This is a genomic window from Campylobacter concisus, from assembly GCF_002092855.1.
GTDB lineage: Bacteria > Campylobacterota > Campylobacteria > Campylobacterales > Campylobacteraceae > Campylobacter_A > Campylobacter_A concisus_AI.
In genome coordinates this window covers 1-51,683 of the sequence record NZ_LVLC01000030.1, presented here as the reverse complement: position 1 = coordinate 51,683, position 51,683 = coordinate 1, and the positions used below count along the sequence as shown (strand labels likewise).

The window sequence follows — 51,683 nt, the reverse complement described above, 5'->3', positions numbered from 1 at the left end:
GCTAAATTTAACATCTCGTCAAACGCCCCAGTCGCTAACTGTGCTAACAGAAGCTAGGCTAAAAGATCAAGGCATCAAGGACTATCAAGTGCTTCTTAGAAATATCCCTGGCGTCACGCTAAATAAATGGGACGAGCGTGTATATCCGACGGCTCGTGGCTTTAAGATAGATTATTACTTGCTTGATTCGATGCCTAGCTTTGGCGGCTTTAGCCTTGGTGCAAATGATATGAGCTTTCTGCCTTATGAAAGAGTCGAGGTAGTAAAAGGAGCAAACGGCCTACTTGCTGGCGCTGACAATCCGGCTGCAAGCTTAAATTTCATAAGAAAAAGAGCAGACGCAAAAGAACTTAAAGGAAATTTTGGCGTAAGTGCTGGCTCATACGATAGATACGGTGTAAATGGCGATGTGCAAACGCCTGTAAATGAGAGCGGAAGCGTTAGAGCAAGGCTATCTTTTATGCATGAGAAGTCGCACTCTTATATGGATTATTATAACCGCAAAAATAGCGCGATTTATGGCGTAGTCGATAGCGATATAGGCGATAACTCGTGGCTTAGCCTTGGTGCGTTTTATCAAGAGCTAAGACGCCACGGGGTTAGATGGGGCGGTATGCCAGCATTTTACTCAGATGGCTCTAGGACAAATTTTAGTAAAAATGAAATTTTCTCTCAGCCTTGGACTAGATGGGACATAAAAACGCTTGATTTCTACACTGATTTTAAACACTACTTTGAAAATGAAGCGAGCTTAAATTTAAGCTACTCATTTAGAAGGGCAAACACTGACTCAAATTTACTCTACTACGGCGGAGCGGTAAATTTAGATGGCACCGGCAATATAGGTGGTCTTAGCGCCTATGCAAACAAAAGAGAGGAGAATATCCACAATGTCGATGCATACGCAAATATCCCTTACGAGATAGCAAATTTATCTCATGAGTTTGTCTTTGGTGCGATGTATAACAGCTATAAAAAAAGTAGCGATAAGGTAAGTAGCTACTGGTCGCAAAGGACTACACCAGCAGGGCTTGCTTATACGGCTAGAAGTAGATAGACTTTAAAAACTTACACCTTGATGATCCAAAACTCCCTTACGTGGATCAAAACAATAAAGACAAAACGATACAAAAGGCATTTTACGCGGCAAATAAACTATCAATCACCGATGAGCTTAAATTTCTATTAGGTGCCAGAGTGAGCTACTACAAATACGAGATCGAGGGTGGCAAAGACAATAGAAATTTCACAAATGAGATCACACCATATCTTGGTGTCACTTACGACATCGGAGCAAACCACACTCTATATGCTAGCTACACGAGCATATTTAAACCTCAAAGCGTAAAGGACGCAAACGACAAGTATCTTGATCCGATCCGAGGCAAGGACTATGAAGCGGGCATTAAAGGCGAGTATTTTGACGGGGCACTTCAAGCAAGTCTTGGTGTCTTTAAGATCGTGCAAGATAAGCTTGGCATAAATACTGGCAGGAAAAATCCAGCGACAAATGCCGACATATATGAATCTGGCAAGGGTGTGACAAGCAAGGGTGTCGAGCTAGATCTAAACGGCGAGATCACTAAAAATTTAAGCCTAAGCTTTGGCGCAACGCACTTTAATGCAAAAGATGCTAAAGGTGAGAAATACGCCACCGACTCATCAAGAAGCACGGCAAATTTATTTGCAAAGTACGAATTTAGGGACTTTAGAGTAGGGGCTGGAGCTATGTATAAGAGCAAAATTTATACTGGCAAAGGCACAGATGAAATCACACAAAAAGGCTACACCTTGGCAAATTTGATGTTTGGATATAAATTTGCTAAGAATTTTGATGTACAGCTAAATATCGACAATCTCTTTAATAAAAAATACTACGAGGGCATCGGCAAAAACATGATGGTTTATGGCGATCCACGCACATTTAATCTAAGCTTTAACTACAATTTTTAATCTAATTAAATCACCAGCTAAATAAGCTGGTGATAAATTTTAACTCCTAAAGTGTATAATTAGAAAAATATATTTTAGGATGAGTGTCATGTTTAAAGTAGAGGTTATTTATAAATTCTGTCTTGTTTTAGTTCTTATTTTAGGTCTTTGTATGCTCGCATTCTCTAGTGTAAATTTTGCACTTGGTGAATATAATGAGTATTTATTAAATGCCCATAAAATCGCAGGTTTTTTAATATTGCTTGCTGCAACACTTCACGTTATAAATCGTAGAAAAAAGCTAGTAAAGCTAATGAATGAAACAATGGATGTGCTAACACGCAGTAAAAATCCAAGTATTTGCAATATGGACCGCATTATCGCCTCACTCGAGCCATATAGCATAACTGAAATTTCGCAAATGTTGGGCTTTGACGAGGCTGTTTTTTGCGAAACTTTACGTAAAAATGGGGTCAAATTTAATGACGCTAGCCAAACTCTACGTCAGATCGCACGAATGAATGATGAAAAGATATTTTTCGTGCTAGTTCTCATCATCGAGGCAAAATTCGGTAAGAGATTTTGTGGCGAACTAAAGTACAAACGCGGTGGAAAACTTAAAGATAAAAAAAATGGTTGCGTAGGGCTAGCTCAGTCTTTGCTAACTTGTGCCATGCAGATGAAGCTATCTTTACTCCAACGCCTAAACGCGCAGTCGTAGCAGCTTTTCTCGTCCCCACAGCTCGTCTCCTCTTCGTCGCTATCTAGCTTAAATTTAGTGCAGTTCTGGGCTATTTGATGAGCTTTTTCGTAGTTAAATTTGCCGTATTTAAACTCATTTTTCTCATTGAAATTCTGTATCGTCAAAATTCCCGAAGCTCTTTTATGTTTAAATTTCTAAACTTGCCATTTTTGTCTTTTTGCACGAGTAATGTTGCCTTGTGATGCCAAAATATAGGCTTTAAAGCCCCATCTAAATTTATCATCTCATCTTTTGCGAGCTCTTTAAAATTCTCATCCAAAACCGCCTCGATAAATGGAAGCTCTGTAAGCTTAGTAACGTTTAGCTTTGGCTCATTTAGTTTAAATTTGCCCCTTATCTTGCCATCATCGCCGCTAAGTCTAAGCCCTATACCCGCGAGCGCGCAGGAGCTCATACAAAAGACGCGCTGGGGGCTTGGCGGCGAGCTAAGCGAAACGGAGGAGGCGCGGCTAGCGGAGTATTTTAACAGCGGCAAATACAAACCAAGGCAAGAATTTATGCACTGGGCGTTCGTAGCTGTCGATAAGGCAAATAGAATTTTATAGTTAAAATTTCTTCTAGAATGGAGCAAATTTGATGCTAGTTATATGCCTAACTATGACAAAAGTAAAAGATAATTGGCAAGATTTTAGTAAGTTTTAAAAAAGCAGTCTTTTGCTTAGTGCCAATGTTTTAAGCAATAAAAATAAAGGTCAGTAGACTTTAAGTTATAGATAGTTTTATGGCGGGTAGAGAGAGATTCGAAAAATCAACTCTTGTTACGTAATAAACGCTATTTTAAAAATATTAGTCAGCCAAAAGGACAGCAAAAAAGATATTTTCTATACTTTTTCGGCTCTATTAATCCAGCCTCTTTCATATCTAGCCAAAGTCGGATTAGCTGACATAATAGCTCGATAATATGCTATTTCTGCTCGGTCGTAGTCTTTATCAAAGCTCACTTCATTATACGCATTTATCGCGGCTAGAGTATTAGCCCCTAAAATGCCGTCCATTGTAACGCCTACAACCTTTTGAGCCGCTTTAATGGCGTTTCTGCACCCAGCATTTACGCCAAATATAAACATTTCCGCCTGCTTTTGGTAGCTGTTTATCTCGTCAAGTCTCATAGCGTCCCAGTAGTTAGCCTTGTAAAATTTACCTACAAGCTCAACTAGGTTATCATCGTTATATAGGGCGACGCTAGCCTTTTCAAGATCGCCGTATGCGTTGATAGCTTCTCTAACTTGCCCCCAGCCTTGCCAGTTTGGGTGAGCGGCTTCATAAATACCCATAAAAGTTAAGCCTTTTTCGTTTGGGTTTTTGTGTAGGGCGTTTTTAGGGCTGTTAAACTCTAAGCTCATTAATGTATAAAATGCATTAGTAAAGTTTTTCATTTTTTTATCCTTTAAAAATTTAAATCTCTTGGCGGTTTAGGCGAAAAGTCATCACTACCGACATCAAAGCTATTTAATTTTTTATCTATCACTTTATCCACGACCGCACATATCCACGATGTGCCGCGCCAGGCGAAAAAGCCGCCGACCGCAAGACTAAAGCGATCATTATTATTTGTAAAAAATGATGTTATTTCAAAGAATATCCAGCAGATAAAGCCTGAGCTAATAGTGCCAACAATAAAATTTACTACTTTACGCCCTCTATTTATGGCTTGTTCTTTATTGTTTATAGACCCTAGCGCTCCACCTAAAAAGCCGACAACTACAACCCAAAAATAAATACCTACTTTGTTTATAAGATCATCCATTATCCACCCTTTTTTAAAATTTATATGTAAAAATATACATTATTAGGACGGATAATATTATTTCTACTACAACCATCTTATTTAGCCAAAATTTCTTAGTACTTTTTATGATCGCTTCCATTTACACATCCTTATATTATTTTTGTCCATCCCTTTTTCTTTCGTATTCTTTTATAGCCTCTAAGTTTTTTACGCACTTCTCATAACCACTATAAACATCTATTAAAAGCACTCCAGCATCACTTTGATTTGTTACATTTCTATCTGCGATGATAGGAGCTTCAAGTAAGTGATTAGGTATCTTGTCATACTTATTTACTGCTTCCTTGCTTACGCAGCCCATCAAGCACATAAGATACGCTAAGATTAAGAGCGTTAGACATATCCTTTTTATCTTCATTTAGCACCCTTTCTTTAACTTTATTTGCTTTTATTTCTATTACTTGTCTTTGCTTGCTGGCTTTTTCTATAACATCAAGCTTAAGAGAGATGAGCCTATCTTGCTCGTTTATCTCATCTTTTAGATTTTGATTCATCTCATCACTAGACTTTAGCCTCTCCTTTGTGACACTTAGCTCGTTATCTAAGCTTTGATACCTGTAACCAAGAAAGAGCGTGATAAGCAGCAAAAAGCCACTAAGATATAAACTAGGGCTTAGCATTATTACTCCCTCGCACCCTTTTAAACGGATTTACACACCAAACACTTTTTAAAAATGCCTTGTCGTCTGGCTGCATAAATGTAGCCTTGTTGTATTCGTTCATCTCTGCCACGTCGAGCAGTTTCCAGCCGACGTAGATACGACAATAAAAGCCACTTAAAAAGCCTTTGTATCGGACTACTTTATAAAGTCCGAAACGAGTGCGACCATCTTTAAGTTTGCAAGTAACTTTACAAAAAGCACTTATCGCCCCACCATTACTTGTTGCTCTTGGGTTGCCTTGAGTGATTATGCTTGATGGCTCTATCTCGCTCACTTTTACGCCGTTTATTCTGCTTGAGAAATAGCCTATTCGGTTACGACAAAGCCATAATAGACGTGCAAAATACGTCCTATTTTTTGGCTCTTTAAAATGTTCCTTTCTCCAGCCACTATCACCATTTATGGCTGAATTTACTCCGTTATAAGTGTCGTTTGCATCTTCAAACCACCTAAATATCTTTGGCAAATGCTCACTATTTTTATCACAAAATGCCAAAGCGATAGGTACTATTAAATAGCCAAGTATCTCGAGCGGTAGCTCAACGGCCATAATGGCTAGGATTTGCAAAAGCTCTTTAAATTTAAGCATTACTCATCCTTTTTGTCTTTTGGCTTCTCATTCTCTTTTGTTTCGCTCTGTTTGTATTCTGGGCACTTAGGACACTCGCTCCAAGTGCAATTCCCATCTTTAAGCTTGCTCGCACACACTTCACATCTTTTTACCCTTACTCTCATTTTTTATCCTTTTCATTTGGTCTAGTTTTTACAATATCCGTAAATTCATCACCACTTAGATACCAAAATGGCTTTTGCCCGTCTGGGTACTGCATTTTGGCAAAGTCGTCTGGATGTGTCGCCAAGTGGCTAAACACTCTTAAAATGTTTGTCATGTTGCTATTGTCCCAGCCCTCGCATTTTCTAGCACGTAAAAAGATCACGATAGGGCAGAGTAAAACGCCTACAATTAGCGACAATACGCAGATTATTATGTAACTCACTTTAGCCCCTCTCTTTGAATTATTAACTCTTTATACTCTGCCCTTAAGTTTTCAAGCACGGCGTTATTACCGATAATTAGGGCGTGGCGTATATAATTTTCGCACTCGGCGATCTCGGCTTCAAGTTCGGCTAGCTGTTTAGTCTTTTCATCTATCTTTGGCTCTTTGCTTAACCCTATTTCTTGTCCTAACTTAGTTATTGTTATGGCATTGTTGTCATTGTCGTAGTAGGTTTCGCCGCGCTCGTCTTTTACTTGCTCCCACTTACTATTGGTGAAAACATTTACAAAGCCAGTTTTTGGCTCAGTTGGTGCGATCTGCGTTGCGTTTGGTGGCATTAGATAGATTGTTTCGCCCTTGCTACTTGCTAGTGGATCTATCTGTGCTTCTGCCTCGTATAAATATTCGTTATTTTTGGTGTCATAGATATAAATTTTCATAAGTTGCTCCTAGTATTTTATTAACACGACTACCGCCATATTGTAGGGGCGAGTTTCATTGCCACCAGTGATACCTGATTTTATATAGCTATTTTGCCCAACAAAGCCACCCGTTCCACCATTATTTGATTGCCCTACACCTGGCTGCTGACCGATGGCATGCGAGTGAGCTTTAAATTCGTCTTGTTGTGCTACACCAAGAGCGGCTGCGTTGCCGCCGGTACTACGCATGAATTTTCCGTCGCAAAAGTTTGGCAGTAAGAATTTATCGCCACTTCGCCCGTATGTATAGCCGAGCACTGTAAAGAGTGCCGCGTATGTAGTCTTATCAAGGGCTGATCCATCACAACGTAAAAATCCATCTGGAGTATTTGTGTTTGAGCTATATAAAAGATAGCTTCCGACTGGTACGCCATCCTTTAATTCTGATTTTTTTACAAATATATCGTTACACCATTTTTGTGTTGCCACAATATCCCAAGTTGTCGCCTCGTTGGCTGGGTTTTTGTTTGTGTTTTGGCTTTTTACGATATAGATAATTCCATTTAGGCTCACAACTGCTCCGATCGGATATTCCATATCTTTATCCCACTCGCCAACGCCTCGCTGTAATTGATAGGCTAGCGACTTATCCACGCGATTAAAAGCGGCATTAAAATACTCCATAGGTGGGATAAAACCTAAATTTTCGGTTACACCCCAGCCTCTTTTTACGTTTGGGAACTCTACTATTTCGCCGTCTTTTGCATCACTGGCGAAAATCTCATTTTTTGGTTTTTCGTAAATCATTACTTCTCCTTATATATTTTTGCAAACTTGCCAACGCCAAAGGCTAAGTTGGCTTTATTTTGCTTGAAGCCAAAGCATTTTTTGTCAGCGATTAGTATCACGTTTAGCCCTACACCTATTGGGCGAGCTAAAATATCGTTTTTAAAAATTAGGTTTATTAAAAATTGTGTTGTCTTGGCATTTTTTAAGACCAAATTTAAGGTCATATCGTAATTGTCAAATATGAAGTTGCCAGCCCCTAATAAAAACTCTAGCGACTTGTAGCTATTCTCTAGTGTCCCAGTTTGGTAGTTCTTGATAATTTTTGCTTTTATTAAAAATCTATAATCGCTATCGTTGAGATAAAAACTACCCTTTAAAGAATTACCTAGGCGGTAAAACTCACCCTTATTAAAACCTTGTTTTTTCTCGGTTTGAGTAAAGGCGAAAAAATCTTTTAATATTAGATTTTGTTGCTCTCTACTCACGCCTACATGGCGACCAACTAAATCTAAAGCGTAACCGCTCGCTGTATCAATATTTAAAATCTCGGCTACTTTTATGGCGTCGTCAAAGGCTTTATACACTTCATCATTTAGAAGCTTTGCGGTCGCTTTAGCCCTTGGTTTTTTGCGATATTGCCAAATTAGCTCGACCATTACACTACCGCCAAATCAATATCATTTTTATTGATCACGCATATCTCACGCACAGCTACTGGTAGGCTTTGTCCGCCATTTATCGTGAACTGCGTAACCTCAAAGCCCTTAACGTCGTTTATTATGCTATATAGGCGGCTAATATAAACGTCCTCGCCTATGTTAAAAACGTGGTTAGATAGTAACTCTTTTATTTTATCGGTATTTATATCCGTTGCGCCCTCGGTGCGTTTTATACGCAAAAATATTCTAGGGTTTATCTGTGTTGGGCGGTCAAATTTAACCTCACGCTTAGCACCCAAAAACTCAATTTCTAGTTTTGTTTGCCCTTGCACGCCGCATCCACCTATTTTTTTTCTTAAAATCGCCTCGCCTATTGCCGTATCGTCGCCACCTAAAACAATAGCATTTAGGCTATGTGGTTCTAACCCGTTGGCGTCTGTTTGGTTAGTGTAATTTTCCAAAACCTTACATTGTTTTACGCCTTTTAGGTTGAGTAGGTAGCTTTCTAGCCCTTGGCGCTCGTCGTTGTTGTTTATGCTATGGCTTTGCATAAATCTAAGCAATAAATCGCCGTCGCTTTCCTCGTCTGCTCCTAGTGTTGAGTTTTGAGTAGCCACTATTCTATCAATGCCTAGGATTATCTCTTGCATTTCTAGCTCGTCTTGCTCGTTTATCCTAAACGCCCCCGTTTCTTGGCTGGTTATACTAACGGCTTTTGACCCCTCTGTACCTAGTGTTACTTCATAATCCGTTACCCACAAATTGCTATTTTTGTCTTTTAAAATCGTGCCTTTTTTGATAATGGTTCCACCAACTCCGTGTATCATTACGCCACTAGCCCTGCTATAATCCGCTGTTTTTCTTAAAAGCCCTGCATAAGCCACGCGTTGGTCTAGCCACTCGCCTGTTGCTAAATAAGGGTCTAACATTTGAGTGATAAAAGTAAGCACTTGATTAACTTCGCTTAACGCTTCGCTAAATAGCCCGATCATTTGTCCGTCTGGCGTTGATGATCCTAGCTCTAAATTTTCGCCATAAATCGCCTTAAAGCCATTTTCTAAACGCTCTTTTATGGTCTCTAATTCATCGATTATTATTCTATTCTCACTCACTCGCATTTATATATAACCTTTGGCTTTCGTCGTAAATATCCCTATATTGCACTTCAATAGTTGCCTTACGTTCGTTTGTGCTTATATTTAAAATTTCCAAACTGCTAACACCCTCAACGCTTAAGATTTGCCTTTTTATTTCATCTCGCATTTTGTCTGTATTAGGATTTTTTGATAAGTAATTAAACCACCTAACGCCGTTTTCAAAATCCAAAAACCAGTCATTGTAAAGGCTTAAAATTTGCGTTTTCACATTTTGGGCTATTGCAGCACTATCCGCTTTATGCCCTAGTAACCAGTCGCCCTCGCTATCTATCGCCCTTACTTTCACTTATTACCCCTTAGTTTGGTTGTGTAGTTGTGCCGCCGCTATCGCCGCCATGTGTATGGTGTTTTAAACTTACGCCACTACCTATCATATCTTTGGCGGTAATTGTGCCACTACTTACGCTATCGCCCTCGACTTGTGAAAAATTGCCAACTAGGTTTTTATTTCCTACTTGCTTGTAGTCGCCCGTCTGTTCTATATTCCCCTTGATTATGATTTTCCCCTCGGTTAGTTTTAGGTAAGTGCTTTTGCTTAGTGTTCGCATGCAAACGCCGTCTAAATCCACATCTTTAACCGCTAAGGGGCGAGGGCTAAAGCCAGTTAAAAAGAAGCCATCCGAGTAGTCGTGTAGCCTAAAATCTAACGGCTCGCCCTTGCTAGCACTAGCAAACCAGCCATCAATGCAACGCTCAGCAAATACGCAAAGCCCATGATCGCCCTTTCTTATCGGCGTAGTAATTACAAAATCGCCACCCCTAAAAAATTGCGCTGGCACATCATCTATTGGCGGTAATGGTACGCTTACGCCGTCACGTTTTAGCTCGTTTATCATTAGCTCTACTTGCACCGTATTATCGCTTGCGTTAAATTTAAGCACTTTAGCAGGTAGCGCCGTATGTACTCCTGCCTCAAAGCTTAATAATCCGCTATCAAAAATTTGTGTTAAATTTGGATCGTTCATTTTTTCTCTACTTTGTGAAATTTGCCATTTATGGCGATTAATTCCGTTTGCCAAGTATCGTTTAGAAAATCGCCGCTATGCGTTAACTGAGTTATTTTATAGTCGCCGTCATATTCGCTTAAAATTGATTGTATTCGCACGAGTGAGCCGATATTTAGTTTAGGGTTTAATAAGCACGTAACCCTTAGTCCGTCGTCTGTCTTTTCTGGGCTATTAATTAAGCCAGTTTTTTCGCTTAAAACAAAGCCCTCGCTATCATTGATAATTTTATTCTTTGGTAAAATATTTAAATTGCCGTCTAATATATGCCAGTTAGCGTCGTTATTTTTGGCTACGTGCTTTAAATAATCCTTTATATCGCCGCTTAATACTTTGCATCTTGGCAAGGCTTTATCTTTTGGCAAATCTACTACGCCTTGCTTTGAGCTCGACATTGCTTTAACGCACATATTTACTACGTCGCTATCCTTTACGCCAGCTTTTAGCGTTGTGTATAACCTAGATTTTGAGTAGTCATTTTGTCCGTCGCCACACTCAATATGTGTTATAAAATCTAAATCGTTACGACTGGTATAAGCTTGCGTTATTTGTCCTGCAAAAATTAATCTTGGCTCGTCATAGCCTGCAAATAATTTCACTTGGTTAAAAATATTATTGGCTATTTGGTTACGGTTATTGGCATTTAGGTTGTAAATTTCGATTTTGCTAGTGTTCGGCTCTTCGCTTATCGTCTTTTCAATGTTAAAGCTTATGGCGAGATTGTCTATTACTATGCTTTGTTTATTATTGCCTATCTCTAAGCGATACCGCCTGCCGTATTGCCTCACACCCTATCCTTTGCTATTTCGCTCATCGCCTCGTTAAACTCTTTTTTGCTAATGGCGTAAAGCTTCAAGCGTTCGCCTAACTCGCTAAAATCTACGCAATTAACGCCGCTTTTCGTGGTATCAACTAACATTAAAATAAAAGGTAGGTTCTTATTAATAAGGCTTGGTGCATTAACCGCTAAGCCCTTGTTAAAAGCCAAAATTTTATTTGTGTTTAGATCGGTTAAATCAAATTGCCAAACTGCGCCAACCTCGTTATATTTAAGGGTTAGCTCTAGCTCCATGCCGAATATATTAAAATTTTGTGTTTGTTTTAGCTCGTTTGTTGTTGGTATTTCGTAAATCAAAATATATCCTTTAAAAGGCTTGATTTTTTTAGTTTTGGCTCGGTCTTGCCTAAATTTACACCTCTTTTACCTACGTTTAGCCCTTTAGCCGTTTTTGTTTCAACGATAAAAATCTCCTCGAGCGTGAGTGTAACATCAGCGTATAGGTCGCTTTCAGTAGTTACTTCAATGCTTGTAATTAACATATTCCTATATGTTTTTAACCCAGTTGTCACGATCAAAAACTCGCCACTCTTTTGCACTTCTAAAAGCTTTTCATATAGGCTTTGTAGTCTATTTTTGGCGGTGCTATTGTCCTTATTTTCTTTTCCGTCAGTTAAAAATGGTGCTATTTCGCGTATTTTCTTATCAACGCCAAAAATCCTAGCGTATCGCATTACCTCGTTTTTTATATGCTTTACATTGTTGTAGAGTTTGTATGCCTTTTGAGTGAAGCGATGAGCGGTTTTTATATATGGCAGGTTAAAACGGACTACTTGCATAATCTCGTCACCCCTAGTTAGCGTTGGCGGCTCATAGGCTACAATTTTGCCCTTGATTGTTATTTCTTTTGGCTCTAGCACGGCATGATCTGCTATATTTGCACCGCTTTCAATAGGATTTTTAGTAGTGCGTAGCGTGCTTTTATTGTTTTCTTGCTCGGTTGCGTCTAGTCTAAACGTGCCTATCTTACGGCTTGTTACTTCAATCATTAGTAGCCACCTCTTAAATTAGCTTGGGTAAATGCTAGATCGCTTTTTTGCCTATTGTTTATTATTTGGTTGGCCATTTGTGGGTTATTTGTATTTATATTAATAGTTGTTGTAGCTGTTCCGCCGTTATACTGCACCGATCTATTATTATCTGCGTATTGTGTAGCCAGCGCTGCTTTTGGCGTATCGTTACCAAAGCCAAATAAATTTTTTGTTCCTTCCCACATATCTTTGGCAGTCTGACCTATATCAAAGTTTTTAACCGTATCAACGATCGGAGCTATATATTTGTTGTATTGATCTTTTATCCATTTAAATGCAAGCTCAAAAGGCTTCATGATAACTTTGCCTAAATTTTCAAACCCGGCGCTAATATACGCCCAAACGACAGCAAAAAGGTTCTTAACCGCTTCAATAAAGATTTTAAAGGCGATTTTTATGTTTTCTATCCAAGCATTAAACGCCGTTTTTATCCCACTCCAAAGCTCGTCCCAGCCTTGTTCTATCAAATCAAAATCGGCAGTAAAAATACCTATGAAAATTTTAAAATACCCTACTATTGCATTAAATATCCCCCTAAAAATAGTCAAAATATTATTAAGCACTTGTTCTATCGTCGGTTTAACCGAATTAAACCATACAATAGCTTTTTTGCCCCACTCGATAAACGGCTTCCAGTAGTCGCCGAATAAACTTTCACCGCCGTCTAAATAGGTCATTAGATCGTCAATTAGTAAAATAAGACCACCTATTAGCAAAATTACCCAGCCGATAGGGTTGGTTAAAAACGCCGCTAGCATTACACGTTTAACGACCGCCAAAACACCTACAAGAATTAATAACGCCGCTTTCCAGCCTATCGTGCTACTTATTACTTTATTTAAAAATCTAAACGTGTTTGTAAATACTTGCCCTAGCTTCAATATCCACTTAAAGACATTAGTTAAACCCTCGACCACTAAAGCCTTATTTGCTATTAGAAAGTTGTTAAAACCTTTTAGGCTTTGATTGACGACTGGGATTAATTTTATCGCTGTTTGGGCTACTATTGACTGCATCGCCGTTTTTGTTTTTTGTAGTTGATCTTGATACTCTTTTGCTTGATTTATTTCGGCTTGTGTGATATTAAATAGTCTATCTTTTTTCTTTGCTAGTTCCTCTATATTTTGCAAAGGCACGGTTAAGTAATTAGCTATTAGCCCACTAGCAGCCGTTGCTGCTGAACCTATTAGCATAAATTTGCTTCTTATATTACTTAGCTCTTGTTTTAAGTCGCTAATAGGCTGGGCTGTTTGTTTAGCAATATTAGAGATATTTTTTAACCCTTGCTCTATCTGCTTTATCTTGCCACTATCAACATCAAATCCGATTTTGTAAAGAAATTCATCTAATAGCACTATATATCCTTTTAAGGTGCATATTAGAGTATTTTTGAGTTGATTTTTCGGCTTGTGTGTAGAAAATAGAGGAGTGAGCCTTATTGTTTTTCTAAGGCTCGACGTTCCTCGTTTAGTAGCTCGATAATAACCTCGTGCATTGCGATACCGTCCTCGAAGTCGTAGACGGTGCGTAGATCGTTTAGCGTGGCGTAACCTTTAACAATCGGTAGCCACGTTATCCAATCTATTTCAAAGTCGCCTTTTACACCTTGTTTAGGTAGGCTGTTATACCCGTTAAGGATTTTACCCCAGCGGGTAAGAAGTCTAAAAAATGGTATTTTAACCCCTCTAAAATAAGCTGTGCGTAATCGCCTCTATTGGCGTTAAAATGCGTTTCGGCTTGGCTCATATTTCTTAATAATATTTCGCCACCCTCTGCATTTATCACGCTAGCATATTTTAAAATAAAATTTTCTACACCGCTAAACGCTGCACTGCCTATATTTGCTATTATTTGTCCTACGTCTATATTCACGTCCTCGCCCTGCATTTTAATAGCGTCTTTGGCTAGCCCTAAAAGGCTTTGTAGTTGTGTTTTAGTTTCAAAAAAATTAGCACTTCTTAAAACGTACTTATTTTTGTTTATCATTAGCTCGTATGTTTGCATTAGTTACCAGCTCCATTTTCTAAGCGCTTGCTTATTCTTTCAAAAGCGATTTTAAACTCGGTTGGGTTGTGAGCGTCGCCCCTTTTTAATCCACCGTCATTTACGAAAAAGCCATTTAAGCCACTTAACTCGTCGCCATTTAGCGTGTCTTTAAACTCCATTGTCATAGGGCTAAAGCTTTTAAACTCTGTTCTTTGCTGGTTGTAAAGGTCTTGCAAAAATTTACAATCCTCGCTATGTTGTAGAAGCTTTAGGGTTAGCGTGCCACTTTGGTTGCAACTGCCCGTAAATACGCCTCTACCGCTAGCGCCTATTGTATAGGCTCCTGCATCAGCTGCGTTTTCTATGCTTATTACATCGCTTCCGTCTGCATAAGCGGTTATTTCATAGCCGTTTATTAATAAAACGATCGTATCGTGTTGGTATCTTGCCATTTTAGCCCCTTATCTGTTGTAATTTATCAAAATATCTACGCTGTGTATTGCACCAGCTAGCTTAATAGCCACATTAATAGGCACTGACTTTCTAGCTTCTCGGTCTGCTTGTAGTTGCTCGGTGTAGCTAGGGCTAAAAACGTAATAGCCTAAATCCAAATAATCGCCGCTTTCTAGTGTGCCAACTGGATCGCCACGCCATTGTCCCGCTGCAATAAAGCCGTTTTTAACAAATTGCTCGCAAACTTGCTTAACTGCTGCTATTAGTCTTACTTGTCCCTTGTCGGTTTGTGGCACTTTCTTAGCACCTTTTAGCACGTTAAATACTGCTATTTGTGTTCGGTTATTGAAAGCGTCAAGTCCTACAACTTCATCAATAAATTTACCGCCTAAAGCCACACCCTCGGCTATCATACTTACGCCGTCATAGTCGGTGTAATAATTTACGCCTAATTTGTCGCACTTTTCAGCTAAATTTAGCGTGATTGTTTTATCGGTGCCAGCCGTTTTTAGGTTTTTAAATTTCATTGTTTGGGCTGTGTTTGATCCCTCCCAATTAGTGCTTAATGCCTTAGCTAGCAATTCAGCACCTGCGTGCTCGTCGCCCGTGTTGTTGTATGTTGCAAAAAAGCGACCGCTATCTTTATCGGCTATCTTTTTTATCACGTTTGTATTCACACTTTCAAGCTGTGCCTTGCGTGTGATCGTATAGCCTGCAACGCTTGGGTTTTGTGCTGATGTGATCCACTCGTTAAGCTCTGCTACTTCCTCGTCTGCCAAAATAGCTGACGAATAAACGCCGTAAAAGCCTTGTGTTGCGTTGAATAATTTATCTAACGCCTCACTTAGGCTCTCTTTTTTCTGCGTTACGCTATCTTTACCTACGTAAATATCACTCTTGCCACTAACTAGGTTTAAAAGCACGCCTACAAAGTCGCCGCTATCTGCTTTCTCAAAATAACCTAGCCTTGTGTTGTCATTTTTGCCAGCCGTTGCCGCTCTAATTATGAAGCGGTTGCCCTCTGCGTCATATACTGCTTTTATTCCGTCTTTGCTAATTGCCGCTGTTAGTTTTGTTGCCACCGCCTCAAAATCTACGCACGAGCTAAAATCCAAATTTGTATAAACTTTATCCGCTCCGCCTACGTTTAGCTTAAAGCTTCCGCTTGTGATAGCTTTTAATTTATTAATGCCTACGTTTAGAGCCGAGCCTCTTAGTTCGTTTGCCGTTGCTTGTGTTGTTTTGTTCTCTTTTACCCACTTAGCAACGATTGCCTTTTTAACGCCACTAACGCTAAAAATAGCTTTGGCGGCTTTAGTTGCTCTGCTTTCACTGCCGAAATTTAGCGCGGCATCATTTGCACTAGCGATACTTACAAATCTTGTATTCACATCATTGTAAGCCTCGCACCAGTCGTCGCTTAGAATAGCTATCACGCTAAAATCTCTATTCTTTGCTATTTGCCCTTGTTCGTTTAGCTGGATATTCACTATCCTTTTTATCGTTAAACTCATCTATTTACCTTTATGCCAAAATCTGCCGTTTTAATCTCGGCTGTTTTTATCTCGTTTTGAGAAACTTCCACTCTATTTATGTAGCTTAGCGTCAAATCTATACTAGCTCGCTCCTCTACGCCACCGCCCACTATTTGGCTTAAGTTTCTAATAGGGCTAATCGTTACTAGTCCTAATCCTAAAATTTTAAGCCCTTTTAAGCACTCACTAGAGTAAAAAAGGGTGTTTAGTTTTTCGATGATGAAGTTCGCGTTTTTGCCAAAAGCATTTACGCTCACTACGGCTTCACGTGTTGAAGTGATAATCTCTTTTTCACCATCGATAAATTTATATTCTCGCCCTTTTTGCGTGCTAGTTAGCAAATGAAGCGTTAAATAAGCCGCCTTATCATTTAGCGTTTTGGAGTAGCTATCACGCACCAAGCTTTCATCTACGTTCAAAGCCTTGGCTATCAAAACTTTCAAGCCCGTCAAATCTAACGCCTGCAAAGTTTTTGTATCCATATTCGCTCCAATCTTGCATATTAATAATGCGGTAATTTACGCCTTTGTAAGTTATTACATCTTGCAAATTTAGGTTAAATTTTGTATCTATCCTAACTGCTTCTTTGTATCTTTCTCCCTCTGGCAACCTTTGCATTTCGTCATTGCTTAAAAACTGCACCACCGCCTTAAACTCGTCATCGCCTCTTTTGATAACTTGACAAAAATCGCTATCCTCTATTAGCTCGCTAACGTTTATCATTTTCGCACCTCGTAAGTGATAGAATTTAGCAACTGCCCTGTATTAATTAGGGGCTTTGAGCTTTTTTTATGTTTAATCGTGGCTGGCTTTAAAGCTGGGCTTATGCCGCTAGTTACTGCCTCTTTGCTTATCCCTTTAGCTTCCTCGCCTACATATCCTAGCGCCGTTTCTAGCGATATTTCACCTGCAATAAATTTTCCTATTGCGTTTTTTGCCAAATTAGCCACCGCTTCAGCATTATTTATCAAAGGCTTACGCAAAAATGAGCGCTCTGGGATGTTGTGTGCTGGACTGCCAAACTCGTGTATCATAGCTAGGTCTGCGTTGGTTAGCTCGTCGCTTCTAGCGTTGCTTTTAGCGGTTACACCTACCACCACACTAAGCCCTTTTAACTCGGTTATCTTGCCCTCTAGTTTTTCGATCATCTAACTAGCCCAAAATGTGGAGTTACTAGCTTTTTAAGTTCTAGGTAGTGTTGTCCGTATTTGGTTAAATAGTAGCTTCCGCTTTCGCTCTCAAAGCCAGTCTTACCACTTGTATAGCTTACGCTTAGGCTGCCTACGGCTTTACTGCCTATTTCACGCAATGGGTGAGGGCTGTTCGTCGCTTCCGTGTTTAAAGCCCCCTGCATTGCCAAAATGTGAGCCGCCAAGTGTAAAACGCCGACCTCGTAAAAACGCCCCCAAATTTTCTCGGTAACTTGTAGCTTTGCCTCGTCTAAACTTAGCTCTATGCGTGTTTCATCTACCGCTTTAAACTCTGGGAATTTATTTAAAAAATCGGCTGCCGTCATTATTAAGCCTTGTAATTTACATAAGCCACTTTGTCAAGCTGGCGAATTAATGTACCCGTAAATTTAGCCTTAACGGCGATTTCCCAGCTTAGCACACTTCTTTGAAATGGTTGCATTGCTGTTGGCGATAAAGCCCAGTCAGTGCTTAGTACGTCCTCGCTCTTTGTATATACAACGGCTCTATTTTTACCCTTGCCACCACCTAAGCCTTGTGCGAAGCCTAGAGGTATGCCAACGATATTAACATCGACACCTGTGCTTTGTGATAGTGCCTCTTTAATAGCGGTTAGTGCATTTACGCCACCATTTACCGCGCCAATAGAATTGTCATATTTGCTAGCTAGTGCCATAAGGTCTTTGCTATCGATCGCTATTGTATTAGGGATTAACAGACCGCCGTTTTGCTCGTAGCCAAACTCAATTAGCGACAAGAAAAATGCTCTAGCTTCTGCACCAGTCATTGCACTAATAGCTGTGCCAGCTGTTAGGTCTTTTGCTTTTACGCTAGTGTTATTTAGCAAGCCTTGCACTGCTGGCAATTTAGTGTGACCGACAAGTGCTGTTTTTTGCATTGTAAGAAGTGCTACACGCTCAAGGCTGCTAAGCTTTGCCGTATCTAGCTCAATTTCTAACCTTTTAGCTCTAGCTACTGCTTCGCTAGTATAGACCGCTGACTTAGCCCAGCTTAGGTATAGACCTTTTTTGGCTACGATATTTAAATCCTCGGTTTCTAGCGATGTTGTGTTTTCGTCAATTAAGCCGTTTTCTAAATCTTGAGTGCCCTCAATCTCGCCATAATCTAGTGCGTCTATGCTCTCATCGCCTTTTTGTGTGATAGGCACAAAATTAGCGAGTTGCACTTCTGGATATTCACGCTCTTTAAAGCCCTCGTTAAAGCTAGCCGCCGCTGACGCTAGTTGGCTTAAAATTTCCTCATCTCTTAGTTTCATATTATTCCTTTCTCATTAGTTTTACAAGATCGCCGCTTACTTCGGTTACGTAAAATTTGTCTTTAGCTGCTGTTGTTGCTAGCGTTGCCGCTTTAGCTACCTTGCCAGCGTCTGCGCCTGCTGTTGCTTCTACTTGTATAGTGTCGCCAACTGCCAAGCCGTGATTTTCTTTGCCTTGCACCCAAACTTCACTACCATAAGAGATTGATAAAATGCTCATAACCTCGCCTGGCTTGTTTTCGCTTTTAGTTCCCATTTTAAGGCTAACGCCCATAATCTGATCGGCTGCTTTGCTTATTTTTGCTACGCCGCCGTCTTTGCTAGTTACAAACACGCCAAAAGGGATAACCTCGGTATCATTATTTACATAAGCTAGTGCTACTACGGCACTTTCGCCCGCTCTAGCTACTTGTCCCGCAAAAGCTCTTTTGTCTAAATAGCCCATTATTTACCTCCAAATTTTTTATTTAAGTCGATTTTGTTTGGCTTAGCGTCGTAAAATTTATCTAGCACGCTGCCGCTATTATCTTTATTTTTAGCGCTTACACGCATCCCCATATAAATAGCTTTAATCTCGCTATCACTTAGTTTTTTGAGCTCACTAGCCTCAAATGCTTTACTATCTAGGATTACCGCTTCATAAACGCCCCTAGCATTCTTAGCGTCACTTAGTTTTACGTGGCTAAAATTTGCTTTAGCGTCTGTTACGGCTTCGGTTGTTGCTGCCTCGCCTTTTAGTTTTTCGATTTCAGCCTTTAGTTCTGCGTTCTCTTTTTCTAACGCTTCAACTTTAGCCTTTAACTCTGCGATTTCTGCGTTTTCGTCTGTGCCGTCGCTATCCTTTACGTTTTTAGCCTTTACATCTGCTAGCTCAGTTTTTGTTTTTTCTAGCTCAGCGGTTGTTTCGTCTAGCTTTGTGCTTACTTCCTCAGCACCGCTTAATGCTTGCTCTAAAAGATCAACTAGCTCATTATTAGCCTCGTTGGCTTCCTCTACTTTCTCTTTACCGACTTCGTCGTTATCTTTAAACTTTTTGGCTGCTGTCAAAGCGCCTTTTAATTTATCTATGAATTTCATTTTTATCCTTTTACTATCGCCTAATTTACAATCTTTACCGGCTCGCCCCTCGGCTACTACCGCCAAATGATTGCCCCTTATATTCGTTTGCCAAATTTTCCCATCACGCTCGATTAGTTTGCTGTCATATCCGCAACTTACCTCCTTTATTCCTTGTTCTTTAATTATTTTGATCGCTATCTCGTCGTTGATGTAGGCATCGCCTACTAAAAAATCACCCTCACGGCGCACGTTTTGGATATGCCCTATCGCTGTATCTTTCCAGTTCTTGGCTGTTACGTCGTCGTCTGGGTGTGTTAGTGTTAGCGGCTTACCCTCAAAACTTTTAATTGTTTCGGGGCTAAATACTTCTTTTTCATCCCTAAAAACTTTATACACCTTGCCACTGGTGCGTCCTATTTCCTCGCCCAAATATTCCATAGGCTGAATACTTGCCATTTTGGCTTTTGTTATTATGTAGCCGTCATCATTTATCTTGAAATCCATTTATGCCCCTAAAATCGCTTTTGCAAAACATCGACATTGTATATCAACGCCAGGCTTGCATTTCGGCTTGTCCGCTTCTCGTTTTATCCACGTTTTGCCGCCGTCCTTGCTATATACGCTATCATCATCAAAACGACATAGCACGCCTTGCATATTCGCGTGCGTGTGCCTTACCCTTTCATCTTTAGCCGTTTGCCAAATATAGAGCTTAACGCCTAGATTTTGCATACGTTCTTGGTCTAGCTCTGCGTTAATCTTTGCCGTCTGATCTCTAGCTATTAGCCTAGCCCTGCTTTTACTTACGCCCGTACGTTCGTGTATGATCGTGGCTAAATTTTCAGCCCTGCCGTTTTTTAAATAGCTCTCTCTTATCGCTTTTTCCACGTCGCTTAGATAGTCATTTTTAACCGAGGTTATCAAGCTCACATTTTTGGCTACGTATTCGTCTAGTTTTGCTTTTACGGCGGTATCGCCTACAAGCGGGGTTAGGTCTATATCCGTGCCTTTTTGCACGTTTTGGATTAGTCGCTCTTTGTTGGTTTCATTTACTGCACTAACTACGCTTTGGCTTAGTCTTTTTGCGTAGTCTAATGTGTCGGCTTTTCGTAATCCGTCTAATATTTGGGTTGTGTGTTCTATTATTTCGGCGTCGCTAGGATTACCCAGCAAAAACGCTCTAAGCCTTTTTAATAGCGCCGTCTTTAAAGAGGCGATTAGTAATAATAAAGCGTTGCGATATTTAACCTCTGCACGCTTGCTAGGCTGCACTGGCTTAAACTCTTTATTGCGTTTCTTGCTAAATAGTTCAGATAAGGTCGGTTTCATCATTTGGCTCGTCTAACTTTTGGGCTAATAGCTCGGCTTCGGTTATATCCTCGGCGCTTATGTTCTTAATCAAGCCCTCATCTTTTAGCTCTTTTAAAATTATCGCTTCGGTTATTACGCCCTTGTCTAGCAAATTTCCAAGTGCCGTGCTTTTTACGTTTAAAATTTCGGCTTTTTCTTTATCGTTTAGGCTGTCTATGCTGTAAAAATCGTATTCTAAATTTTCGCCTAGGACAAACGGATCGATGAAGTCATAAACTGGGCGTAATAGTGTGTTTTGTAATTCGTTGATAGTTTCATAATATGCTCGGTTGTCTTCTTCACCACTACTAAAACCGCCAGCCCCCTCGCCAAATAGTATACTAATAGGGCGGTTTAATGCTCCAGCTACCACAATACAACTCTTACTCCAAAGCTCGGCTATCCCAGTTAGGTTATTTTCCTTTGTTAAATAGTCGTCCTCCATATCCATAGCTATTGCGTTGGTGTAGCTTTTTGCTGAATTGATTAATTTTAAGCGTTTTAAAATTTCGTCTTCATTACCAGTCGCTATTTGCTCGTTATATCCGTGCATTTTATATACGTCTATTTTGCACTCCTCGATCAAGTCGCTAACGCTTAGTGTGATAGTGTCAAACATCTTTATCACATCAAGGGCGGTGGCTATATCACTTATGCTTTCACGCTGTTCTATGCCGTAGCTCTTAATGCCCCCTTGTACTATACAAAGACGGCTGATGTGTGTCTTAACCCCCTTTACATCATAAAGGCTAGGTCGGTTAAATTTATGCTCTGCATTTCTTGCTTTAAATTCGCCCTTACCGAATACGATAAATTGTTTAATTGTTTCATTTGGCATTAATGGGAGTTGATAGGTTTCCTCGCTTGCGTCAGTTACGGCTAATATCGCCGCCTCGCCATAAAGCAAAACGTTAAAAAGCAGGTCTTTAATAACGCCGTCTATCTCTAGCTTATTACAAGTGTCGTAATACTCTTTTTTGCGTTCCTCGTCTATATTCCCCCAGTCGATTTCACGCCCCATTTTTAGCATATCGCCTATTGTCTTTTTAATGTAGCGTTTAGCTATCCAGCCGTTGTTGTAAGCGTTTAAAAGCTGTGTATTTTTGACTATTAACGGCGTATAATCTCTATTCGCCGTCATTTGTCCCATTTTGGTTACTAGGTTTTCTAAGCTATCGGTTATTTTTTGCCCCATTATTCCGCCTTTTATTTTTGATTAATAATAAGGCGTTTTTGGGCGTTAGCTTCGGCTTGTAATGTGTCCCCAAATTGTTGTTTTGCTTTTTATTAGTGGCTCTAGGGCGTAACGTAATGCGTCTATGTAGTGGTTATTTTCATCTAGTATTTGTGGTAATATATCGCCGCTATGTGGGTCTGTTTTGTAGCTGTATAGTCTAAATTCTCGTGCCGTTTCTATGCAGCGCTCGTGTATTATAATTGCTTCAAAACTGCGTATATACTCGATGCCATCCTCTATACTGCCTTTGCCTTTTATTGTCGGCGTTATCATGCTTAGTCCGTGCCTTTTTAGATAGCTTATGCTTTCAGGGCGTGCATTGTCGGCTCTTATTACATATTTATGTATATTTTCGATACGTTCTTTTAGAAACTCCGCCGTATAATCAAGCTCTAGCCCTACCGCTCCAGCCTCGTGGCTTATATATAGTTTTCGGTCGTGTATATAACACCTTACTGCCGCTGTCGGATCGTTGGCAAAGCCGAAGTCTAAGCCGTGATAAGGATTACCCAATCCGTCCGTGTTAAAGCTCTCTACTCTAAATTTGCCTTTGAAAATTAGTGCATTGCTCTTGGTATTGTACCCACCTAGCCATATATGCTCGTAAGTGCTAGGGTTAAACTTGCGGTCGTATTCTTGCTCTTTATTTAGTTCCTCGGGCAAAAACGGGTTATCGTTAAAATTTGCATGTATTAAAATATAATCGGTTGCGTGGTTATCCTGCATTTGTTTAAAAAAGCTATCCACTGCGTCCGTTTCGTTTTCAGGGTTCCAGCTAAACCAAAGCTCGGAGTTTTCCTTGCGTATAGTTGGACGTAAAAGCTCTAGGCTTCGCTTACTTAGATTTTGTGCTTCCTCCACCCACGCAATATCAAAGCCCTCTAACGATTTTATACTATCGGCGGTATGATCTTGCATACCTTGAAAAATTATTAACCCATTGCCACGCTTAGCTCTAATTTCGGTTAGTGTTATCTCAAAATATTCACTTACCCCTAAGCTGCTTATCTTGCTTTCTATTAGGGCTTTTGATGAAAATTTTAACGATCGTTGTATTTCTCTTATACAAACTATGCGAGCGTCTGGGTTGATTAACATTGCCTCAATTATACACTCGGCAAAAAAGTGGCTTTTACCGCTACCACGTCCGCCTTTAGCCCCTTTATATCTTTTGCTTTCCAGTAGTGGCTCGAATATAGGGGCAGTGTTTAAATCTATTATCATTTATCCAGCTTTACTATCGTTCGCCTAATTTCGGTTACTTCGTTTTGCTGTGCGTTGGTGTTGTTGATAATCGTTTGTGGCTCTTTCCCAAATATGGTTTCTTTATTCCTAGCTGTTATCCTACTGTGAGCTTCAACGTCTGCTATCTTATCGCTCATCTCTAGCATTTCATCCGCTATTTTCTGATTTCTAAGCGCTGCGTTCTGAAAATAGAGCAAATGCTTAGTCCTTTCATCTACTATTCGCTCAATACTATTCACTTCTATTTGGCTTTTACCCTCTAACGCCCTATTTGTCGCTATCGCAGTATTCACTAAAGTATTCACTATTTCGACATTTTCTTGAGGGATATTCTTACATAGCTTATTAATAGTCGCTGGGCTTAGCTTGTAATTTTTTGCTAGTTGATTTTGGCTTACCCCTGCTTTATAATCAGCTATTATTTGCTCTTTCGTCTTGTCGGTTAATTTTAATTTTCCCAATCTCTACCCCTAAAATAAAGTCAGTTGTTGATATTTTTTCTTTTTGTATTTGCGTTTAGGTTTCGTGCTTAAATATTTACTTTGGCACATCTTGCTCCTACTTGCTGTCATTCTATGTTTTAATACCCAATCTAAAAATTCTTTAGGCGTATTTAATAGTGTGTTAAGCTCTGCTTGGTATTTCTTTACCTCACTTACTCTTAGATTATTAATAACGGTTTCGTCCGTATAAGGGCTATTTAACACCTCCCTTATTAAAAACGAAATTTCCGTTAGGTAATAATGATCTTCTCGCTTTTCCCAGCCTGGGTAAAACTTATCGAGCACGGCATAAAATACGTCTAAATGTTTTAAATTAGGCAAATCCATTTATCTAATAAATCCTAAACTCGCCCTCTATTACTCCAAGGGCTATTTTTCTCTCTAGTAGTTTTCGTTTTATCTTGAAAACGTCCGTTTGCATTCCTTTTACGTCCTCTATTATCTTCTTGCCGTTTTTAAGGCGATAGGTAAAATCTGCTATGTATCTGATCTCACGTATCGTTCTAAAGCCTTGCTTGGTTGTTTCATCTGATATTGTGTAGCTCGGCATAAGTGTAAAAGGCACTTGGCGGTTTAACTCGCTTATCTCCCCAGCTCTTTGTAGGGTTTCTAGCTCTTGGTTTCTGCGCCACTCCTTAGCACTATCAAAGCCTTTGGTCTTTCGGTTGTGGTATTTGTTCCTAACAATCGCCGAAACGTTGCCAATTCTCATCAGCTACCTCCTCGTATTTTTCTATACTCTCGTGTTTGTGAGCGTGACACCATTGATGACACTCTCTACAAACGGCTATTTGCTTGCTGTCGTCCTTATCTGCTCCAAATCTGCCATATCTTACGTGGTGGCACTCTATGCTTTGTTGCTCCTCGCATATTTGACAAAGCGGATACGCTTCAAGTAGTCTTAGTTGGTAGGCTTTATTTTCACTTCTAGTTAGTCGCAAAATAGTCCCCTTGCTCCGCTCTTATAGATCATATAATCAGTCTTTGCTTGTCCATTAGTTAAAATTGCTTGTTTTAGGCTATATCCTCTAAAAACTTCATTGCCACACTCTATTAGGTCGTCTATGTATGGCAAGATGTCGCTATTTTCACTCGAGAAAAATATAAAAGGCTCCCTTACTAGTCTAATTAACTTTAAAAAATCTCTTAGCCCCCAAAAGCACTTATAGCCTGCTTTGTTTGTTTGCAAATATGGCGGATCTAAAATCAATACAACGTCTTCATTTTCAAATTCTTTTATCAACTCCATCGCATCTTTGCGAACTATCTCAACGCCTTTTAAATAGCCATTTGCTTGATATAAAGTCGCATTTGGGTTGACTAAAAAAAACGTTTTTTCTTTTTTAAATTCATCTTCATTATGAGCATATTTGCCACTAAAAAGAAGCTTTGAGCTAAGCGTTAGCCAGTCGATAAAATATCCTCTTTTTATATACTCATCTATGATTTTTATAATTTTTTCTCTATCCTCTTCACTTACTTTTTCATTTTTTTTATATTTTTCTGTGATAGGTGCTATCGATCGTAAAATCTCGTTTGTTACCTCTATGTTTGCCAACCTTTCGCTGTAATTATCGTAGTCATTGTAAATTACCCTTGCGTTAGGATAAATTTGCTTTATATTGTGACTAAGCAGACCAGAGCCACCAAAAGCGTCGATAAAAATTCCGTTTCGGTGTGCCCTAAACTCGTCTTTTATTAGCTCCCTAAATTTTTTAATAAAGTTTCTTTTTTGCCCTTGAAATGGCAAAGGGGCAGAGTTATATATCAAGGCTAACCTCCTTTTCATCCTTGTGTTTCTCGTTCCACTTTCTCATTATTTCAAGTACTCCGCTTGCATCCTTACGGCTTATCTCAAAGCTATCAAGTATCTTTTTATTTTCGTCTGCTACCTTTGCGATTATGCTAGCTCTGCTTTCGGCTATTGTGATATATACGGCTTTCATTTGCTCTCCAAGTAACGTTCAAATATCTTTTTGCCTATCTCGTAATCAACTTCGTTTCTTATGGCTTGACGTTTGTTTTTTATCTTAAATTCGTCTAAGCTAAAATCTTTAAAGTCTGCATTTTTTACGTGCTTTATCACTCTAAAGGATGGAGTATTTATCCCATCAAGTGCAAAACTACTCCAAAAATAATGCCTACCTATCTAAGTGGTCGGCTTTATGAGTGGCTCGTAATATGGCAATACATTCTCAACTACAAAAGCCTTTTTGCAAAACGTCTTAAGATAAGATATAAGCTCATAAAGCCTAAAATCTGGCAAAACTCTCGTTGCCTCATTGCGTGAGTTATTACAAAAATTTAGCCTGCTGTGACTTTGACACGGAGGGCTAGCCCATATAAAATCAAAATCTAAGTAATTTTTAGCAGCATAGTCCCAAGCGTCGCCTACTATCACATTGTCGTTTGGATAGCGTTTTGAATAAACCTTTGCTATTTCAGGATCAAACTCAACGGCAGTTACTTCTATGCTTATGCCTTTTTCTTTTGCTATGTCGTCCCAAAACTTGCGATTACCACCAAGTCCTGCAAAAAGATTTAGAATTTTCATCTCACGCTCTCTTTGCAATATTTTTACGTATCTCTAAAAATTTTTGGCGTGTCTCGTCGCTCATTTTGAGCGGTGCGTCTGGATCAGCTGGGAGTAAATTTGCGTTATTTGCCGCTATTTGGGCTTGTTTTACTTCGCTTTCTCTTGTCTTGATTTGCACTACGCCTATTTTTTCTTGGTGCTCTAGCAGGTATTCAAACAAGTGCGTTTCTTCGTCGCTTGTTAGGCGTTGAAATACGCCGTTTTCTAATACGCACTCGTTTCTTAAAACGCCGTTTGCATCAACTGAAATTATTGTGCTTTCTAAAAAACCGCTACCAGTTCCACCATTGCAAAGCCTTGTGCCTCTGTAAATTTCTTTGCAAAACGCCGCTAGTGTATCTACGTCGTTAAAAAATCTAAGTCCCTTTTCTCGCATTTTTAAAAACACGATCTTGCTCCACTCCATAGTTGCACGAAAAAGCAAAGCGTCTGTGTTTTGATATTCTTTGCGATATTTCTCAGCGAAGACTGAAAAATTAATTAGCTCGCTTGTAGCCACGTTTTTTAAAAGCAAAGAGTATTTAGCTAGCCTCGCAGATGGTAAAAATCCCTTGCTATCGCCATATAATTCACAAATGATTTGTTCTCTATCGCTCATAACGCCATTTTCCTTTCTCCGCTGATTATTTCGTTTGCTACTCTCTCAAAGTATGCGTCGTCCATTTCGCCTGCCATTGGGGCTTCTCTTAGGACTACGCTTGTATTGGTTGGTGTGTTTTTACACTTGCCCCCTCGTTCTCTTTCTGTGCGATCCCAGTTTCTCATGGTAGCTTGCCAGTCTTTCATCGGATTTTTGCCAACTACCCAGCCTTTGCTTTCGTAGAAGTCAAAAAAGACTTCACAATCAACTAGGGCTAAATTTGCTTTTTGCTTGTAGGCGATTAGTTCATCTAGCGTTGGTTTTTGAAATCGTTTAGCTGGTTTTTTCTCGCTCTCGCACGCATGCGCACACGTAGAAGCGTTAGCTTCTTCTGTCTCTAACTCTTTCTCTTTCTCTAACTCTTTCTCTAGGGTTACGTTTTCGTTACCGCTCGTTACCGCGCTGTTACAATGTAACGCTTTAACCTCTTTTTGTTTAGCTCTAAATTCCCTAACTCTCTTTGCGCTGTCGCATTCTTTGCCACTTAGGCTTGCTGCTTCGGGGAGTCTCACATCTTCGCCTTCGCCTTTTTGCAACAATCCCAAGCTCTCAAAGATAGCCATAGCGGCTTTGACATTTATCTCTTGCTCCCTTATTTTTAGTGCGATCTCGGCTTCTATCGTCGGCTCTATACCATCAAAAAATATAACACCGTCATTATCTAGGCTTTTTAATAAAAGCTTAAGATAGATGCAGGTGTAAGTATCTCCACCAGCTACGCTCCTTATTTTTAAAATTTTAGGATCGTCGAAAAAATCTTTTTTTAGCTTTAGCCAATAATATGTTTTACTCATTTTTTAATCCTCAAAAAGTTTTAAAATTTTAATTTTTCTGTAAAGGTCGTATGAGTTTGCTCTTTCAGGAGCAACCGAAATATAGTTAAGCTCCGATAATTGTTTTAAATATTTTGAAATAACGCTCTCTTTTTCTTGTATTGCGCTAGCGAGCATCCCTATGGTTTTGTTAATTCCACCCTCATTGTCTGCAATAGAAAAAATATAAAGGAGTAGCCTAAACTCCCCACCTTTAAAATCGTTATCAAAAACCCATTTGGCGGGGATAACAAAAAACATATCTTTTATTTTTGTGTCACTCATCTTAGCCCTTTCCAAATTTCAATAAATGTGTCAAGTATCGCCATAACACAAAGAGCCACCAAAAGATATAATGGAGTATTCATTACGCTATCCTTTCAGTTGGTTTTAGTATTGACGTGCTACATCCGCTTATCACGTCTTTTTTGATCCGATTTCGATTAAATAGCCACGCTCTACTAGCTCATTTACACGTCCGCAGACGCTATTTATCGCTACGTTATACCAGCGTGCTATTTCTTGTCTTGTCGCACCCTCTTTGTGTTCACAAAACATTTCATAAACGGCTCTACGTTTGCCGCTTAGCTCAGGCTTTAATTTGTTGTATGCTTCTAGGCTGTTATTCGCGACCATTGCACGCTCCTTAAGTTATCTTTCATATAAGCCCTTTTAAAATTTCTAAGCGACCAAGCCAAGAAATCCACAAAAAGGACTTATATGACAGATAAAGAGATAGTTTTAGAACTTACAAAACTCGCCATATCAAACAAAAGATATACAAGCGGCGAGAAAAAGAATGACTTGCTTGGAGGGGATGTCTCTGAAATTTTTAATAAAATAGCTCAAGAGATAGCCCCAACGCTAGAAAAACTCAATAAAGACACTAAAAAAGACTAACGTAAGCGTTAATCATTTTTGCGATCTTAGCTTGGTCGTCCATCTCAAACTTATCCAGCTCTTTCATCATCTTTTTTAATGACTTACGAAATTTCTTTTGAAATTTTCTCTTTGCAAGCTCTTTCTCTAGTTGTTCTTGCGTTTTTTTCATCTCCTGCCCCTTAAAATAAATTTACAAGCATTGACTGCCACCGTAAACACGCCAGCTAAGATAAACCCGCCGACGAAAAGCGTTATGCTAGTCTTTAAAATTTCGATCATTTTTTAGCCTTTTGAGATTTTTCTTTTAGCCTTTGAGTTCTATACCAGCCGTTTTTTACTTCCTCCCAAAAAGTCGGTTCTATGCCATCCTCGACATACATAGCTGTTATTTTTTCTCTCTTAGGGCTAAAATAGCCATACCTTATTCCCTTGACAGAAACCTCTTTACTGTAATGTTTTCTTAATATTTGTGTAAATTCTTTAGTTGTCATAATGAAAGTATAGCTATACTATTCTTAAAAAGTTATTAATAGTATAGTATTGCTATATTAAATTATTTTAAAAAAAGGATATAATTACTATACATTTTACTTTGGAGGATAGCATGGAATACAAACTCAATAAACCACTATTAAAAAAAGTTCTAAAGGAAAAGAAAATATCTTATGCAAAATTAGCAGAGATACTTACAAAAGCCGGGTATGAAATATCAGAAAGCGGTATAAAATTTTGGTTTAAAGACGACAAAAACAAGCCCGAAATAGAAAAAGCACAAGCAATGTGCGAGCTATTAGGCATTCCAACAAACGACTTAATTTTACAAGACTTATTTCAGATCGTCCCGCCAGATAAAGAAGCCAAAGATGAAAAAAACAATAGCGATACCGTCTATGTTCCGTTTTATAAAGACGGAGTAGTTTCTGCAGGTCGGGGCGCTGAGAACGACGATTTTGGCGAACCTGAATTGCTGCCTTTTAATCCAAACGATTTAAAAATTATGTTTAACGTTAGCCCTCACGCAAAACTAGGCATTGTTCCTTGTTTCGGTAACTCAATGGAGCCGACTATTAAAGAAAGTGACTTGGTTGTTTTTTGTGATGACATAAACCAAATAGAGGGCGCTATTTATGTTTGCAAATATGAAAACGAAATATTTATAAAAAGAATAAAAAAACGTCCTACATTGGCGTTAATAAGTGATAATAAGGACTACGAGCCAATAATTATTGAGGAAGAGTTAAACGTCGAAATTTTAGGGCGTGTTGTCGGTTGTTATGCAATAAACTCTAAACGAATTTAAAAGTCCATTGCGAAGTGTATAAAGGGCTAACGTTTGAGGATTATGGGATAAAGTAGACGTGTAGTTGGGAGTTACTCAAAAACATTAGAGAGTAAAAATGACAGAAAAAGAATTTAAAGAGAAATATAATGAGTTGGTCGAAAATGGCTATTTTTTTATATATCATAGAGCTACAGCCAACACTCTTAAATTTAATAGTCTCTGTGCCAAATTTAATTTACCCATAATCAAAGTTGCAAAAATTGGGAAATTTTATCATAACGAATATTGTGATATGTATATGTTTTATTCTGAGGATAGGCTTAGCTATTATGATGCAGAAAAAATTATGGATGATAATTTTAGATAAAAGGCTTTTAATATGGATATAAAATTTTATTTTTACAAGGTAGTTGGGGATATTGATAAAAATTTGTTTGATTACAGCCTAGAAAAATATTTTTCTAATGGACTATCTTTACAAGATGGGCTAATCGCTATCAACGAAAATAAAGGGTTTTTAGATAGTGTTAATGGTGAAAAAAATATTTTTATATTTCAAAAATTTAGAAAAGACTTTAATCCTATCATTAAAGACGAGGTGACTGGGAAAACAAGAGAAATCGAGCTAAACGAAACAGAATATATCATAGAGCAGAACTATCTATTTTGGGATTTTAAAAACGGCGTTATTATTTATCAGAAGACGACGGGAGGGTTTAGTACGAGCGCATTTGAAACCTATGTAAAAGAACTTTTAAAAGGCAAATTTAAAGACGACTTCTTTACCCTAAAACCTATTATATCACGCAATGGCTACGAAAAAATATTAAATTCCGACATCATAAAAGCATACGACATCGCACTAGCTAACCCATCGATAAAAATCCTGCAAGAACTCGGTCTTGACGATAAAGGAATATTAAAAATAGACGATGACGATCTGGGGCGAATCGAGATAAAAATAACAGCCAAAAAAGGCAGAGGTTTATTTGGCGCCGATGTTTTTAAAAAATTGTTGGGGAATAAAGAAAATTATAGTAGAATGCGAATAAAGACATCAAACTCTTATTTAAAAAGTGGTGTTTTAATTGATTTGCTAGATGAGTTTTATACGGTATCTATGAGCGTAAGGGAAAATAAAAAGCGTGTTGCACCTGAAGACATGCTTGTCGTCATAAAAGACGTTTATGAAAAACATATACAAGAAATAATGGATTTATCAAGATGATAGATGTAGATTTTATTTATTCTAATTTAGATAAACTTTTTACTATAAGCTTTACCATGCTAGCCTTTGTTATTGCTGCTATTACTATATTGCAAACTATTAGCACTGGGCGAATAGCAGAGTTTCGAGAAACTGGGCTTATTGATAGCGTTATAAGGCGATATAATAGCTCTATATGTTGGAATTTTATTAGTGGTGTTGTTATATGCTTGCTTTGGTTTATTCGCCCAGATTTTATGAGTGATACCATCAAAACAGTTATTTGCGTTATATCTTTTTTGTTGTTTCTTGTTGCAATTTTTAAAACTTACGACGCATATAGATTTTTAATATACTTTGTCAAAAAGCAGTGATCCGTTTTATCCTCTTTGTTTTTATCCCTTTATCTCTCTTTGCCTTCCCTGCTAAAGTCATAAAAATATCTGACGGCGACACGATCACTGTGCTAAGCGGCAAAGAGCAAACAAAGGTCAGACTATACGGCATTGACGCTCCAGAGAAAAAGCAAGACTATGGACAAAAATCAAGGCAATTTTTAGCTAGCCTAATCGCAGGGCAAGTTGTAGAAGTAGAGCCAAAAGGCAAAGATAGATACAAACGCACGCTAGGCACTATTTACTATAAAGGGCAAGATATAAACGCTCAAATGGTACTAAATGGCTATGCTTGGGCTTATGTAAAATACTCGAGAATATATGTAAATCAAGAAAAGCTGGCTCGTGAGAATAAACATGGGCTTTGGCAGAGTAGCGATCCTGCTCCGCCGTGGGAGTGGCGAAAATTAAGATAAATTGTTGGTATTGTTTTTTAATATTTGTTGTCCTATTGGGGTGTTAATTGGCACAAGAGTTTTAGCTCCACACACTGGACAAACATTTTCTTTTTTTCCTATTAGAAAATAAACAATCAAACCCAATCCCATACTAATAAATATAAAAATTACCCAAAACCATCCCATCGAATACTTTCTTTTAAAATGCGCACCTGTTCTTGAATGGCAAGTGGTGCAAATATAATCTCCCCCGTCATTACTATTTGTCTGATCCGCTATACTTGTTGCTTTCTTTTTAAATAAAATTTTTAGAATTAAAAAAAATAAAACAACCCCCAATATTATCTGTATGTTTTCAACTACGCCGTGAAGTTCTTTATTTGTCGAATCACTGCCTGCCCCAAATAGTGCTATTTGTGTTGCAAACAGCAATAAAACTAATATTTTTTTCATGTAATCCCCTTAAAAAATTTAATAGAAATTATACTACAAAAATATATTTTAAAAAGTATAGTTATACTATTCTATTTTATATAAATTTAAGGATAGTTATACTATACTTCTTTCATCGAAACAAAAAGTAGATAGGCTTCAAGCGAAAGCTGACAGAGTGAGCCTCCTGCGAGTTGCAGGTTAATCACGTTTAAATCTGAAGCGGATATAGCGAGCCGAAACGTCGCTATTCGGTATTAGCCCTGATTTAGGATAGTTTTTCACAGGGTTATGAATAAAACGAAAAACACTAAAACAAAGTGAGTTATAATTACGAGATGAAAAATATAGAGTTATTTGATTATTATGCAGGCATTATTTTTTCGGAGCTTATTGACGAGTTTCCGTTGCCAAAAGATATAAAAGCGGCGGATATAGTAAAAAACGATATACATGTAGATGAAGTAAATAAACATGTAGCTATCGTTTATTACACTTGTTTATGGCTAAAAGAAAACGGCTTTGTAAATTTAGATAACTCTTTTTCATCTCACAAAATGGTTTCAAATGTGATCTTAACAGCCAAAGGGCTAGAGATACTAAAACAAACTCCGCAAAGCGTAGACGGCAAGAGCCTAGGTGATAACCTAAAGGCAGCCGTACAAACTGGCAAAGATGAGTTTATCAAACAAGCCGTAAATAAAATTTTCTCCCTTTCACTTAATCTAATCTCATAATTTTTCTAATAAAAGCCTTGCTTGCTTGGAGTAGGCGAAAGCCCACTAATATTTTCATATACAAATTTTCCTTTAAGTATAAATTGATTTCTAACATCTAGTCGGCGGTGGCGAGCAAGGTTTCTATTAGAAAAAGGAGCTTAAAAATGAAAAAGATAATTAGATTTTTTCACATAATTTTCAGCAATGGTGGCGAGATAAAGAATATCGCCTATCTAAATATCAAAAGGGGTTAAAAATGAGTTTGAACTACGACCTAGTATATGCCGAGAGCGACGTGGCACACATAAATTTAAACAAAGAATACGACGAGCTAATAACTGACATTAAAGCTGTATATAGCCGTCATCGCTACACGTTTAAAAATGCACTTGGCGAAAATAGTGGCGAAATAATTGATCTGCTTATCGAGCATTGTAAAAAAGACTTTTTTGCCTACGCAGCGCTTGTCTATGTGCTATGCGTTGAAGCTGAAATGAGCAACGATGCAGTTTTAAGTTATACGGCTACTTACCAACAAACACTTAAAAAACTACGAGAGGAGGCCCAAAGAGATGCGATACTCCACACTAAAGAGGCTTGTTAAGTTCTATGGCAAGCCAAATATGACAGTAGGTGAGTTTTTAGAGATTATAAAAGGATTAAATAATGGCAAATTTTAAAAAATACTGCCCTAATGTATGGGTGGCAGAGTGTGAGGAAAAACACGAAAAAGGTGAGTTTATAACACTTGAAACACAATATGGCAAAGAAGTTGAGTGCGAGGTTTATAACCTAGTAGCTGAGAAAAACGGAAAATTTTATTATTCGATAGTTAGGCTAGAGGAAGCAAGTTACGCTGAAATAAAAGCCGAAAAATATAGAAGTTCACAAAACTTACACGAGAGTAAAAGCCATGAGTGGCACGAAAAAAGCCAAGAGGGGGCAGAGTTTCTAAGACTAGCCGAGCCGATCAAGATCGGACACCATAGTGAGCATAGACATAGAGCCTTAATTGAGCGCAACTGGAATAGGATTGGGAATGCTGTAAGAGAGCAAAAAATAGCAGACGAAAAAACACGCAAAGCTGAATATTGGGAAGCTAAGGTAGAGGAGATAAATTTATCAATGCCTGAAAGCCTAGAATATTTTACGGCACAGCTAGAAAAAGCCAAGGCGCGCCAACAAGGGCTAAAAAATGGCACGATAAAACGCGAACATAGTTACAGCCTAACTTATGCGACAAAAGCTGTTAAAGAGCTAACAGCAAAATTAGAAATAGCCCAAAAATTATGGGCTTAACCCATTGTTAAAAAATTGAGAAATTTTTAACATAGATAATAAATACGTTAAAAAATAATAACAAAAGGATAAAAATGGAATTAATTGTAACTTATGAGGCACAAACAGCAGATAGTCAAAAATTGACTACTAATTTTGAGGAACTAAAAGCTGAAGCTAGCAGGCAGGTAGAGAAATATTCTATCAATGTAACCGAGGAAAACATCCCTGAAGCCAAAAAGGTAATGGCAAATTTTAATAAGGTTAAAACAGAGATTGGTGAGCGATATAAATTTTATATTGATAAAATTTCAGCCCCAGTAAATCAACTAAAAGCCGAAAAAAAAGAGATCGAAGCTATCATCACGGACGGCCGTCAAAAGATAGCAGATGGCGTGGCAAATTTTGAAAATGCTAAGCTTGAGATAATTGCAGCAAGGATAGCAGAATATACAAAAAGCCTCTGCGATGAAAAGGGGCTAAATTTTGAAAGAATAAATACATCCGATCTAATTAAATTAAACGCGGTAACACCTGCTGGCACTCTAGCAAAAGCCACAAAAGACGCAATAGAGGCTAAAATACAAGCCCTTGAAAACGAAATCTTGCAGGCCAAGATCGCAGAGCAAGAAAAAGCGGCTAGAGATGCCGAAATAGCAGCTCAAGCAAGACGTGAAGCAGAGGAGCGAGCAGCGATAGAAAAAGCGGAGCTAGAAGCAAAAGCAGCGCAAAGAGAGGCTGAACTACTAGCAAGAGCCGAAAGAGAAAAACAAGAAGCTATTGAGCGCGCAAAAGCCGAGCAAGCAACCCCACCATCACAATCTTTTTATGACGTCCAACGTGAAATTTTGCAAAAACCACGCGAAGCCGAAAACGGCAAGGCTATCTACACTATCCGCGCTGAGTTTGAGGTTAAAGCTCCAGCAAATGCCCCGCACGACAAGCTAACGGATAAAATCAAAGAGATGCTAGCTGCGGCGGGCATAACGAATTTAAGCAAAATCGAGGTGTTAAATGTTTGAAATTAGTTTTGATGAAATATCAGAAGACAACAAAAATATTAGCAATAAAGAATATCACGCACGCCCTGAAATATCAAAGAGCGACCTCGACCTACTAGCACGTAGCCCTTTACACTTCAAAATGAAAAATGAGCTTAGGAGTGAGCCTACAAAAGCTTTGCTCTTAGGCTCTGCGGTGCATAAGTTAGTATTAGAGCCAAAAGATTTTTCAAATGAGTTTAGCGTAGAGCCTGATGTTGATAAACGCACCAAAGAGGGCAAAGCGATCTACAACAATTTTTTAGAAAATTTAGGCGATAAAACCTCGCTTGATCTTGATATTTTTGGCTCAGCCGTAGAAATAGCAAACTCGGTTAATTCTATGCGTGAAACAGCTATATTTTTAAAAGATGGGCTAGCCGAACAAAGCTATTTTAGTGAGATAAACGGTGTAGCAGTCAAATGTCGCCCTGATTTTTATAATGAGAAAATGGGTGCAGTGATCGATCTAAAAACAACCTCAGACGCTTCGGCCACTGGCTTTGCTAGATCGGTCGCTAGTTTTAATTACCACGTGCAAGCAGCGTTTTACAGCGATATTTTAAGGAGTTTAGGCAAAGAAGTAAATTATTTCTTATTTATCGCCGTTGAAACAAAGTCCCCTTATTTTGTAGGTTTTTACGAACTTGATGCAGCAGCAATAGAACAAGGTCGCAAGGCATATCTTGAGTTACTAGAGCTTTACAAATATTGCAAAGAACGTGACGAGTGGTGGGGCTATGCAAAAAAAGATGGCGACAAGATAGAGGCGGTGCAAACTTTGAGCTTGCCAGCGTGGAAATTTTACGAACAGATAGCATAAATTTGAAAGGATTAAAGATGAAAGACAAGCAAACCAATATCGTTAGCATACGCCTAGACGATAAAACGCTACAAAAACTAAAGGACGACGCACAAAAAGAGTACCGCCCTTTGGCTATGCACTTACGCAAAATTTTAACAGATTATCTAAAATCTAAAAAACAATCTCGTTGCCCGGATATTTAATATCGTGTTCCAACCCGTTTTCTTTTTCGTAGCGCCTTATAAAATCCTCTATTATTTTGCGGATTTGTAAAGCTACGGGGCGATACTCCAAATCGCAAATATAAGCTAGTTTCTCTTTTGTTAGCGGATCAAGCCTGATGGATATTATTTCGGTTTTATTTTGGCTTTGCTCTTGCACCACCTCTGTTTCCGCATTGCCCCTTTCTTTTTTGCTTTGCCTTAGCAGATCAATGTCTAGTTTTATCTCTTTTTTATCAGACATTATGTACCCCTTTGTACTTTTTTAGCAGTATATCAAAAATAAAAGCTATTTTGAAGCATACAAAAGAATACTTGACAATACATTATAAAAATAGTATTATTCGGCTATGTATTTCAAAAGAATACAAATAAATACTTAAGGGGACACAATGCAACAAACTAAACAGAAATTCGTCCAGTATCTAGCACTTTACCAAATAGAGCCGACGGATACCGACGAGGAAGTGAGCTACAAGGTGCTTGACTGCGCTTATGATTTATTCTGCGCTTTAGACGCGCTATCGAAAAATCACAACGCGATGAGAGCCAAAATTTTAAACATACTTCAACCCAAAGAAAAGGATAAATGATGGAAAATCTAATCATAAACGACCAAGAGATCAAGTTGGAAGTAGCCGACGGTCAAATCTGGACTACTTCTCTACAAATTGCAGATGTCTTTGAAAAAAGACACGACCATATTATAGCTAAAATAAGGGAGCTGCCACAAGATGAATTCACTGCCCCTAATTTTTGGGTGAGTGAATACTCAGATAGCACTGGGCGTAAATTACCGATGTATAAGATGACCCGCGACGGCTTTTCATTACTTGTTATGGGCTTTACGGGCGAGCGTGCCTATCAATGGAAAGTTAAGTTTATCAAAGCATTTAACTTAATGGAGCAAAAACTAAAAAATCCGTTTAACGTTCCGCGTAACTATAAAGAGGCTTTAGAGCTAGCGATAGCCCAAGTGGACAAAATCGAAGCACTAGAAGCGCAACGCCTTGCCGATATGCCAAAGCTTATTTTTGCTGAAGCCGTCGAGGCTAGTGCTACAAGTGCATTAATCGGCGACTTTGTAAAAACTCTTTGCGATAGCGAGGTAAGAGTTGGACGTAATAGAGTTTTTAAATGGCTAAGAGATGAAAAATATCTAATGAACGATAACTTGCCTTACCAAAAATGGGTAGAGGCTGGATATTTTGAAGTTATCCCGCAAATCATAGTGACACCAAAAGGCAATAAAGAAAAATTCACAACTAGGATAACAGCTAAAGGGCAAGTCGCACTAAGTGTAAAAATAGTAAATGCTTTTAAGATAGCAGCATAAAAGGATAACAAATGAACCAACTACAACAAACTAAACCGCAAGCAGAGCAGATAACGAAAAGCAACTGGCTAAGCCAAGACGAGAAAAAAATTATCAAGGCGCAGTTTTTCCCGCCAAACGCTACCGATATGGATATGATTTATTGTATGAAAGTCGCCGAGACTTTTAATTTAAATCCCATTTTAAAGCAAATTTATTTCGTCGAGCGCGTCACCAATATAAACGGGCAAAGAATATCCAAAATAGAGCCGCTAGCCGGGCGCGACAGCTTTTTAACCCTAGCGCATAGAAGCGGTAAATTTGCGGGTATCGAAAGCGAGTGCGGCATAAAGCAAAAAGCCGTTTTGCAAGACGGCGAATGGATGAATAAAAATGAACTGGTTGCGACGGCGCGAGTGTATCGCACGGATAACGAGCGTCCGTTTTGCGCCGAGGTAAGTTATGGCGAATACGTCCAAAGGACGGGGAAAGGCGAGATAACAAAATTTTGGCGCGAGAAACCCGAAACGATGTTAAAAAAAGTCGCCGAAAGCCAAGCCTTACGAAAGGCTTTTGACATTTCGGGGCTTTACTCCGTCGATGAAGTCGGTGAAAACGAGGACAAAGACGATAAGCGGCCGCAAAAATTGCAAACGCCTAATACTCAAAATCTAAACGATCTTTTAAGTAGTTCGGAAAAACCGAACAGCTCAGTTGGTGCAAAAAATTCACAAACTGAGAAAACCGAATACATCGAAGCTGCACCCCTTGAAGTTGAAATCGCAACTGTAAAAGAAAATTTGACAGTTGAGCCAATGCCACTCGATCTACTACAAAGTGAGCTAATAAAACGAGGCGCTAGTGAAACAGAGGCTGAAAAATTAGTTGAGAGGTTAAGTATTGATGATGCTACTGCCTATCTAAACGACCCAAGCAGCATAGACAATTTAATAGAAAAATTAAGGAACTAAAAATGAAAGCATTAGGGATTTTAAGTGCATTATTCGCGGGGCTAAACGGTGCAGATGATTTTCAAGGTGCGCCACAAACAAAAAAGAGCGAAGCCCACATGCCACACTCAAAAACCAGACGCACAAAAGGCGCTTACGATAGAAACCAAAGAATAAGGGCAAATAGACGAAAGGCTAAAAGATGTTTAACAAAATAGTTTTAGTGGGGCATCTCACGCGAGACATCGAACTTAGATACACCCAAGGTGGCGCGGCGATAGGTAGTTGTGGTATCGCCGTAACTCGCAAATATACACTAAACGGCGAAAAACGTGAAGAGACATGCTTTGTTGACATTGTATTTTTCGGAAAACAAGCGGAGATAGCCAATCAATACCTCAGCAAGGGCTCAAAGCTCTTGATCGAGGGGCGATTAAAATTCGACCAATGGACGGACAATAACGGACAAAATAGAAGCAAGCATACGGTAGCCGTCGAAAATATGGAGATGCTAGGTGACGCAAAACAAAACAATCAAGGCTATCAACAAGGCGGGTATTCAAATCAGCGCCCGCAGCAAGGAGCGCCTAAAAAACAGCAACAGCAAAAACCGCCTGAAAGCTACGACGCGCCAGAAATAGACGTGGATGACGACAAATACGATAACGGCGATGAAACAATACCATTTTAATTGTTTGACTGATGTTTGATAGTTAGCTTAATATAAGCTTAATACAGCCATGTAAGAGCCGATATTTTGGGCTTTTTGTTGGTTAATTTTGTTTGACGAGTAAATTATTAAAAAGGAAAAAAAATAATGTTTTTTGGAATATCTGAAAAAATTAGGCGAAAAACAAGAAAGAATTTTAGTGATCTACTCAAAAATCATTGCGGTATGAGTGAATACTCTATTGAAGATTTAACAGATATGATAGGTAGAGATGAAGCTATTTATTATGGGTTAGTAAAATTTGAGAAGGTTGAGAAAGACGGCAAAGAATTTTACACTTGCGACTTATTGGACTGCGATTTGTTCGGCAGAGAGTATCTTTTTGAGCGCCAAGACGATTGCTTGGTGTGGCAGAGGGGTGGGATGTGCGAGGGCGACTATTACGGGTATATCGCCCATGAGCGCAAAGATGGCAAATGGGTAGTTTTTGAGATCGATTATTCGGTCTAGTGGTATCATACCCCAAACTTATGCTAGAAAGCTAAGCATCGAGCAAAGGGCAAAGACTGACTCCGATACTGGCTGATTTTTATGCGGCGAATAAAGAGAAAATCGCCTACATATCAAACAAGAGTTGTGATACGAAATACCGCAAAGAGGCAGAGGATAGCCAAACACTGGCTTATTTTTATATCGAGAATATTTAAAGAGGATAATATGTTTTGGCAAAAAACAGATAAAGAAAAACTAATGGAGCTTTTAGAGTGGTTTTTGGGCCACAATTGGGAATTTAAAAAAGACGACTACAAAAATCTGCAGCGTCTCAATAAATTACTTTTAAAATTTGACATCCAGCCAACTTGGATAAATTTTTCGCTTTACAATTACTTTTACCTCAAACAAGATGAGCGAGAAAGGCTACTTGAAGCATACAAAAAATTAAAGGATAACAAATGAGAAAGGTTAGATACAGAGCGTGGGACAAGGAAGTCGAAAAAATGTTTCCTGTTTTAGAAATTGATTTTGTAGAGGGATGGGTGAGGATGTATAGTAAGATAGCAGGCCGACATTATAATTGGCTTGATAATCTAGTGTTAATGCAATATACTGGGCTAGAAGACAAATATGGCGAAGAAATTTGCGATGGAGACATTCTCACTTGGGAAAACAATATAATTGCTAAAGTTTATTATGCTGACGATATGGCAATGTTTAGGTGTGTCATAGAAGGCACAGAAGAATTTGACCTTTTTGTCTCTAATCAAGAAGCCTCTATTATAGGCAATATTTATGAGAACAAGGAGCTATTAGATGAGTAGCCCAGAAAGAGAAAAACACTTAGCAGCCCTTGCAAGCCTGGAAGCGTTTTGCGAGACACACAATGAAAAGATAAATTTAGTTGAGCAAATACAAGCTCTTTTATTTAAATGCGACGTCCGCTATTTACGGAACGCTTTGCGAGATTTGAAAGATTATATTAAGGAGAGGAAATGAGCGATACATTTATTACTCGCGATGAAGCCTTAAAAGAGCTAGGCATATCTGCACGATCGCTTTATGACAAAGTAAAACAAGGTGCAATAATCGCTAACAAAATAAACTCCAGAGTAATTTATTACTCCCTAAAATCTATACGTGCCTACAAATCAGGCAAAGCCACCCAAGCTATCTAAATAATCACTCCACCACTGCATAAGCTTAGCTCTTGCTTTTAGGTTTTTGGCGTGATTGTATGCCTCTTTAACCTTGTTACTCTCAACGTGTGCGAGGCAAAGCTCGATAACATCACTATTACAGCCGTGCTTATCTATATTTTCGTTGGCGACTGTGCTAAATGTAGCCCTAAAGCCGTGTGGCGTTACCATCTCTTTGTTAAAGCCTAAATTTCTAAGCATTATGCGGATAGTATTATCGCTTAGCGGAGCGACGTTTGATTTTATGGACGGAAAAATTAACTCACTTTTTAACGGCAGGCACTCACGATATGTTTTTAATAGGTTGATTACACTTTTGCTTAAAAACACTTCGTGGGGCTTTGCCATTTTCATCTCGTCTGCTGGGATACGCCAAAGGCAATTTTCAAAATCTATCTGCGACCACTTGGCATTCCTAGCGTTTTGCCCTCTTACCGCGGTATATAGTTGAAATATCGCACACGTTTTTACTCTTATGTCTCCAAAATAATCTCTTATCGCCATTAATACGGCTCTTATCTCATCATCATTTTTTAAGTATGCAAAATGTTTCACTTCTCTACGCCCTAGTAGAGTTTTTTTGTCAATATCCGCTATTATGTTGTGATCTACATACTCGTGTAATAGAGCATATTTGAAAAAGCCATTTAATATGCTTAGCACTCTATCGGCTGTTTCTAGTTTTTCATCCTCGAGTAGTGGGCTAATGGCAAATATTATGTCTTTTCTGCTTATATCTTTTATATCCATTTCGCCAAGCTTTGGCAATAGCAATGTTTCAAACCGCCTTTTCATCCAAAACTGCTGCTTCTCACTCAACTTACTTTTTGTTTTATACCACGCTTCAAATACTGCTTTAAATTTTGTTTTTTCTGCTGTTTGTGTTAGGCTCTCGCCTTGATTGAGTTTTAATCTTAGCTCGTTTCTTTTATCTCTTGCTTCGCTTAGGCTTATTTCATCATATTTGCCCAGTGTTAGGCGGTGGCGCTTACCATTTTCTCGAAACTCATATATGAAAAATTTTGTGCCGTTTGGCATTATTTTAATTAGCAAATTATCGCCGTCGCTGACAAAATATGGCTTCTCTTTTGCTTTGAGATTTTTAAACTGCGTGATCGTGAGTTGGCGTGATAGTTTAGGCATTTTATACCCCTTTGGCTGACTATTTTTATTTTTTTAGCTACTTTTTTTAAAGGCAATCAGCCAAAAATCAGCTAAAAAGTCTTTACTGTTACTTGCTTTTTGTTTCTTTTTATTGCCATAAGTTTATGAGATAATGCTTTAAATTATTGTTAAAATCGAAATTTTGTTGCTGTAATTTGCTTATTAATTCTGTGTGTTTCTTGATATGGTGGCGGGTAGAGAGAGATTCGAACTCTCGGTGAGTTGCCCCACACACGCGTTCCAGGCGTGCTCCTTAAACCGCTCGGACATCTACCCAAGATGAAGGTGATTATATCTTTATTTGCTTAATGCTTGGTTTTTAAAGTTTAGCCCCAAGATAACGACATTTTTGTACTCATTATCCATCAGGCAAATGCCAGGCAGTTCACTCCATTTTTCAAAGCTAAATTCTAAAAACATCTTAGGACTTGCTTTGTTTTCACTAAATATTAGAGTGATAATTTTTTAAATTTAGCCTCTTTGCCTCATCTAGACTTTGACTTAAAAGCTGCTTACCAATACCCATGTCAAGAGTCTTTTTAGCGACATAGATGCTTATCTCTACGCTTATATCGTAAGCGATTTTAGGATTAAAGTCACTTAGTGAGCAGTAGCCTAAAATTTCACCATTTTCTTTATAGACAAAGATTAGGTGAGAGTTGTTATGGGCTTTAAACCAAGACTCTTGCTAACTAGCCGAATATCAGCAGTCGTAGTTTTTTAAAATGTACTAGTTATAAATTTGAGCAACTATTTCAAGATCGCTCAAATTTTTTGAAGCCTAGCCTTTTTTGGCTGCTTGATAGATCGGCTCAAGCTTTGCTGCGATCTCTTTTAGATCTTTTATCCTGCTCTCGTTTGATGGGTGAGTGCTTAAAATTTCAGGCACCTTTCCACCACTTATCTTGCTCATTTTTACCCAGACTTCGACTGCTTCTTTTGGATCGTATCCGGCTCTTGCCATTAGCTCAGTACCGATGTGATCGGCTTCAGTCTCATGCGAGCGAGAAAACGGCAGAGATATGGTGTATTCGCTAGCTAAATTTAGAGCATTAGCTCCAAGATCGCCAAGGCCAGTAGCTGTGGCTATTGCAAAGATGCCTATGCTTTTCATCTGATCAGCACTTGCTTGTTCTCTGCTGTGCTCCCTAAGAGCGTGTGCGATCTCGTGCCCCATGACCGCAGCTAGCTGCGCATCTGTTAAATTTAGCCTTTTTATGATGCCACTATAAACGACTATCCTGCCACCTGGCATACACCAAGCATTTAGCGTATCTTCATTAATGACATTTACTTGCCACTTCCATTTTAGAGCGTCATCTCTAAAAACACCAGTTTGGGCGATGAGTCTTTTAGCGATATCTTGAACTCTTTTTGTAAGGATCGGATCAACATTTAGCTCGCCTTTGCTTCTAGCAGCTGTTAGCGTCTTGACATAGGCTTGGGCTGAGCTTTGCTCCATAGCTTCTGATGAGACTAACATAAATTGCTTACGATCAGCACCAACAACGCCCGCTTTTGTAACGCTTGAGCAGCCAGTAAAGAGCAAACTAGTCGCTAACAATGTAAGTAAAAATTTTTTCATTTTTATTCTTTTTGGACTAAAATTTTGCGTATTATAGCCTGAGTTGGATATACATTGTTAAACGATGAGAGAAATTTAATTTTTGTGATATCAAAAATAGTAATTTGCTTTTTTGCAAATTTTAAAATCTCATTCACTCGCAAGAATTGACTACTAAAATTTGGCTTCGCTTATAGCTTAGCTCAAATTTTAGAGCCGAAATTACTCGTTCATGAAATTTTAAAATTTGTCAGAAATTTTCTAAAATAAAACGCATGCAGTGCGCCAGCACGATTGCATGCCACTCCTAACGTGCGAGGGGTTTAGGGGATTTAAAAAGGGGGATAAGGGGACGGCTTCGTAATTCAAGTCCCCTTGTCTCCCTTTTAAATAAAAAGAAATTTACGAATTTAATAAAGCTATTTTGCAAATTTTAAAATCTCATTCACTCGCAAGAATTGACTACTAAAATTTGGCTTCGCTTATAGCTTAGCTCAAATTTTAGAGCCAAAATTACTCGCTAATGAAATTTTAAAATTTACTAGAGTTTATTTGGTATGTAAATTTAACCCCTACGCTTTGTAGTTTATATTTCTCTCAAACTCTCTCAAACGTTTATTTACAGATCTTAGCTCTGTTATTGTCGTCCAGTTGTCGATAAAGACGCTAAAGCTCTCTCTAACTTGAGAAAAAGCGTTGCTAGCTTGTATAAGTACACCAAGCGTTATAACACCGCTAAATAGGCCATTTCCCATGATAATATAAGGCACGATGACAAGAATTTGTGAAAAAGAGATGAGCCAAAGGTTAAAGTAGCCATAGTGCAAAAATAGTTTGTAATAATTTAACTTTACTCCCGTAAAAAGCTCTAACATGACGTTTGGCTGGCAAAATTTAGACTTATCATCTTCGCCATAAACTAGCTCTTTTCTAAACGCCGCTTCTGCTTTTTGGTTGTTATACTCGATATGTGGGAGTTTAATGCCCACAAACCACGAAATAATAAGACCACCGATGCTAATTATTAAAGCAATATAAACAAGCGAGCCTTCGATATCTTTGATGTAAGGTAAACTCACGCTCTTGCTTAGCTCCCAAAGCACTGGTATAAAGGCAATTAGCGTCATGATCGCCCTTAAAACCTGCACGCCAAGGCTTTCCATTATTTTAGCAAAGCGGTAGACATCTTCTTGAATACGCTGCGAACTGCCTTCGATGTCGCTTTTGCAGTTTTGCCAAAATTTTAGATATCTAAATGTCATCGCCTCTCTCCAGCGAAAGACCCAGTGGCTAGCAAAAAATGAGATCACAGTGTAAGTCACGACGTAAGGCATAGCGATTTTTATAAAGTTAAAAATTTCTCGCCAAAACTCACTTACATCATGATCTTTTGAGTTTTGTACGATGTCGTAGAAATTTTTATACCACTCGTTTATACGGACATTTAGGTGTGTTTGATAGACAAGAAGTAAGATGATAAATATCGCTCCGCCATAAGCCCAAAGTGCCCATTTTTTATCTTTAAAAAATGATGAAAACATAAAGTGCCTTTTATAAATTTTGGCGAATTATAGCAAGCAATATTAAGCATTTATATAAAATTTAAATGTGAGCTATATCATTTTGCAAATTTTACGTAAAGGAAAATGATGAAAAAATTAGCATTTTTGGCTCTTGGCTTTTTTGCAACACTTGTGTTCGCGGCTGATATGAAGGTCTATAAAAGCCCAACTTGTGGATGTTGTACTAGCTGGGGTGAGGCGATGCAGAAGGCTGGATTTAGCGAAGAGGTCATAAAAGTAGATGATATAGCTAAAGTTAAGAAAGAATTTAACGTGCCGCTAGAGCTTTCAAGCTGCCATACAGCAATCATCGATGGATATATTATAGAAGGTCATGTCCCAGCCGATGAGGTAAAGCGCCTACTAGAGCTTAAGCCAAAAGATGTAGTTGGTATCGCAGTGCCTGGCATGCCGATGGAGAGCCAAGGTATGGAGCAAGGCAGTAAAGCCGAGCAATACGATGTTATTTTATTTAAAAAAGATGGCTCACAAGAAATTTTTGCCACTTATATTGGCACAAAAAAACTAAGATAACTTCAAAAATTTTTAAATTTAGCTCATTTTTTGACGAGCTAAATTTAAAAAGAAATTCCCTTGCTTACAGCAATAATACAAAGTAAAAATGTTAGCGGGACGTAGATAAATTTGCCTACAAAATACCAGAAATTACCATAAGATCTATTTGCTCCAGAATTTATCTCGTCTAAAATTTCATCTTTTTTAATAATCCAGAACCAAGAAATAGCACCGATTACCGCGCCGATTGGAATGATATAGATCGACACAAAGTCCATCCAAGGCCCCCAACTGCTAATAGGCTCCATAAATGCTCCTATGCCAAAGCAAACTGCACAAAGTAGCGTGAGCGTCCAAAATCTACTAAGGAGCGGAAATTTATGCATTAGTGACTCGGCGACTACTTCAAACATATTTTGAAGCGATGTGATACCACCAAAGATAACAGCTGTAAATAAAATAATGGCAAAAATTTGTCCGCCGATCATATTTTGTAAAATTTTTGGAAGCGTTACGAAAAGTAGCTTTGGACCTTCGGCTGGATCCATAGCATAGGCAAATACCGCTGGGATCATAACAAGAGCGGCCACAAGAGCTGCAATAGTATCAAAAAAGGCCGTTGTTTTAGCACTTTCAACGATATCTTCGTCTTTTGAAAGGTACGCTCCATAAACTATCATGCCAGATCCTGTGATAGAGAGCGAGAAAAAGGCTTGACCCATAGCAGAAACCCATACCATTGGGTCTGCAAGCTTACTAAAGTCAGGGATAAAAAGGAATTTATACCCATCAAACGCATTTGGTAGCATCGCGACATTTATAGCCAAGATACTAAACAATACGAAAAAGAGTGGCATCATTATTTTATTTGTTTTTTCGATACTTTTTGCTCCAAAAAATAGTGTAAGAAGCGTGCCAACAACGATGATAAAATGATAAGGCAAGACTGAGTAATCTTGAAGTGCAAATGAGTTAAACCAAACATTCGTATCAACGCTCATAAATGAGCCAGTAAGCGCCTGAGTAAGGGCTTTTAGTACGTAGGCGATGATGACTGCGTAGCCGATGGCTATACAAAGTGAGCCAGCAAGCGGAAGCCAGCCAATAATACTGCCAAATACGCCTAAATTTCTACTTTGCCAAGCATATTTATATGATCCAAGCGTACCAGTTTTTGCGCGTCTGCCGATCGCATACTCCGCACTTAGACCAACATATGAAAAAAGAGCTATGAAAAAAACATAGATGAGTAAAAACGCTGCACCGCCATTTGTGCCAAGTTTATAAGGAAAGCCCCAGACATTTGCCATGCCAACTGCTGATCCAACACAGGCCAATATAAATGCCCAACGCGATGAAAAATTCTTTTTGCTCATTGTAAAATCCATAAATTTAGTGATGAAAATAATGTTATCAAAATATGATTTAAGAACTTTTTATAAATCTTAAATTTAAGAAATGTTGTTACTTTTGAGCGCGATTAATTTGACCGCTAAATATAAATTCGCTATAATCAGGCAAAAATTTTTAACTCTTAAGGATCATAATTGAACCCCAGTAGCGATAATTCGCTTTTAATGGTAATACTTGCCATTGTATTCATTTTACTAAATGCCTTTTTTGTTTTATCAGAATTTTCTCTTGTTAAAGTTCGTAAGTCTAGACTTGAAGAGCTTATCAAGGAGAAAAAGCCAAATGCTCAGCTTGCTTTTGAGATGTCAAACAAGCTTGATACTTATCTTAGTGCCACTCAGCTTGGCATCACACTAAGCTCACTTGCTCTTGGTTGGATCGGTGAACCAGCGGTTGCAAGACTTATAGAAGCTCCACTTAAAAATTTCTTCAACTTTAGTGATATCTTAGTTCATACGGTTGGTTTTGCGATCGCATTTACGCTTATTACGTTACTTCACGTTGTAATGGGTGAGCTTGTGCCAAAGTCAGTTGCTATCGCAAAGGCCGAGACTTCAGTGTTAAAAATCGCTCGTCCACTTCACTTTTTCTGGGTACTATTTTCTCCTGTAATTAAGCTTTTTGATATTTTAGCGACCATTGGACTTAAAATTTTAGGCATCCAGCCAGCTAAAGAGAATGAACTAGCCCACTCTGAAGAAGAGATAAAAATCATCGTTGGCGAGAGCTTAAAGGGCGGCGTGCTTGATAGTTTTGAGACTGAGATCATTAAAAATGCAGTTGATTTTAGTGACACAGTTGCAAAAGAGATCATGACGCCAAGGCGCGATATGATCTGCATAAATAAACAAAAGAGCTTTGAAGAGAATTTGCAAGTTGTATTTGAATCAAAATATACTCGCTTTCCTTATATAGACGGCTCAAAAGATATTATTTTGGGCATGATACATATTAGAGATATTTTGCAGCTCCACTTTAGCAAAGATAAAGAGAAGAGTTTTGACTCAATTGTTCGTAAATTTGTCATCGTGCCTGAGAGCCTTTCTATCTCAAAGGTGCTTGTAATGATGAATAAAGAGCAAATTTCAGCAGCACTCGTAGTCGATGAGTATGGCGGCACAGCCGGACTTCTTACGATGGAAGATATAATGGAAGAGGTGCTTGGTGATTTTAATGACGAGCACGATGAAGTTGATCAGCACTATAAAAAGATAAATGACAATATTTACGAATTTCAAGGCAGATATGATCTAGAGAGTGTTGAAGAGGTTCTTGGCATAAGCTTTGACGAAGAGACAGATCAAGTAACGATCGGTGGATATGTATTCAATCTAATTGGTCGCTTGCCAGTTGTAGGTGATAAGATCGAGGATGAAAACTGCTACTACGAAGTAAGAAAGATGGATGGAGCCAGTATCTCACGTGTAAAAGTTAGAAAAAAGATAAAAAATGAAGAGGAGAGCATTCAGTCTTAAATTTATATATTTATGGCTTAAATAAGCCATGTTATGTAAATTTCTATCAATATTGTGATGCTCTAGACTCAATTTTCGCCATCGCTTATTTTATTAAATTTGTTTTAGACAAGTCTTCTAGTTGTAGTCAAGTAAATAAACTCATATAAATTTTTCGAGTAGATATCCAGCAGTAAAATTTAATCTTAAATTTTAAATATAGTTAATATAATTAAAAATTGTTTTTTACGAGGAGTAAAGATGAGAATAATAAATGTAAAAGATATAAGAGAAGTCGTTGCCAAGCTTTGCAAACAGGCCTGTTATGTCGTGACGCCAGATTTAAAGGCTGCTTTTACAAAGGCTCAAAGTAGCGAAAGCTCGTCACTAGGCAAAGACATTTTGGGCAAAATTTTACAAAACGCTAAGCTTGCGGAAGAGGGCGTTGCACCTATCTGCCAAGACACCGGTATGACGGTTGTTTTTGTGCAGATCGGCCAAGATGTGCATATTGAGGGTGGATATATTGAAGATGCGATAAATGAGGGTATTGCGGAAGGCTACATTGAAGGCTATTTAAGAAAGTCAGTCGTTGCTGAGCCACTTTTTGAGAGAAAAAATACCACAAATAACACTCCAGCCGTCATCCACACTAGAATCGTACCAGGAGATAAGCTAAAGATAAAAGTAGCTCCAAAAGGTTTTGGTAGTGAGAATAAATCAGTTTTAAAAATGCTTGTACCAGCTGATGGTATAGAGGGTGTAAAAAAAGTCTTTTTAGAGGCTGTAAAATACGCTGGACCAAATGCCTGTCCTCCACTAACAATAGGCGTTGGCATAGGCGGTACGATGGATAAGGCAGCACTTTTGGCAAAAGAAGCAGCAGTTCGTTCAGTCGATAGTAAAAATTCTGATCCAAGATATGCCAAATTAGAAGATGAGCTACTAGAGCTTGCTTGCAAAACTGGTGTTGGTCCTCAAGGACTTGGTGGTGACACCACTGCTGTTAAAGTAAATGTCGAGTGGTATCCAACCCACATAGCAGGTCTTCCTGTTGCTATAAACATCAACTGCCACGCTGCACGCCACGCAGATGCCGAGCTTTAAGGAGAGAAAATGTCAGAAGTAAAAAGAATAACAGCACCATTTGATAAAGAGGTGGTAAAGAGCCTAAAAGCAGGGGATAATGTCCTAATATCAGGCACTATCATAGCAGCTCGTGACGCTGCACATAAGGCACTTACTGAAACATTGGCACGTGGTGAAAAGCTACCAGTTGAGCTAAAGGGTGAGACTATCTACTATGTCGGACCAACTCCAGCCAAGCCAAATCAAGCTATCGGCGCAGCAGGCCCAACAACAAGTGGTAGAATGGATAAATACACCCCAACTATGATAAATGAAGTTGGTATAAATGGTATGATCGGTAAAGGCTACAGGAGTGACGCAGTAGTCGAGGCTATGAAAAAATCATGCTGTGTTTATATGGTTGCTATCGGTGGTATCGGAGCGCTCATTAGCCAAAGTATCAAAAAATATGAAGTGCTAGCTTATCCAGAACTAGGACCAGAGGCAGTTGCTAGGCTTACAGTTGAGGATTTCCCAGCAATAGTTGCCATTGACTGCGAGGGCAATAACTTCTACGAAGTTGGCCAAGCTCCTTACAAAAAGATATAAATTTATCCCGCTAGCAAGCTAGCTAGCGGACTTTAATAATATCCAAGACACATCGTTTCAGTTAATTTTATGCGTTTTTCAAATGGAGCAGGTGAGAAAAATTTACACTTTTCAATGTAAATTCTATAAGAATAGCTAAGATTAAAATCATCATAAAATTTCTTCAAGTCTATAAATTTGATGCCGCAAATCTCATGAAATTTAAAGAGCTCGTAGATCTTAGAGCCATTTTTTGCTACAAGATGAGAAGGAGCAAGCGAGGTAAAAGAGCAAAATACGCCCGTTGGAATAAGTCCATTTAAAGGTGTGCAGGTTTTTATAATGTTTTGAAATTTGACTGGAATGCTATTTTTTCTAAGAAAAACTATTCTTGAGTTTTCAAATTTAGCACTTATGACATTTTTCCAAAAAAGATAAGCATTTGATGAGATGCCGGCGTTTTTAGCCAACTCAGCACCGAGTACATAATCATCTAAAAACTCATTTGGTGCGAGTATATTTTGCATCTTCATCCTTTTGAAATTTTGCCCATTATAGCTTTTGGAGACTAAAAATTTAGAAAATTTATAGTAGGATTTTAAAAAATTTCAAAAGGAGAAAATATGAAAAAACAAATCTTAACAAAAAATGCTCCACAAGCGATTGGGCCATATTCTCAAGCTATTAGCGCAAATGGATTTTTATTTATCTCGGGTCAGCTTGGTGTCACACCAGCGGGTGAGTTTGCAGGTAGTAGTGTAGAGGCCCAAGCTGAGCAATCACTTGAAAATTTAAAAAATATCTTGGCTGAGGCAGGGCTTACTTTTGATAATGCTGTAAAGACCACAATATTTCTAGCAGATATGGGAGATTTTGCTAAAGTAAATACTGTGTATGCTAAATTTTTTAAAGAGCCTTATCCTGCCAGAAGTACAGTAGCTATTAAGACCTTGCCAAAAGACGCACTTGTGGAAATAGAGCTTATCGCGGCTTATTAACAGATATTGTGTAAAAGTTCACATAATTTAATGCTTAATTATAATGGAGAGCAAAAACTCTCCAAATTTATACTTCAAAAACTAAACCCTTAAACCTAATAATAAAAATACATACTTTAAAATTTTAAAGTAACAAACAAAT

The 51,683-nt window shown here is 38.6% G+C and carries 82 protein-coding genes, 1 tRNA gene and 1 pseudogene (1 of these 84 running past the window's edge); 28 read left to right on the top strand and 56 right to left on the bottom strand.

Annotated features, from left to right (window positions below; all coding sequences use genetic code 11):
• Positions 1-1,953: pseudogene (locus tag A3223_RS07935) on the top strand (TonB-dependent siderophore receptor) (it extends 161 nt beyond the left edge of the window).
• 88 nt (positions 1,954-2,041) lie between these two features.
• Positions 2,042-2,653: a chemotaxis protein gene (locus A3223_RS07930; RefSeq protein WP_257639277.1), complete on the top strand. Its 612-nt coding sequence runs from the start codon at positions 2,042-2,044 to the stop codon at positions 2,651-2,653.
• On the opposite strand, the gene A3223_RS07925 is transcribed toward A3223_RS07930, so the two are convergent.
• The 44 genes from A3223_RS07925 to A3223_RS07715 form a co-directional block, all read right to left on the bottom strand.
• Positions 2,584-2,799: a molybdopterin biosynthesis protein MoeB gene (locus tag A3223_RS07925; RefSeq protein WP_084109866.1), complete on the bottom strand. Its 216-nt coding sequence runs from the start codon at positions 2,797-2,799 to the stop codon at positions 2,584-2,586. The genes A3223_RS07930 and A3223_RS07925 overlap by 70 nt on opposite strands.
• Positions 2,796-3,266, bottom strand: a complete 471-nt coding sequence (locus A3223_RS09660) for a hypothetical protein (protein ID WP_180378721.1) — start codon at positions 3,264-3,266, stop codon at positions 2,796-2,798. The genes A3223_RS07925 and A3223_RS09660 overlap by 4 nt, the downstream gene beginning before the upstream one ends.
• 250 nt (positions 3,267-3,516) lie before the next feature.
• Complete coding sequence (locus A3223_RS07910; RefSeq protein ID WP_084109864.1) at positions 3,517-4,071, bottom strand: putative peptidoglycan-binding domain-containing protein; 555 nt, start codon at positions 4,069-4,071, stop codon at positions 3,517-3,519.
• Between the two features lie 11 nt (positions 4,072-4,082).
• Positions 4,083-4,442, bottom strand: a complete 360-nt coding sequence (locus tag A3223_RS07905; RefSeq protein WP_084109863.1) for a phage holin family protein — start codon at positions 4,440-4,442, stop codon at positions 4,083-4,085.
• A gap of 136 nt (positions 4,443-4,578) precedes the next feature.
• Positions 4,579-4,785 (bottom strand): hypothetical protein, encoded by a 207-nt coding sequence (locus A3223_RS07900; protein WP_141081807.1) that lies wholly within the window; start codon positions 4,783-4,785, stop codon positions 4,579-4,581.
• On the bottom strand, positions 4,754-5,104 hold the full coding sequence (locus A3223_RS07895; protein ID WP_084109861.1) for a hypothetical protein: 351 nt from the start codon (positions 5,102-5,104) through the stop codon (positions 4,754-4,756). The genes A3223_RS07900 and A3223_RS07895 overlap by 32 nt, the downstream gene beginning before the upstream one ends.
• Positions 5,091-5,735, bottom strand: a complete 645-nt coding sequence (locus tag A3223_RS07890; RefSeq protein ID WP_084109860.1) for a DUF7338 family protein — start codon at positions 5,733-5,735, stop codon at positions 5,091-5,093. Before A3223_RS07890 ends, A3223_RS07895 begins: the two co-directional genes overlap by 14 nt.
• The gene (locus A3223_RS09655) at positions 5,735-5,881 is read right to left on the bottom strand and encodes a hypothetical protein (RefSeq protein WP_180378720.1); all 147 of its coding nucleotides are present in this window, start codon (positions 5,879-5,881) and stop codon (positions 5,735-5,737) included. The genes A3223_RS07890 and A3223_RS09655 overlap by 1 nt, the downstream gene beginning before the upstream one ends.
• Complete coding sequence (locus A3223_RS07885) at positions 5,878-6,144, bottom strand: hypothetical protein (protein ID WP_141081806.1); 267 nt, start codon at positions 6,142-6,144, stop codon at positions 5,878-5,880. Before A3223_RS07885 ends, A3223_RS09655 begins: the two co-directional genes overlap by 4 nt.
• Positions 6,141-6,584: a hypothetical protein gene (locus A3223_RS07880; RefSeq protein WP_084109858.1), complete on the bottom strand. Its 444-nt coding sequence runs from the start codon at positions 6,582-6,584 to the stop codon at positions 6,141-6,143. Before A3223_RS07880 ends, A3223_RS07885 begins: the two co-directional genes overlap by 4 nt.
• Positions 6,585-6,593: 9 nt before the next feature.
• Positions 6,594-7,373, bottom strand: coding sequence for a phage tail protein (locus A3223_RS07875; RefSeq protein WP_084109857.1), 780 nt, complete (start codon positions 7,371-7,373; stop codon positions 6,594-6,596).
• Positions 7,373-8,011, bottom strand: a complete 639-nt coding sequence (locus A3223_RS07870) for a DUF2612 domain-containing protein (protein WP_084109856.1) — start codon at positions 8,009-8,011, stop codon at positions 7,373-7,375. The genes A3223_RS07875 and A3223_RS07870 overlap by 1 nt, the downstream gene beginning before the upstream one ends.
• The gene (locus A3223_RS07865) at positions 8,011-9,126 is read right to left on the bottom strand and encodes a baseplate J/gp47 family protein (RefSeq protein ID WP_180378719.1); all 1,116 of its coding nucleotides are present in this window, start codon (positions 9,124-9,126) and stop codon (positions 8,011-8,013) included. Before A3223_RS07865 ends, A3223_RS07870 begins: the two co-directional genes overlap by 1 nt.
• Entirely contained in the window at positions 9,119-9,457 is a 339-nt protein-coding gene (locus A3223_RS07860) for a hypothetical protein (protein ID WP_084109854.1), read from the bottom strand. Before A3223_RS07860 ends, A3223_RS07865 begins: the two co-directional genes overlap by 8 nt.
• Before the next feature lie 10 nt (positions 9,458-9,467).
• Positions 9,468-10,136: a Gp138 family membrane-puncturing spike protein gene (locus A3223_RS07855; RefSeq protein ID WP_084109853.1), complete on the bottom strand. Its 669-nt coding sequence runs from the start codon at positions 10,134-10,136 to the stop codon at positions 9,468-9,470.
• Complete coding sequence (locus A3223_RS07850; protein WP_084109852.1) at positions 10,133-10,963, bottom strand: phage protein; 831 nt, start codon at positions 10,961-10,963, stop codon at positions 10,133-10,135. The genes A3223_RS07855 and A3223_RS07850 overlap by 4 nt, the downstream gene beginning before the upstream one ends.
• A complete protein-coding gene (locus tag A3223_RS07845) occupies positions 10,960-11,310 on the bottom strand; it encodes a phage baseplate plug family protein (protein ID WP_084109851.1) in 351 nt (116 codons plus the stop codon). The genes A3223_RS07850 and A3223_RS07845 overlap by 4 nt, the downstream gene beginning before the upstream one ends.
• The gene (locus A3223_RS07840) at positions 11,307-12,002 is read right to left on the bottom strand and encodes a phage baseplate protein (protein WP_084109850.1); all 696 of its coding nucleotides are present in this window, start codon (positions 12,000-12,002) and stop codon (positions 11,307-11,309) included. The genes A3223_RS07845 and A3223_RS07840 overlap by 4 nt, the downstream gene beginning before the upstream one ends.
• On the bottom strand, positions 12,002-13,399 hold the full coding sequence (locus tag A3223_RS09650; RefSeq protein ID WP_180378718.1) for a hypothetical protein: 1,398 nt from the start codon (positions 13,397-13,399) through the stop codon (positions 12,002-12,004). The genes A3223_RS07840 and A3223_RS09650 overlap by 1 nt, the downstream gene beginning before the upstream one ends.
• Positions 13,400-13,643: 244 nt before the next feature.
• The gene (locus tag A3223_RS07830) at positions 13,644-14,048 is read right to left on the bottom strand and encodes a putative phage tail assembly chaperone (RefSeq protein WP_141081805.1); all 405 of its coding nucleotides are present in this window, start codon (positions 14,046-14,048) and stop codon (positions 13,644-13,646) included.
• Complete coding sequence (locus A3223_RS07825) at positions 14,048-14,482, bottom strand: phage protein (protein ID WP_084109849.1); 435 nt, start codon at positions 14,480-14,482, stop codon at positions 14,048-14,050. Before A3223_RS07825 ends, A3223_RS07830 begins: the two co-directional genes overlap by 1 nt.
• A 9-nt stretch (positions 14,483-14,491) precedes the next feature.
• Positions 14,492-15,997 (bottom strand): DUF3383 domain-containing protein, encoded by a 1,506-nt coding sequence (locus A3223_RS07820; protein WP_084109848.1) that lies wholly within the window; start codon positions 15,995-15,997, stop codon positions 14,492-14,494.
• Positions 15,994-16,437: a phage neck terminator protein gene (locus tag A3223_RS07815; protein WP_084109847.1), complete on the bottom strand. Its 444-nt coding sequence runs from the start codon at positions 16,435-16,437 to the stop codon at positions 15,994-15,996. Before A3223_RS07815 ends, A3223_RS07820 begins: the two co-directional genes overlap by 4 nt.
• The gene (locus A3223_RS07810) at positions 16,424-16,741 is read right to left on the bottom strand and encodes a hypothetical protein (RefSeq protein WP_084109846.1); all 318 of its coding nucleotides are present in this window, start codon (positions 16,739-16,741) and stop codon (positions 16,424-16,426) included. The genes A3223_RS07815 and A3223_RS07810 overlap by 14 nt, the downstream gene beginning before the upstream one ends.
• Positions 16,738-17,166, bottom strand: coding sequence for a hypothetical protein (locus A3223_RS07805; protein ID WP_084109845.1), 429 nt, complete (start codon positions 17,164-17,166; stop codon positions 16,738-16,740). Before A3223_RS07805 ends, A3223_RS07810 begins: the two co-directional genes overlap by 4 nt.
• Positions 17,163-17,534: a DUF4054 domain-containing protein gene (locus tag A3223_RS07800; protein WP_084109844.1), complete on the bottom strand. Its 372-nt coding sequence runs from the start codon at positions 17,532-17,534 to the stop codon at positions 17,163-17,165. The genes A3223_RS07805 and A3223_RS07800 overlap by 4 nt, the downstream gene beginning before the upstream one ends.
• A gap of 2 nt (positions 17,535-17,536) precedes the next feature.
• A complete protein-coding gene (locus A3223_RS07795) occupies positions 17,537-18,484 on the bottom strand; it encodes a major capsid family protein (RefSeq protein ID WP_084109843.1) in 948 nt (315 codons plus the stop codon).
• 1 nt (position 18,485) lies between these two features.
• Positions 18,486-18,929: a structural cement protein Gp24 gene (locus A3223_RS07790; protein WP_084109842.1), complete on the bottom strand. Its 444-nt coding sequence runs from the start codon at positions 18,927-18,929 to the stop codon at positions 18,486-18,488.
• Positions 18,929-20,047, bottom strand: coding sequence for a DUF2213 domain-containing protein (locus A3223_RS07785; protein ID WP_084109841.1), 1,119 nt, complete (start codon positions 20,045-20,047; stop codon positions 18,929-18,931). The genes A3223_RS07790 and A3223_RS07785 overlap by 1 nt, the downstream gene beginning before the upstream one ends.
• On the bottom strand, positions 20,048-20,875 hold the full coding sequence (locus A3223_RS07780; RefSeq protein ID WP_084109840.1) for a phage head morphogenesis protein: 828 nt from the start codon (positions 20,873-20,875) through the stop codon (positions 20,048-20,050).
• A complete protein-coding gene (locus A3223_RS07775) occupies positions 20,853-22,088 on the bottom strand; it encodes an anti-CBASS protein Acb1 family protein (RefSeq protein WP_084109839.1) in 1,236 nt (411 codons plus the stop codon). The genes A3223_RS07780 and A3223_RS07775 overlap by 23 nt, the downstream gene beginning before the upstream one ends.
• 45 nt (positions 22,089-22,133) lie before the next feature.
• A complete protein-coding gene (locus tag A3223_RS07770; protein WP_084109838.1) occupies positions 22,134-23,354 on the bottom strand; it encodes a PBSX family phage terminase large subunit in 1,221 nt (406 codons plus the stop codon).
• The gene (locus tag A3223_RS07765) at positions 23,351-23,680 is read right to left on the bottom strand and encodes a hypothetical protein (RefSeq protein ID WP_180378717.1); all 330 of its coding nucleotides are present in this window, start codon (positions 23,678-23,680) and stop codon (positions 23,351-23,353) included. Before A3223_RS07765 ends, A3223_RS07770 begins: the two co-directional genes overlap by 4 nt.
• Before the next feature lie 165 nt (positions 23,681-23,845).
• Positions 23,846-24,205 (bottom strand): hypothetical protein, encoded by a 360-nt coding sequence (locus tag A3223_RS07760; RefSeq protein WP_084109836.1) that lies wholly within the window; start codon positions 24,203-24,205, stop codon positions 23,846-23,848.
• A 4-nt stretch (positions 24,206-24,209) separates the two neighbouring features.
• Positions 24,210-24,590, bottom strand: a complete 381-nt coding sequence (locus tag A3223_RS07755; RefSeq protein WP_084109835.1) for a DUF1064 domain-containing protein — start codon at positions 24,588-24,590, stop codon at positions 24,210-24,212.
• Positions 24,559-24,819 carry a hypothetical protein gene (locus A3223_RS07750; RefSeq protein WP_084109834.1) on the bottom strand — a complete coding sequence of 87 codons (261 nt, stop codon included), beginning with the start codon at positions 24,817-24,819 and terminating at the stop codon, positions 24,559-24,561. The genes A3223_RS07755 and A3223_RS07750 overlap by 32 nt, the downstream gene beginning before the upstream one ends.
• On the bottom strand, positions 24,810-25,667 hold the full coding sequence (locus A3223_RS07745; RefSeq protein ID WP_084109833.1) for a DNA adenine methylase: 858 nt from the start codon (positions 25,665-25,667) through the stop codon (positions 24,810-24,812). The genes A3223_RS07750 and A3223_RS07745 overlap by 10 nt, the downstream gene beginning before the upstream one ends.
• On the bottom strand, positions 25,639-25,824 hold the full coding sequence (locus A3223_RS07740) for a hypothetical protein (RefSeq protein ID WP_084109832.1): 186 nt from the start codon (positions 25,822-25,824) through the stop codon (positions 25,639-25,641). The genes A3223_RS07745 and A3223_RS07740 overlap by 29 nt, the downstream gene beginning before the upstream one ends.
• The gene (locus tag A3223_RS09720) at positions 25,821-25,964 is read right to left on the bottom strand and encodes a hypothetical protein (protein ID WP_219336707.1); all 144 of its coding nucleotides are present in this window, start codon (positions 25,962-25,964) and stop codon (positions 25,821-25,823) included. The genes A3223_RS07740 and A3223_RS09720 overlap by 4 nt, the downstream gene beginning before the upstream one ends.
• A 63-nt stretch (positions 25,965-26,027) precedes the next feature.
• Positions 26,028-26,432 carry a DNA cytosine methyltransferase gene (locus A3223_RS07735; RefSeq protein WP_219336706.1) on the bottom strand — a complete coding sequence of 135 codons (405 nt, stop codon included), beginning with the start codon at positions 26,430-26,432 and terminating at the stop codon, positions 26,028-26,030.
• Position 26,433: 1 nt separating this feature from the next.
• Positions 26,434-27,072 carry a hypothetical protein gene (locus A3223_RS07730; protein ID WP_084109831.1) on the bottom strand — a complete coding sequence of 213 codons (639 nt, stop codon included), beginning with the start codon at positions 27,070-27,072 and terminating at the stop codon, positions 26,434-26,436.
• Positions 27,069-27,908, bottom strand: coding sequence for a phage replisome organizer N-terminal domain-containing protein (locus A3223_RS07725; RefSeq protein WP_084109830.1), 840 nt, complete (start codon positions 27,906-27,908; stop codon positions 27,069-27,071). The genes A3223_RS07730 and A3223_RS07725 overlap by 4 nt, the downstream gene beginning before the upstream one ends.
• A gap of 3 nt (positions 27,909-27,911) precedes the next feature.
• Positions 27,912-28,211, bottom strand: coding sequence for a helix-turn-helix domain-containing protein (locus A3223_RS07720; RefSeq protein ID WP_084109829.1), 300 nt, complete (start codon positions 28,209-28,211; stop codon positions 27,912-27,914).
• A gap of 132 nt (positions 28,212-28,343) precedes the next feature.
• Complete coding sequence (locus tag A3223_RS07715) at positions 28,344-28,562, bottom strand: hypothetical protein (protein WP_180378716.1); 219 nt, start codon at positions 28,560-28,562, stop codon at positions 28,344-28,346.
• Positions 28,563-28,646: 84 nt separating this feature from the next.
• Here A3223_RS07715 and A3223_RS07710 point away from each other — a divergent pair, with 84 nt between their 5' ends.
• The gene (locus A3223_RS07710) at positions 28,647-28,826 is read left to right on the top strand and encodes a hypothetical protein (protein WP_084109828.1); all 180 of its coding nucleotides are present in this window, start codon (positions 28,647-28,649) and stop codon (positions 28,824-28,826) included.
• Here A3223_RS07710 and A3223_RS09645 read toward each other — a convergent pair.
• Together A3223_RS09645 and A3223_RS09640 are read right to left on the bottom strand one after the other, a co-directional pair.
• Entirely contained in the window at positions 28,813-28,977 is a 165-nt protein-coding gene (locus tag A3223_RS09645; protein ID WP_180378715.1) for a hypothetical protein, read from the bottom strand. The two genes, A3223_RS07710 and A3223_RS09645, sit on opposite strands and share 14 nt — an antisense overlap.
• A gap of 106 nt (positions 28,978-29,083) precedes the next feature.
• Complete coding sequence (locus A3223_RS09640; protein ID WP_084109827.1) at positions 29,084-29,299, bottom strand: hypothetical protein; 216 nt, start codon at positions 29,297-29,299, stop codon at positions 29,084-29,086.
• A 113-nt stretch (positions 29,300-29,412) separates the two neighbouring features.
• On the opposite strand from A3223_RS09640, the gene A3223_RS07700 reads away from it, so the two are divergent.
• The 5 genes from A3223_RS07700 to A3223_RS07680 all read left to right on the top strand — a co-directional run bounded on the left by A3223_RS07700 (position 29,413) and on the right by A3223_RS07680 (position 32,108).
• A complete protein-coding gene (locus A3223_RS07700; RefSeq protein ID WP_084109826.1) occupies positions 29,413-30,108 on the top strand; it encodes a S24 family peptidase in 696 nt (231 codons plus the stop codon).
• A gap of 97 nt (positions 30,109-30,205) precedes the next feature.
• A complete protein-coding gene (locus A3223_RS07695) occupies positions 30,206-30,457 on the top strand; it encodes a hypothetical protein (protein WP_084109825.1) in 252 nt (83 codons plus the stop codon).
• A gap of 12 nt (positions 30,458-30,469) precedes the next feature.
• A complete protein-coding gene (locus tag A3223_RS07690) occupies positions 30,470-31,318 on the top strand; it encodes a DUF6731 family protein (protein ID WP_084109824.1) in 849 nt (282 codons plus the stop codon).
• Complete coding sequence (locus A3223_RS07685; RefSeq protein ID WP_084109823.1) at positions 31,315-31,671, top strand: hypothetical protein; 357 nt, start codon at positions 31,315-31,317, stop codon at positions 31,669-31,671. The genes A3223_RS07690 and A3223_RS07685 overlap by 4 nt, the downstream gene beginning before the upstream one ends.
• Positions 31,668-32,108, top strand: coding sequence for a thermonuclease family protein (locus tag A3223_RS07680; protein WP_084109822.1), 441 nt, complete (start codon positions 31,668-31,670; stop codon positions 32,106-32,108). The genes A3223_RS07685 and A3223_RS07680 overlap by 4 nt, the downstream gene beginning before the upstream one ends.
• On the opposite strand, the gene A3223_RS07675 is transcribed toward A3223_RS07680, so the two are convergent.
• Positions 32,100-32,543, bottom strand: a complete 444-nt coding sequence (locus A3223_RS07675) for a hypothetical protein (RefSeq protein WP_084109821.1) — start codon at positions 32,541-32,543, stop codon at positions 32,100-32,102. The two genes, A3223_RS07680 and A3223_RS07675, sit on opposite strands and share 9 nt — an antisense overlap.
• Positions 32,544-32,860: 317 nt before the next feature.
• Here A3223_RS07675 and A3223_RS07670 point away from each other — a divergent pair, with 317 nt between their 5' ends.
• The 6 genes from A3223_RS07670 to A3223_RS09635 all read left to right on the top strand — a co-directional run bounded on the left by A3223_RS07670 (position 32,861) and on the right by A3223_RS09635 (position 36,567).
• Complete coding sequence (locus A3223_RS07670) at positions 32,861-33,259, top strand: hypothetical protein (RefSeq protein ID WP_084109820.1); 399 nt, start codon at positions 32,861-32,863, stop codon at positions 33,257-33,259.
• Between the two features lie 238 nt (positions 33,260-33,497).
• Complete coding sequence (locus tag A3223_RS07665) at positions 33,498-33,845, top strand: hypothetical protein (RefSeq protein ID WP_084109819.1); 348 nt, start codon at positions 33,498-33,500, stop codon at positions 33,843-33,845.
• 62 nt (positions 33,846-33,907) lie between these two features.
• On the top strand, positions 33,908-34,540 hold the full coding sequence (locus tag A3223_RS07660; protein WP_084109818.1) for a DUF3560 domain-containing protein: 633 nt from the start codon (positions 33,908-33,910) through the stop codon (positions 34,538-34,540).
• A 74-nt stretch (positions 34,541-34,614) separates the two neighbouring features.
• Positions 34,615-35,541: a DUF1351 domain-containing protein gene (locus A3223_RS07655; RefSeq protein ID WP_084109817.1), complete on the top strand. Its 927-nt coding sequence runs from the start codon at positions 34,615-34,617 to the stop codon at positions 35,539-35,541.
• On the top strand, positions 35,534-36,382 hold the full coding sequence (locus tag A3223_RS07650) for a PD-(D/E)XK nuclease-like domain-containing protein (RefSeq protein ID WP_084109816.1): 849 nt from the start codon (positions 35,534-35,536) through the stop codon (positions 36,380-36,382). The genes A3223_RS07655 and A3223_RS07650 overlap by 8 nt, the downstream gene beginning before the upstream one ends.
• A 17-nt stretch (positions 36,383-36,399) precedes the next feature.
• Positions 36,400-36,567 (top strand): hypothetical protein, encoded by a 168-nt coding sequence (locus tag A3223_RS09635; RefSeq protein WP_180378714.1) that lies wholly within the window; start codon positions 36,400-36,402, stop codon positions 36,565-36,567.
• Here the strand turns inward: A3223_RS09635 and A3223_RS07645 are convergent.
• Positions 36,536-36,829: a hypothetical protein gene (locus tag A3223_RS07645; RefSeq protein WP_180378713.1), complete on the bottom strand. Its 294-nt coding sequence runs from the start codon at positions 36,827-36,829 to the stop codon at positions 36,536-36,538. The two genes, A3223_RS09635 and A3223_RS07645, sit on opposite strands and share 32 nt — an antisense overlap.
• Before the next feature lie 148 nt (positions 36,830-36,977).
• Here A3223_RS07645 and A3223_RS07640 point away from each other — a divergent pair, with 148 nt between their 5' ends.
• From A3223_RS07640 to A3223_RS07595, 9 genes are all read left to right on the top strand, one after another.
• Positions 36,978-37,178 (top strand): hypothetical protein, encoded by a 201-nt coding sequence (locus A3223_RS07640; RefSeq protein ID WP_084109815.1) that lies wholly within the window; start codon positions 36,978-36,980, stop codon positions 37,176-37,178.
• The gene (locus tag A3223_RS07635; RefSeq protein ID WP_141081804.1) at positions 37,178-37,921 is read left to right on the top strand and encodes a phage regulatory protein/antirepressor Ant; all 744 of its coding nucleotides are present in this window, start codon (positions 37,178-37,180) and stop codon (positions 37,919-37,921) included. The genes A3223_RS07640 and A3223_RS07635 overlap by 1 nt, the downstream gene beginning before the upstream one ends.
• A gap of 11 nt (positions 37,922-37,932) precedes the next feature.
• The gene (gene bet, locus A3223_RS07630; RefSeq protein WP_084109813.1) at positions 37,933-38,871 is read left to right on the top strand and encodes a phage recombination protein Bet; all 939 of its coding nucleotides are present in this window, start codon (positions 37,933-37,935) and stop codon (positions 38,869-38,871) included.
• A gap of 2 nt (positions 38,872-38,873) precedes the next feature.
• Positions 38,874-39,068 (top strand): hypothetical protein, encoded by a 195-nt coding sequence (locus A3223_RS07625; RefSeq protein WP_084109812.1) that lies wholly within the window; start codon positions 38,874-38,876, stop codon positions 39,066-39,068.
• Positions 39,053-39,541: a single-stranded DNA-binding protein gene (gene ssb / locus A3223_RS07620; protein ID WP_084109811.1), complete on the top strand. Its 489-nt coding sequence runs from the start codon at positions 39,053-39,055 to the stop codon at positions 39,539-39,541. The genes A3223_RS07625 and ssb overlap by 16 nt, the downstream gene beginning before the upstream one ends.
• 126 nt (positions 39,542-39,667) lie before the next feature.
• Positions 39,668-40,030, top strand: a complete 363-nt coding sequence (locus A3223_RS07615) for a hypothetical protein (protein ID WP_084109810.1) — start codon at positions 39,668-39,670, stop codon at positions 40,028-40,030.
• A 207-nt stretch (positions 40,031-40,237) separates the two neighbouring features.
• Positions 40,238-40,477 carry a hypothetical protein gene (locus A3223_RS07610; RefSeq protein WP_084109809.1) on the top strand — a complete coding sequence of 80 codons (240 nt, stop codon included), beginning with the start codon at positions 40,238-40,240 and terminating at the stop codon, positions 40,475-40,477.
• Positions 40,474-40,839, top strand: coding sequence for a YopX family protein (locus A3223_RS07605; RefSeq protein WP_084109808.1), 366 nt, complete (start codon positions 40,474-40,476; stop codon positions 40,837-40,839). The genes A3223_RS07610 and A3223_RS07605 overlap by 4 nt, the downstream gene beginning before the upstream one ends.
• Positions 40,840-41,010: 171 nt before the next feature.
• A complete protein-coding gene (locus tag A3223_RS07595; RefSeq protein ID WP_072595003.1) occupies positions 41,011-41,193 on the top strand; it encodes a helix-turn-helix transcriptional regulator in 183 nt (60 codons plus the stop codon).
• On the opposite strand, the gene A3223_RS07590 is transcribed toward A3223_RS07595, so the two are convergent.
• The 6 genes from A3223_RS07590 to A3223_RS07570 all read right to left on the bottom strand — a co-directional run bounded on the left by A3223_RS07590 (position 41,167) and on the right by A3223_RS07570 (position 45,483).
• Positions 41,167-42,357 (bottom strand): tyrosine-type recombinase/integrase, encoded by a 1,191-nt coding sequence (locus A3223_RS07590; protein ID WP_084109806.1) that lies wholly within the window; start codon positions 42,355-42,357, stop codon positions 41,167-41,169. The two genes, A3223_RS07595 and A3223_RS07590, sit on opposite strands and share 27 nt — an antisense overlap.
• A gap of 209 nt (positions 42,358-42,566) precedes the next feature.
• Positions 42,567-42,654: transfer RNA gene (locus tag A3223_RS07585), tRNA-Ser, on the bottom strand.
• Positions 42,655-42,675: 21 nt separating this feature from the next.
• Complete coding sequence (locus A3223_RS09865; protein WP_257639276.1) at positions 42,676-42,798, bottom strand: hypothetical protein; 123 nt, start codon at positions 42,796-42,798, stop codon at positions 42,676-42,678.
• A gap of 22 nt (positions 42,799-42,820) precedes the next feature.
• Positions 42,821-43,000, bottom strand: a complete 180-nt coding sequence (locus A3223_RS09860) for a GNAT family N-acetyltransferase (protein ID WP_257639283.1) — start codon at positions 42,998-43,000, stop codon at positions 42,821-42,823.
• A gap of 159 nt (positions 43,001-43,159) precedes the next feature.
• Positions 43,160-43,963, bottom strand: a complete 804-nt coding sequence (locus tag A3223_RS07575) for a M48 family metallopeptidase (RefSeq protein WP_084109805.1) — start codon at positions 43,961-43,963, stop codon at positions 43,160-43,162.
• Between the two features lie 551 nt (positions 43,964-44,514).
• Positions 44,515-45,483 carry a putative transporter gene (locus A3223_RS07570; protein ID WP_054197246.1) on the bottom strand — a complete coding sequence of 323 codons (969 nt, stop codon included), beginning with the start codon at positions 45,481-45,483 and terminating at the stop codon, positions 44,515-44,517.
• A 108-nt stretch (positions 45,484-45,591) separates the two neighbouring features.
• Between A3223_RS07570 and A3223_RS07565 the strand changes: the two genes are divergently transcribed.
• Complete coding sequence (locus A3223_RS07565; protein WP_084109804.1) at positions 45,592-46,038, top strand: DUF411 domain-containing protein; 447 nt, start codon at positions 45,592-45,594, stop codon at positions 46,036-46,038.
• A 44-nt stretch (positions 46,039-46,082) separates the two neighbouring features.
• On the opposite strand, the gene A3223_RS07560 is transcribed toward A3223_RS07565, so the two are convergent.
• Positions 46,083-47,396, bottom strand: coding sequence for a sodium-dependent transporter (locus A3223_RS07560; protein ID WP_084109803.1), 1,314 nt, complete (start codon positions 47,394-47,396; stop codon positions 46,083-46,085).
• Between the two features lie 201 nt (positions 47,397-47,597).
• On the opposite strand from A3223_RS07560, the gene A3223_RS07555 reads away from it, so the two are divergent.
• The 3 genes from A3223_RS07555 to A3223_RS07545 all read left to right on the top strand — a co-directional run bounded on the left by A3223_RS07555 (position 47,598) and on the right by A3223_RS07545 (position 50,564).
• A complete protein-coding gene (locus tag A3223_RS07555) occupies positions 47,598-48,908 on the top strand; it encodes a hemolysin family protein (protein ID WP_223154647.1) in 1,311 nt (436 codons plus the stop codon).
• Positions 48,909-49,148: 240 nt separating this feature from the next.
• The gene (locus A3223_RS07550) at positions 49,149-49,994 is read left to right on the top strand and encodes a fumarate hydratase (RefSeq protein ID WP_084109802.1); all 846 of its coding nucleotides are present in this window, start codon (positions 49,149-49,151) and stop codon (positions 49,992-49,994) included.
• 9 nt (positions 49,995-50,003) lie between these two features.
• On the top strand, positions 50,004-50,564 hold the full coding sequence (locus A3223_RS07545; protein ID WP_084109801.1) for a Fe-S-containing hydro-lyase: 561 nt from the start codon (positions 50,004-50,006) through the stop codon (positions 50,562-50,564).
• 32 nt (positions 50,565-50,596) lie between these two features.
• Here the strand turns inward: A3223_RS07545 and A3223_RS07540 are convergent, their stop codons facing one another.
• The gene (locus A3223_RS07540; RefSeq protein WP_084109800.1) at positions 50,597-51,070 is read right to left on the bottom strand and encodes a cysteine permease; all 474 of its coding nucleotides are present in this window, start codon (positions 51,068-51,070) and stop codon (positions 50,597-50,599) included.
• A gap of 96 nt (positions 51,071-51,166) precedes the next feature.
• Between A3223_RS07540 and A3223_RS07535 the strand changes: the two genes are divergently transcribed.
• Complete coding sequence (locus A3223_RS07535; RefSeq protein ID WP_084109799.1) at positions 51,167-51,541, top strand: RidA family protein; 375 nt, start codon at positions 51,167-51,169, stop codon at positions 51,539-51,541.
• Positions 51,542-51,683: the final 142 nt, after the last annotated feature.

Excerpts from the sequence above, each read along its gene's own strand:
- A3223_RS07770 (WP_084109838.1), bottom strand. The coding sequence starts at position 23,354 with ATGATAATAGATTTAAACACTGCCCCTATATTCGAGCCACTACTGGAA.
- A3223_RS07890 (WP_084109860.1), bottom strand. The coding sequence starts at position 5,735 with ATGCTTAAATTTAAAGAGCTTTTGCAAATCCTAGCCATTATGGCCGTT.
- A3223_RS07590 (WP_084109806.1), bottom strand. The coding sequence starts at position 42,357 with ATGCCTAAACTATCACGCCAACTCACGATCACGCAGTTTAAAAATCTC.
- A3223_RS07905 (WP_084109863.1), bottom strand. The coding sequence starts at position 4,442 with ATGGATGATCTTATAAACAAAGTAGGTATTTATTTTTGGGTTGTAGTT.
- A3223_RS07665 (WP_084109819.1), top strand. The coding sequence starts at position 33,498 with ATGAGTTTGAACTACGACCTAGTATATGCCGAGAGCGACGTGGCACAC.
- A3223_RS09635 (WP_180378714.1), top strand. The coding sequence starts at position 36,400 with ATGAAAGACAAGCAAACCAATATCGTTAGCATACGCCTAGACGATAAA.
- A3223_RS07730 (WP_084109831.1), bottom strand. The coding sequence starts at position 27,072 with ATGAGCGATAGAGAACAAATCATTTGTGAATTATATGGCGATAGCAAG.
- A3223_RS07550 (WP_084109802.1), top strand. The coding sequence starts at position 49,149 with ATGAGAATAATAAATGTAAAAGATATAAGAGAAGTCGTTGCCAAGCTT.
- A3223_RS07670 (WP_084109820.1), top strand. The coding sequence starts at position 32,861 with ATGAAAAATATAGAGTTATTTGATTATTATGCAGGCATTATTTTTTCG.
- A3223_RS07640 (WP_084109815.1), top strand. The coding sequence starts at position 36,978 with ATGCAACAAACTAAACAGAAATTCGTCCAGTATCTAGCACTTTACCAA.
- A3223_RS07895 (WP_084109861.1), bottom strand. The coding sequence starts at position 5,104 with ATGCTAAGCCCTAGTTTATATCTTAGTGGCTTTTTGCTGCTTATCACG.
- A3223_RS07780 (WP_084109840.1), bottom strand. The coding sequence starts at position 20,875 with ATGATGAAACCGACCTTATCTGAACTATTTAGCAAGAAACGCAATAAA.
- A3223_RS07735 (WP_219336706.1), bottom strand. The coding sequence starts at position 26,432 with ATGAAAATTCTAAATCTTTTTGCAGGACTTGGTGGTAATCGCAAGTTT.
- A3223_RS07755 (WP_084109835.1), bottom strand. The coding sequence starts at position 24,590 with ATGAGAATTGGCAACGTTTCGGCGATTGTTAGGAACAAATACCACAAC.
- A3223_RS07540 (WP_084109800.1), bottom strand. The coding sequence starts at position 51,070 with ATGCAAAATATACTCGCACCAAATGAGTTTTTAGATGATTATGTACTC.
- A3223_RS07715 (WP_180378716.1), bottom strand. The coding sequence starts at position 28,562 with ATGGTCGCGAATAACAGCCTAGAAGCATACAACAAATTAAAGCCTGAG.
- A3223_RS07610 (WP_084109809.1), top strand. The coding sequence starts at position 40,238 with ATGTTTTGGCAAAAAACAGATAAAGAAAAACTAATGGAGCTTTTAGAG.
- A3223_RS07695 (WP_084109825.1), top strand. The coding sequence starts at position 30,206 with ATGACAGAAAAAGAATTTAAAGAGAAATATAATGAGTTGGTCGAAAAT.
- A3223_RS07655 (WP_084109817.1), top strand. The coding sequence starts at position 34,615 with ATGGAATTAATTGTAACTTATGAGGCACAAACAGCAGATAGTCAAAAA.
- A3223_RS07820 (WP_084109848.1), bottom strand. The coding sequence starts at position 15,997 with ATGAGTTTAACGATAAAAAGGATAGTGAATATCCAGCTAAACGAACAA.
- A3223_RS07840 (WP_084109850.1), bottom strand. The coding sequence starts at position 12,002 with ATGATTGAAGTAACAAGCCGTAAGATAGGCACGTTTAGACTAGACGCA.
- A3223_RS07830 (WP_141081805.1), bottom strand. The coding sequence starts at position 14,048 with ATGCAAACATACGAGCTAATGATAAACAAAAATAAGTACGTTTTAAGA.
- A3223_RS07800 (WP_084109844.1), bottom strand. The coding sequence starts at position 17,534 with ATGACGGCAGCCGATTTTTTAAATAAATTCCCAGAGTTTAAAGCGGTA.
- A3223_RS09655 (WP_180378720.1), bottom strand. The coding sequence starts at position 5,881 with ATGAGAGTAAGGGTAAAAAGATGTGAAGTGTGTGCGAGCAAGCTTAAA.
- A3223_RS07880 (WP_084109858.1), bottom strand. The coding sequence starts at position 6,584 with ATGAAAATTTATATCTATGACACCAAAAATAACGAATATTTATACGAG.
- A3223_RS07635 (WP_141081804.1), top strand. The coding sequence starts at position 37,178 with ATGGAAAATCTAATCATAAACGACCAAGAGATCAAGTTGGAAGTAGCC.
- A3223_RS07645 (WP_180378713.1), bottom strand. The coding sequence starts at position 36,829 with ATGTCTGATAAAAAAGAGATAAAACTAGACATTGATCTGCTAAGGCAA.
- A3223_RS07795 (WP_084109843.1), bottom strand. The coding sequence starts at position 18,484 with ATGAAACTAAGAGATGAGGAAATTTTAAGCCAACTAGCGTCAGCGGCG.
- ssb (WP_084109811.1), top strand. The coding sequence starts at position 39,053 with ATGTTTAACAAAATAGTTTTAGTGGGGCATCTCACGCGAGACATCGAA.
- A3223_RS07900 (WP_141081807.1), bottom strand. The coding sequence starts at position 4,785 with ATGGGCTGCGTAAGCAAGGAAGCAGTAAATAAGTATGACAAGATACCT.
- A3223_RS07875 (WP_084109857.1), bottom strand. The coding sequence starts at position 7,373 with ATGATTTACGAAAAACCAAAAAATGAGATTTTCGCCAGTGATGCAAAA.
- A3223_RS07545 (WP_084109801.1), top strand. The coding sequence starts at position 50,004 with ATGTCAGAAGTAAAAAGAATAACAGCACCATTTGATAAAGAGGTGGTA.
- A3223_RS07535 (WP_084109799.1), top strand. The coding sequence starts at position 51,167 with ATGAAAAAACAAATCTTAACAAAAAATGCTCCACAAGCGATTGGGCCA.
- bet (WP_084109813.1), top strand. The coding sequence starts at position 37,933 with ATGAACCAACTACAACAAACTAAACCGCAAGCAGAGCAGATAACGAAA.
- A3223_RS07855 (WP_084109853.1), bottom strand. The coding sequence starts at position 10,136 with ATGAACGATCCAAATTTAACACAAATTTTTGATAGCGGATTATTAAGC.
- A3223_RS07740 (WP_084109832.1), bottom strand. The coding sequence starts at position 25,824 with ATGAAAGCCGTATATATCACAATAGCCGAAAGCAGAGCTAGCATAATC.
- A3223_RS07605 (WP_084109808.1), top strand. The coding sequence starts at position 40,474 with ATGAGAAAGGTTAGATACAGAGCGTGGGACAAGGAAGTCGAAAAAATG.
- A3223_RS07565 (WP_084109804.1), top strand. The coding sequence starts at position 45,592 with ATGAAAAAATTAGCATTTTTGGCTCTTGGCTTTTTTGCAACACTTGTG.
- A3223_RS07785 (WP_084109841.1), bottom strand. The coding sequence starts at position 20,047 with ATGGATTTCAAGATAAATGATGACGGCTACATAATAACAAAAGCCAAA.
- A3223_RS07725 (WP_084109830.1), bottom strand. The coding sequence starts at position 27,908 with ATGAGTAAAACATATTATTGGCTAAAGCTAAAAAAAGATTTTTTCGAC.
- A3223_RS07615 (WP_084109810.1), top strand. The coding sequence starts at position 39,668 with ATGTTTTTTGGAATATCTGAAAAAATTAGGCGAAAAACAAGAAAGAAT.
- A3223_RS07710 (WP_084109828.1), top strand. The coding sequence starts at position 28,647 with ATGACAGATAAAGAGATAGTTTTAGAACTTACAAAACTCGCCATATCA.
- A3223_RS07930 (WP_257639277.1), top strand. The coding sequence starts at position 2,042 with ATGTTTAAAGTAGAGGTTATTTATAAATTCTGTCTTGTTTTAGTTCTT.
- A3223_RS07790 (WP_084109842.1), bottom strand. The coding sequence starts at position 18,929 with ATGGGCTATTTAGACAAAAGAGCTTTTGCGGGACAAGTAGCTAGAGCG.
- A3223_RS09865 (WP_257639276.1), bottom strand. The coding sequence starts at position 42,798 with ATGTTTTTAGAATTTAGCTTTGAAAAATGGAGTGAACTGCCTGGCATT.
- A3223_RS07805 (WP_084109845.1), bottom strand. The coding sequence starts at position 17,166 with ATGATCGAAAAACTAGAGGGCAAGATAACCGAGTTAAAAGGGCTTAGT.
- A3223_RS07625 (WP_084109812.1), top strand. The coding sequence starts at position 38,874 with ATGAAAGCATTAGGGATTTTAAGTGCATTATTCGCGGGGCTAAACGGT.
- A3223_RS07675 (WP_084109821.1), bottom strand. The coding sequence starts at position 32,543 with ATGAAAAAAATATTAGTTTTATTGCTGTTTGCAACACAAATAGCACTA.
- A3223_RS07575 (WP_084109805.1), bottom strand. The coding sequence starts at position 43,963 with ATGAAAAAATTTTTACTTACATTGTTAGCGACTAGTTTGCTCTTTACT.
- A3223_RS07660 (WP_084109818.1), top strand. The coding sequence starts at position 33,908 with ATGGCAAATTTTAAAAAATACTGCCCTAATGTATGGGTGGCAGAGTGT.
- A3223_RS07650 (WP_084109816.1), top strand. The coding sequence starts at position 35,534 with ATGTTTGAAATTAGTTTTGATGAAATATCAGAAGACAACAAAAATATT.
- A3223_RS09645 (WP_180378715.1), bottom strand. The coding sequence starts at position 28,977 with ATGAAAAAAACGCAAGAACAACTAGAGAAAGAGCTTGCAAAGAGAAAA.
- A3223_RS07760 (WP_084109836.1), bottom strand. The coding sequence starts at position 24,205 with ATGGATTTGCCTAATTTAAAACATTTAGACGTATTTTATGCCGTGCTC.
- A3223_RS07555 (WP_223154647.1), top strand. The coding sequence starts at position 47,598 with ATGGTAATACTTGCCATTGTATTCATTTTACTAAATGCCTTTTTTGTT.
- A3223_RS07690 (WP_084109824.1), top strand. The coding sequence starts at position 30,470 with ATGGATATAAAATTTTATTTTTACAAGGTAGTTGGGGATATTGATAAA.
- A3223_RS07745 (WP_084109833.1), bottom strand. The coding sequence starts at position 25,667 with ATGAAAAGGAGGTTAGCCTTGATATATAACTCTGCCCCTTTGCCATTT.
- A3223_RS07825 (WP_084109849.1), bottom strand. The coding sequence starts at position 14,482 with ATGGCAAGATACCAACACGATACGATCGTTTTATTAATAAACGGCTAT.
- A3223_RS07910 (WP_084109864.1), bottom strand. The coding sequence starts at position 4,071 with ATGAAAAACTTTACTAATGCATTTTATACATTAATGAGCTTAGAGTTT.
- A3223_RS07560 (WP_084109803.1), bottom strand. The coding sequence starts at position 47,396 with ATGAGCAAAAAGAATTTTTCATCGCGTTGGGCATTTATATTGGCCTGT.
- A3223_RS07595 (WP_072595003.1), top strand. The coding sequence starts at position 41,011 with ATGAGCGATACATTTATTACTCGCGATGAAGCCTTAAAAGAGCTAGGC.
- A3223_RS07810 (WP_084109846.1), bottom strand. The coding sequence starts at position 16,741 with ATGATAAACGTTAGCGAGCTAATAGAGGATAGCGATTTTTGTCAAGTT.
- A3223_RS07870 (WP_084109856.1), bottom strand. The coding sequence starts at position 8,011 with ATGGTCGAGCTAATTTGGCAATATCGCAAAAAACCAAGGGCTAAAGCG.
- A3223_RS09640 (WP_084109827.1), bottom strand. The coding sequence starts at position 29,299 with ATGACAACTAAAGAATTTACACAAATATTAAGAAAACATTACAGTAAA.
- A3223_RS07720 (WP_084109829.1), bottom strand. The coding sequence starts at position 28,211 with ATGAGTGACACAAAAATAAAAGATATGTTTTTTGTTATCCCCGCCAAA.
- A3223_RS07685 (WP_084109823.1), top strand. The coding sequence starts at position 31,315 with ATGATAGATGTAGATTTTATTTATTCTAATTTAGATAAACTTTTTACT.
- A3223_RS07570 (WP_054197246.1), bottom strand. The coding sequence starts at position 45,483 with ATGTTTTCATCATTTTTTAAAGATAAAAAATGGGCACTTTGGGCTTAT.
- A3223_RS07775 (WP_084109839.1), bottom strand. The coding sequence starts at position 22,088 with ATGGGGCAAAAAATAACCGATAGCTTAGAAAACCTAGTAACCAAAATG.
- A3223_RS07700 (WP_084109826.1), top strand. The coding sequence starts at position 29,413 with ATGGAATACAAACTCAATAAACCACTATTAAAAAAAGTTCTAAAGGAA.